58 protein-coding genes and 1 tRNA gene are annotated in these 53,053 nt (G+C 69.6%); 25 read left to right on the top strand and 34 right to left on the bottom strand.

Annotated elements, in window-relative coordinates:
- Positions 1-75 precede the first annotated feature (75 nt).
- The 4 genes from Q0581_RS00995 to Q0581_RS00980 all read left to right on the top strand — a co-directional run bounded on the left by Q0581_RS00995 (position 76) and on the right by Q0581_RS00980 (position 3,155).
- Positions 76-858 (top strand): aminotransferase class IV, encoded by a 783-nt coding sequence (locus Q0581_RS00995; protein ID WP_298696568.1) that lies wholly within the window; start codon positions 76-78, stop codon positions 856-858.
- A 68-nt stretch (positions 859-926) separates the two neighbouring features.
- Positions 927-1,415, top strand: a complete 489-nt coding sequence (coaD, locus tag Q0581_RS00990) for a pantetheine-phosphate adenylyltransferase (protein WP_298696565.1) — start codon at positions 927-929, stop codon at positions 1,413-1,415.
- Complete coding sequence (locus tag Q0581_RS00985; RefSeq protein WP_298696562.1) at positions 1,412-2,266, top strand: peptidylprolyl isomerase; 855 nt, start codon at positions 1,412-1,414, stop codon at positions 2,264-2,266. Before coaD ends, Q0581_RS00985 begins: the two co-directional genes overlap by 4 nt.
- 16 nt (positions 2,267-2,282) lie before the next feature.
- Positions 2,283-3,155, top strand: coding sequence for a peptidylprolyl isomerase (locus Q0581_RS00980; RefSeq protein WP_298696559.1), 873 nt, complete (start codon positions 2,283-2,285; stop codon positions 3,153-3,155).
- Here Q0581_RS00980 and Q0581_RS00975 read toward each other — a convergent pair.
- Complete coding sequence (locus Q0581_RS00975; protein ID WP_298696554.1) at positions 3,122-4,234, bottom strand: Ppx/GppA phosphatase family protein; 1,113 nt, start codon at positions 4,232-4,234, stop codon at positions 3,122-3,124. The two genes, Q0581_RS00980 and Q0581_RS00975, sit on opposite strands and share 34 nt — an antisense overlap.
- A 161-nt stretch (positions 4,235-4,395) precedes the next feature.
- Between Q0581_RS00975 and hspQ the strand changes: the two genes are divergently transcribed.
- From hspQ to Q0581_RS00960, 3 genes are all read left to right on the top strand, one after another.
- Positions 4,396-4,710: a heat shock protein HspQ gene (gene hspQ / locus Q0581_RS00970; RefSeq protein WP_298696551.1), complete on the top strand. Its 315-nt coding sequence runs from the start codon at positions 4,396-4,398 to the stop codon at positions 4,708-4,710.
- A 67-nt stretch (positions 4,711-4,777) separates the two neighbouring features.
- Positions 4,778-5,653, top strand: coding sequence for a phenylalanine 4-monooxygenase (gene phhA / locus Q0581_RS00965; protein ID WP_298696548.1), 876 nt, complete (start codon positions 4,778-4,780; stop codon positions 5,651-5,653).
- Positions 5,654-5,674: 21 nt separating this feature from the next.
- Positions 5,675-6,301, top strand: a complete 627-nt coding sequence (locus tag Q0581_RS00960; RefSeq protein WP_298696545.1) for a hypothetical protein — start codon at positions 5,675-5,677, stop codon at positions 6,299-6,301.
- A gap of 9 nt (positions 6,302-6,310) precedes the next feature.
- Here Q0581_RS00960 and astB read toward each other — a convergent pair whose 3' ends face one another.
- From astB to Q0581_RS00940, 4 genes are all read right to left on the bottom strand, one after another.
- Positions 6,311-7,642 (bottom strand): N-succinylarginine dihydrolase, encoded by a 1,332-nt coding sequence (gene astB, locus Q0581_RS00955; protein WP_298696542.1) that lies wholly within the window; start codon positions 7,640-7,642, stop codon positions 6,311-6,313.
- Positions 7,639-9,054, bottom strand: coding sequence for a succinylglutamate-semialdehyde dehydrogenase (gene astD / locus Q0581_RS00950; protein WP_298696539.1), 1,416 nt, complete (start codon positions 9,052-9,054; stop codon positions 7,639-7,641). Before astD ends, astB begins: the two co-directional genes overlap by 4 nt.
- 178 nt (positions 9,055-9,232) lie before the next feature.
- Positions 9,233-10,240: an arginine N-succinyltransferase gene (locus Q0581_RS00945; RefSeq protein WP_298696536.1), complete on the bottom strand. Its 1,008-nt coding sequence runs from the start codon at positions 10,238-10,240 to the stop codon at positions 9,233-9,235.
- Between the two features lie 139 nt (positions 10,241-10,379).
- A complete protein-coding gene (locus tag Q0581_RS00940; RefSeq protein WP_298696533.1) occupies positions 10,380-11,633 on the bottom strand; it encodes a hydrolase in 1,254 nt (417 codons plus the stop codon).
- Positions 11,634-11,730: 97 nt separating this feature from the next.
- Here Q0581_RS00940 and Q0581_RS00935 point away from each other — a divergent pair, with 97 nt between their 5' ends.
- Positions 11,731-12,063, top strand: coding sequence for an arsenate reductase family protein (locus tag Q0581_RS00935; protein WP_298696531.1), 333 nt, complete (start codon positions 11,731-11,733; stop codon positions 12,061-12,063).
- 10 nt (positions 12,064-12,073) lie between these two features.
- On the opposite strand, the gene Q0581_RS00930 is transcribed toward Q0581_RS00935, so the two are convergent.
- The 3 genes from Q0581_RS00930 to Q0581_RS00920 form a co-directional block, all read right to left on the bottom strand.
- A complete protein-coding gene (locus tag Q0581_RS00930) occupies positions 12,074-16,297 on the bottom strand; it encodes a translocation/assembly module TamB domain-containing protein (RefSeq protein WP_298696528.1) in 4,224 nt (1,407 codons plus the stop codon).
- The gene (locus tag Q0581_RS00925; RefSeq protein ID WP_298696525.1) at positions 16,294-18,096 is read right to left on the bottom strand and encodes an autotransporter assembly complex family protein; all 1,803 of its coding nucleotides are present in this window, start codon (positions 18,094-18,096) and stop codon (positions 16,294-16,296) included. Before Q0581_RS00925 ends, Q0581_RS00930 begins: the two co-directional genes overlap by 4 nt.
- A 64-nt stretch (positions 18,097-18,160) precedes the next feature.
- On the bottom strand, positions 18,161-18,421 hold the full coding sequence (locus Q0581_RS00920; RefSeq protein WP_298696522.1) for a hypothetical protein: 261 nt from the start codon (positions 18,419-18,421) through the stop codon (positions 18,161-18,163).
- 140 nt (positions 18,422-18,561) lie between these two features.
- Here Q0581_RS00920 and Q0581_RS00915 point away from each other — a divergent pair, with 140 nt between their 5' ends.
- Positions 18,562-20,322, top strand: coding sequence for an ATP-binding protein (locus Q0581_RS00915; RefSeq protein WP_298696519.1), 1,761 nt, complete (start codon positions 18,562-18,564; stop codon positions 20,320-20,322).
- Here the strand turns inward: Q0581_RS00915 and Q0581_RS00910 are convergent.
- Positions 20,319-21,398 carry a CaiB/BaiF CoA-transferase family protein gene (locus tag Q0581_RS00910; RefSeq protein ID WP_298696516.1) on the bottom strand — a complete coding sequence of 360 codons (1,080 nt, stop codon included), beginning with the start codon at positions 21,396-21,398 and terminating at the stop codon, positions 20,319-20,321. The genes Q0581_RS00915 and Q0581_RS00910 overlap by 4 nt on opposite strands.
- A gap of 74 nt (positions 21,399-21,472) precedes the next feature.
- On the opposite strand from Q0581_RS00910, the gene Q0581_RS00905 reads away from it, so the two are divergent.
- The gene (locus tag Q0581_RS00905; RefSeq protein ID WP_298696513.1) at positions 21,473-21,916 is read left to right on the top strand and encodes a DUF3293 domain-containing protein; all 444 of its coding nucleotides are present in this window, start codon (positions 21,473-21,475) and stop codon (positions 21,914-21,916) included.
- A gap of 46 nt (positions 21,917-21,962) precedes the next feature.
- Positions 21,963-22,039, top strand: a tRNA-Lys gene (locus Q0581_RS00900).
- 23 nt (positions 22,040-22,062) lie between these two features.
- On the opposite strand, the gene Q0581_RS00895 is transcribed toward Q0581_RS00900, so the two are convergent.
- On the bottom strand, positions 22,063-22,893 hold the full coding sequence (locus Q0581_RS00895; RefSeq protein ID WP_298696510.1) for a hypothetical protein: 831 nt from the start codon (positions 22,891-22,893) through the stop codon (positions 22,063-22,065).
- Positions 22,894-22,930: 37 nt separating this feature from the next.
- Here Q0581_RS00895 and Q0581_RS00890 point away from each other — a divergent pair, with 37 nt between their 5' ends.
- Entirely contained in the window at positions 22,931-25,066 is a 2,136-nt protein-coding gene (locus tag Q0581_RS00890) for a TonB-dependent receptor (RefSeq protein WP_298696507.1), read from the top strand.
- Positions 25,067-25,097: 31 nt separating this feature from the next.
- Here the strand turns inward: Q0581_RS00890 and Q0581_RS00885 are convergent, their stop codons facing one another.
- Complete coding sequence (locus Q0581_RS00885; protein ID WP_298696504.1) at positions 25,098-25,484, bottom strand: MerC domain-containing protein; 387 nt, start codon at positions 25,482-25,484, stop codon at positions 25,098-25,100.
- Between the two features lie 163 nt (positions 25,485-25,647).
- Positions 25,648-25,881 (bottom strand): 30S ribosomal protein S21, encoded by a 234-nt coding sequence (gene rpsU, locus Q0581_RS00880; RefSeq protein WP_298696574.1) that lies wholly within the window; start codon positions 25,879-25,881, stop codon positions 25,648-25,650.
- 187 nt (positions 25,882-26,068) lie between these two features.
- Here rpsU and Q0581_RS00875 point away from each other — a divergent pair, with 187 nt between their 5' ends.
- Positions 26,069-26,758 carry a COQ9 family protein gene (locus Q0581_RS00875; RefSeq protein ID WP_298696502.1) on the top strand — a complete coding sequence of 230 codons (690 nt, stop codon included), beginning with the start codon at positions 26,069-26,071 and terminating at the stop codon, positions 26,756-26,758.
- The gene (locus tag Q0581_RS00870; RefSeq protein WP_298696500.1) at positions 26,755-27,003 is read left to right on the top strand and encodes a YdeI/OmpD-associated family protein; all 249 of its coding nucleotides are present in this window, start codon (positions 26,755-26,757) and stop codon (positions 27,001-27,003) included. The genes Q0581_RS00875 and Q0581_RS00870 overlap by 4 nt, the downstream gene beginning before the upstream one ends.
- Before the next feature lie 7 nt (positions 27,004-27,010).
- Here the strand turns inward: Q0581_RS00870 and Q0581_RS00865 are convergent, their stop codons facing one another.
- The 3 genes from Q0581_RS00865 to purE form a co-directional block, all read right to left on the bottom strand.
- A complete protein-coding gene (locus tag Q0581_RS00865; protein WP_298696498.1) occupies positions 27,011-27,721 on the bottom strand; it encodes a DUF4386 domain-containing protein in 711 nt (236 codons plus the stop codon).
- Positions 27,722-27,809: 88 nt separating this feature from the next.
- A complete protein-coding gene (locus Q0581_RS00860) occupies positions 27,810-28,895 on the bottom strand; it encodes a 5-(carboxyamino)imidazole ribonucleotide synthase (protein WP_298696497.1) in 1,086 nt (361 codons plus the stop codon).
- Positions 28,895-29,386 (bottom strand): 5-(carboxyamino)imidazole ribonucleotide mutase, encoded by a 492-nt coding sequence (gene purE, locus Q0581_RS00855; RefSeq protein WP_298696496.1) that lies wholly within the window; start codon positions 29,384-29,386, stop codon positions 28,895-28,897. The genes Q0581_RS00860 and purE overlap by 1 nt, the downstream gene beginning before the upstream one ends.
- A 122-nt stretch (positions 29,387-29,508) precedes the next feature.
- Between purE and Q0581_RS00850 the strand changes: the two genes are divergently transcribed.
- Positions 29,509-30,075, top strand: a complete 567-nt coding sequence (locus Q0581_RS00850; RefSeq protein ID WP_298696494.1) for a GGDEF domain-containing protein — start codon at positions 29,509-29,511, stop codon at positions 30,073-30,075.
- Between the two features lie 97 nt (positions 30,076-30,172).
- On the opposite strand, the gene Q0581_RS00845 is transcribed toward Q0581_RS00850, so the two are convergent.
- Genes Q0581_RS00845 through Q0581_RS00835 form a run of 3 tightly spaced genes read right to left on the bottom strand, consistent with a single transcriptional unit; the run spans position 30,173 to position 31,484 of the window.
- The gene (locus Q0581_RS00845) at positions 30,173-30,397 is read right to left on the bottom strand and encodes a DUF465 domain-containing protein (protein WP_298696492.1); all 225 of its coding nucleotides are present in this window, start codon (positions 30,395-30,397) and stop codon (positions 30,173-30,175) included.
- A gap of 26 nt (positions 30,398-30,423) precedes the next feature.
- Positions 30,424-30,891 (bottom strand): TIGR02444 family protein, encoded by a 468-nt coding sequence (locus Q0581_RS00840; RefSeq protein WP_298696489.1) that lies wholly within the window; start codon positions 30,889-30,891, stop codon positions 30,424-30,426.
- On the bottom strand, positions 30,888-31,484 hold the full coding sequence (locus Q0581_RS00835) for a UbiX family flavin prenyltransferase (RefSeq protein WP_298696486.1): 597 nt from the start codon (positions 31,482-31,484) through the stop codon (positions 30,888-30,890). Before Q0581_RS00835 ends, Q0581_RS00840 begins: the two co-directional genes overlap by 4 nt.
- A 132-nt stretch (positions 31,485-31,616) precedes the next feature.
- Here Q0581_RS00835 and Q0581_RS00830 point away from each other — a divergent pair, with 132 nt between their 5' ends.
- Entirely contained in the window at positions 31,617-31,790 is a 174-nt protein-coding gene (locus Q0581_RS00830; RefSeq protein WP_298696483.1) for a DUF465 domain-containing protein, read from the top strand.
- Between the two features lie 80 nt (positions 31,791-31,870).
- Here the strand turns inward: Q0581_RS00830 and Q0581_RS00825 are convergent, their stop codons facing one another.
- Positions 31,871-32,539: a cell cycle transcriptional regulator TrcR gene (locus Q0581_RS00825; RefSeq protein WP_298696480.1), complete on the bottom strand. Its 669-nt coding sequence runs from the start codon at positions 32,537-32,539 to the stop codon at positions 31,871-31,873.
- Positions 32,540-32,754: 215 nt separating this feature from the next.
- Between Q0581_RS00825 and Q0581_RS00820 the strand changes: the two genes are divergently transcribed.
- The gene (locus tag Q0581_RS00820) at positions 32,755-33,429 is read left to right on the top strand and encodes a beta/gamma crystallin-related protein (RefSeq protein ID WP_298696477.1); all 675 of its coding nucleotides are present in this window, start codon (positions 32,755-32,757) and stop codon (positions 33,427-33,429) included.
- A 59-nt stretch (positions 33,430-33,488) separates the two neighbouring features.
- Here the strand turns inward: Q0581_RS00820 and Q0581_RS00815 are convergent, their stop codons facing one another.
- Entirely contained in the window at positions 33,489-34,460 is a 972-nt protein-coding gene (locus Q0581_RS00815) for an NAD(P)H-quinone oxidoreductase (RefSeq protein WP_298696474.1), read from the bottom strand.
- 81 nt (positions 34,461-34,541) lie between these two features.
- Between Q0581_RS00815 and Q0581_RS00810 the strand changes: the two genes are divergently transcribed.
- Positions 34,542-34,748, top strand: a complete 207-nt coding sequence (locus tag Q0581_RS00810; RefSeq protein WP_298696471.1) for a DUF1192 domain-containing protein — start codon at positions 34,542-34,544, stop codon at positions 34,746-34,748.
- A 103-nt stretch (positions 34,749-34,851) separates the two neighbouring features.
- Complete coding sequence (locus Q0581_RS00805) at positions 34,852-35,391, top strand: DUF1465 family protein (RefSeq protein WP_298696469.1); 540 nt, start codon at positions 34,852-34,854, stop codon at positions 35,389-35,391.
- 137 nt (positions 35,392-35,528) lie between these two features.
- On the opposite strand, the gene Q0581_RS00800 is transcribed toward Q0581_RS00805, so the two are convergent.
- Both Q0581_RS00800 and rpmE read right to left on the bottom strand, forming a co-directional pair.
- Positions 35,529-37,091 (bottom strand): L,D-transpeptidase family protein, encoded by a 1,563-nt coding sequence (locus Q0581_RS00800; RefSeq protein ID WP_298696466.1) that lies wholly within the window; start codon positions 37,089-37,091, stop codon positions 35,529-35,531.
- Positions 37,092-37,251: 160 nt separating this feature from the next.
- Positions 37,252-37,476, bottom strand: a complete 225-nt coding sequence (gene rpmE / locus Q0581_RS00795) for a 50S ribosomal protein L31 (protein WP_298696463.1) — start codon at positions 37,474-37,476, stop codon at positions 37,252-37,254.
- Between the two features lie 134 nt (positions 37,477-37,610).
- On the opposite strand from rpmE, the gene Q0581_RS00790 reads away from it, so the two are divergent.
- Positions 37,611-39,473, top strand: coding sequence for an ABC transporter transmembrane domain-containing protein (locus Q0581_RS00790; RefSeq protein ID WP_298696461.1), 1,863 nt, complete (start codon positions 37,611-37,613; stop codon positions 39,471-39,473).
- Here the strand turns inward: Q0581_RS00790 and Q0581_RS00785 are convergent.
- The 5 genes from Q0581_RS00785 to Q0581_RS00765 all read right to left on the bottom strand — a co-directional run bounded on the left by Q0581_RS00785 (position 39,470) and on the right by Q0581_RS00765 (position 42,490).
- Positions 39,470-40,276, bottom strand: coding sequence for an inositol monophosphatase family protein (locus tag Q0581_RS00785; RefSeq protein ID WP_298696459.1), 807 nt, complete (start codon positions 40,274-40,276; stop codon positions 39,470-39,472). The genes Q0581_RS00790 and Q0581_RS00785 overlap by 4 nt on opposite strands.
- A gap of 179 nt (positions 40,277-40,455) precedes the next feature.
- Positions 40,456-41,025: an elongation factor P gene (gene efp / locus Q0581_RS00780; protein ID WP_298696457.1), complete on the bottom strand. Its 570-nt coding sequence runs from the start codon at positions 41,023-41,025 to the stop codon at positions 40,456-40,458.
- 110 nt (positions 41,026-41,135) lie between these two features.
- The gene (locus tag Q0581_RS00775) at positions 41,136-41,687 is read right to left on the bottom strand and encodes a tryptophan-rich sensory protein (protein ID WP_298696454.1); all 552 of its coding nucleotides are present in this window, start codon (positions 41,685-41,687) and stop codon (positions 41,136-41,138) included.
- Positions 41,688-41,744: 57 nt separating this feature from the next.
- Positions 41,745-41,990 (bottom strand): helix-turn-helix transcriptional regulator, encoded by a 246-nt coding sequence (locus tag Q0581_RS00770; RefSeq protein ID WP_298696453.1) that lies wholly within the window; start codon positions 41,988-41,990, stop codon positions 41,745-41,747.
- Complete coding sequence (locus Q0581_RS00765; RefSeq protein WP_298696450.1) at positions 41,990-42,490, bottom strand: DUF2975 domain-containing protein; 501 nt, start codon at positions 42,488-42,490, stop codon at positions 41,990-41,992. Before Q0581_RS00765 ends, Q0581_RS00770 begins: the two co-directional genes overlap by 1 nt.
- 97 nt (positions 42,491-42,587) lie before the next feature.
- Between Q0581_RS00765 and Q0581_RS00760 the strand changes: the two genes are divergently transcribed.
- Entirely contained in the window at positions 42,588-43,541 is a 954-nt protein-coding gene (locus Q0581_RS00760; RefSeq protein ID WP_324523487.1) for an ABC transporter ATP-binding protein, read from the top strand.
- Positions 43,541-44,263 (top strand): ABC transporter permease, encoded by a 723-nt coding sequence (locus Q0581_RS00755; protein WP_298696445.1) that lies wholly within the window; start codon positions 43,541-43,543, stop codon positions 44,261-44,263. Before Q0581_RS00760 ends, Q0581_RS00755 begins: the two co-directional genes overlap by 1 nt.
- A 2-nt stretch (positions 44,264-44,265) precedes the next feature.
- Here Q0581_RS00755 and bfr read toward each other — a convergent pair whose 3' ends face one another.
- Both bfr and Q0581_RS00745 read right to left on the bottom strand, forming a co-directional pair.
- Complete coding sequence (bfr, locus tag Q0581_RS00750; protein WP_298696443.1) at positions 44,266-44,766, bottom strand: bacterioferritin; 501 nt, start codon at positions 44,764-44,766, stop codon at positions 44,266-44,268.
- Positions 44,767-44,893: 127 nt separating this feature from the next.
- A complete protein-coding gene (locus tag Q0581_RS00745) occupies positions 44,894-45,079 on the bottom strand; it encodes a (2Fe-2S)-binding protein (protein WP_298696441.1) in 186 nt (61 codons plus the stop codon).
- 127 nt (positions 45,080-45,206) lie between these two features.
- Between Q0581_RS00745 and thiE the strand changes: the two genes are divergently transcribed.
- From thiE to Q0581_RS00730, 3 genes are all read left to right on the top strand, one after another.
- Complete coding sequence (thiE, locus tag Q0581_RS00740) at positions 45,207-45,860, top strand: thiamine phosphate synthase (RefSeq protein ID WP_298696439.1); 654 nt, start codon at positions 45,207-45,209, stop codon at positions 45,858-45,860.
- Positions 45,861-45,933: 73 nt separating this feature from the next.
- Positions 45,934-47,622, top strand: a complete 1,689-nt coding sequence (locus tag Q0581_RS00735) for a sensor histidine kinase (RefSeq protein WP_298696436.1) — start codon at positions 45,934-45,936, stop codon at positions 47,620-47,622.
- A 58-nt stretch (positions 47,623-47,680) separates the two neighbouring features.
- Complete coding sequence (locus Q0581_RS00730; protein ID WP_298696433.1) at positions 47,681-48,433, top strand: hypothetical protein; 753 nt, start codon at positions 47,681-47,683, stop codon at positions 48,431-48,433.
- A gap of 9 nt (positions 48,434-48,442) precedes the next feature.
- Here the strand turns inward: Q0581_RS00730 and Q0581_RS00725 are convergent, their stop codons facing one another.
- The 5 genes from Q0581_RS00725 to aroC all read right to left on the bottom strand — a co-directional run bounded on the left by Q0581_RS00725 (position 48,443) and on the right by aroC (position 53,050).
- Positions 48,443-48,859: a YkgJ family cysteine cluster protein gene (locus Q0581_RS00725; RefSeq protein ID WP_298696431.1), complete on the bottom strand. Its 417-nt coding sequence runs from the start codon at positions 48,857-48,859 to the stop codon at positions 48,443-48,445.
- Entirely contained in the window at positions 48,856-49,821 is a 966-nt protein-coding gene (locus tag Q0581_RS00720; protein WP_298696429.1) for an alpha/beta hydrolase, read from the bottom strand. Before Q0581_RS00720 ends, Q0581_RS00725 begins: the two co-directional genes overlap by 4 nt.
- Before the next feature lie 5 nt (positions 49,822-49,826).
- Positions 49,827-51,008: an acetyl-CoA C-acyltransferase gene (locus Q0581_RS00715; protein WP_298696426.1), complete on the bottom strand. Its 1,182-nt coding sequence runs from the start codon at positions 51,006-51,008 to the stop codon at positions 49,827-49,829.
- A 184-nt stretch (positions 51,009-51,192) separates the two neighbouring features.
- A complete protein-coding gene (locus Q0581_RS00710) occupies positions 51,193-51,891 on the bottom strand; it encodes a pirin family protein (RefSeq protein ID WP_298696423.1) in 699 nt (232 codons plus the stop codon).
- A 64-nt stretch (positions 51,892-51,955) separates the two neighbouring features.
- Positions 51,956-53,050 (bottom strand): chorismate synthase, encoded by a 1,095-nt coding sequence (gene aroC / locus Q0581_RS00705; protein ID WP_298696571.1) that lies wholly within the window; start codon positions 53,048-53,050, stop codon positions 51,956-51,958.
- Between the last annotated feature and the right edge of the window lie 3 nt (positions 53,051-53,053).

Raw genomic sequence — 53,053 nt, 5'->3', positions numbered from 1 at the left:
TAGCTTGGACGCCGGTGTTTGGGGTTGGCCCCCTCCACCGCTTCGCGGTCCCCCTCCCCCGATGGGGGAGGAGCCATGACCGCTCTCTTCATCGACGGTCAACCCGCCACGGCTGACGATCTGGCGCACCAGGCCCTGGTCAACTACGGCGCCTACACCTCGTTCGCGGTGACGGACGGCGGCGTGCGCGGGCTGGACCGGCATCTGGCGCGCCTACGCGAGGCGGCGGTCGAGTTGTTCGGCGAGGTTGTGCCCGAAGACCAGGCGCGCGCATGGATGCGCCAGGCGCTGGGGAACCGCCGCGACGCCTGGATGCGCGTCAGCCTGTTCGCGCCCCAGATCGGGGTGCGCATCCCCGACTGGACCGGCCGTCCGCGCATGATGGTCGGCGTCTTCGACCCGGTCGCGCCTCTGTCCGCCACGCCCGTGCGGCTTAAGCCCCAGACCTATGGCCGCGAAACGCCGCATCTGAAGCACGCCGCGACCTTCGGCCTGATCCGCGCGCGGCGGTCGGCGCGGGCGGCGGGGTTCGACGACGCCCTGTTTGTGTGCGCGGACGGGCGGATCGCCGAGGCCAGCGTTTCGAACATCGGCTTCCTGTCGGGCGCCCGGATCATCTGGCCTGAGGCGCCGATGCTGTCAGGCGTTTCGCAGGCGTTGATCTCTGACGCACTGGAGACCGAAACCCGGCCCGTGACCCTGGCGGACCTGCCGGGCTTCGACGGCGCCTTTTTGACCACCAGCGCAACCCCGGCCTGCGCCGTCGCGGCCATAGGCGATCATGTCTTTGTGACGACAGCGGATCGCATCGCGCCGGTCATCGCCGCCTGGACCGCTGCCCCGCTGCAAAGCTTTTGAAGGCCGCCGCCGATCTAGGCCGCGCGGAACAGGGCTGCTAATCAGGGGGCGAACGGGGGATACGCCGCATGCGCATCGGGCTTTATCCGGGCACTTTCGATCCGGTCACCAATGGCCATATCGACATCATCGGCCGGGCGGTGAAGCTGGTTGACCGGCTGGTCATCGGCGTGGCCCGCAATGACGACAAGGGGCCGTTGTTCACCACCGACGAACGGGTCGAGATGGTGCGCGAGGCGGTGGCCGGCATCGACGCCGACATCGTGGTCGAACCGTTCGACACGCTTCTGATGCATTTCGCGGAAAAGCTGGATGCGGCGGTCATCGTGCGCGGTCTGCGCGCCGTGGCCGACTTCGAGTATGAGTTTCAGATGACGGCGATGAACCAGCGCCTGAACAGCCAGATCGAGACCGTCTTCCTGATGGCCGATCCCCGGCATCAGGCCATCGCCAGCCGTCTGGTCAAGGAGATCGCCCGGCTGGACGGCGCGATCGAAAGTTTCGTCAGTCCCCAGGTCGCCGCCCGGGTTCTGGCCAAGGTCAAGGACAAGGCATGACTCTACGAATTCCCGCCCTTCTTTCCGCCGCCGCCTTTGGGGCCTTGGCCGTTGCGCCGGTCCAGGCCCAGCAACCGGCGTCCGAATGGCGCACGGTCGAAGCGGACAATCTGCTGATCATCGACACGGCGCACGGGCGGGTGCTGGCGGAACTGGCGCCGGGCGCCGCCCCCCTGCATGTCGCGCGCATTCGTGAACTGACGAACCAGGGCTTTTACGACGGCCTGAAATTCCATCGCGTGATCGAAGATTTCATGGCCCAGACGGGCGACCCTCAGGGCACCGGTCAGGGCAGCAGCGAACTGCCCGACGTGCAGGGCGAGTTCGTATTCCGACGTGCGCCGGGCGGTTTCTTCTCGGTCGGTCCGCACCCCAATGGCGGCCAGATGGGCGTGGTCGGGGTCTTGCCGGTTCATACCCAACCGGACGCCCAGGCCATGATCAACGCCGACATGAAGGTGCCGGCGACGGGCCAGTTCTGCCCCGGCGTTCTGGGCATGGCCAGGGCCTCCAGCCCCAACAGCGCCAACAGCCAGTTCTTTATCATGACCGGTCGCCGGGACCAGTTGAACGGCGCCTATACCCCGTTCGGCCGCGTGGTGTCGGGCCTGGCGGCCGTGCGCGCGCTGAAGGCCGGGGCCGCCGCCGCCGATGGCGCGGTTTCGGATGATCCCGATGTCATGACCCGCGTGCGCATCGCCTCCAGCCTGCCTGAGGCGGAACGCCCGTCGGTGCGGGTGATGGACACGCGGGCTCCGGCCTTCGCGGCCCTGGTGGAGCAGACCCGTACGGCGCGCGGCGCCCAGTTCAACGTCTGCGACATCGAGATCCCCGCTCAGGTCGAAGGTTAAGCCCAAGGACATCGCCATGATCCGTTCCGCCGCGCTTGCTGTCGTCGTCGCCCTGGGGCTGACCGGGCCTGTCCTGGCTCAGGAGGCGACGCCGCCGGCCGTTTCGGAATGGCGCGCGGTGGCGCCCGAAAACCTGCTGGTCATCGACACGACCAAGGGGCGCATCCTGGTCGAACTGGCCCCCGTCGCGGCGCCGAAACATGTCGAGCGGATTCGCCTGCTGGCCTCGCGCGGCTTTTACGACGGCATCGTCTGGCATCGGGTGATCGACTGGTTCATGGCCCAGACCGGCGACCCGCTGGGCACCGGCGACGGCCAGAGCCCCTATCCCGACCTGACGGCCGAGTTCACCTTCCGGCGCGACGGGACCATGCCCTTCGTGCCCGTGGCACGGCCGATGGGGTCCGAGGTCGGCTTCATCAACAGCCTGCCGGTCCAGACCCAGCCCGACGCCGCCATGGCCCAGACCGGCGACGGCAAGGTGCATGGCTGGGGCATGTATTGCCCCGGCGTCGCCGGCATGGCCCGAGGCGAGGCGAACGACAGCGCCAACAGCCAGTTCTTCCTGATGCGCCAGGCCTATCCGGCGCTGGAGAAACGCTACACCGTCTGGGGCATGGTGGTGTCTGGGCTGGACGTGGTTCGGGCCATCAAGGTCGGTGACGGCGACAACGGGGCGGTGACGGCCGATCCCGATCGCATGATCCGCGTACGCGTGGCGTCTGATCTGCCCGAGGCGGAACGCCCCGTGGTGCAGGTGCTGGACACCCGCTCGCCCACCTTCGCAACCCTGGTCGAGGCGTCGCGACGCGCGCGAGGCGCCGATTTCTCGGCCTGCGACGTCAGCCTGCCGGTTCAGGTTTCGGGAGCGGCCGCCCCGGCGTCCTGACGTCCGCCGCCCCGGCGGCGGCGGCGGCGCGGGCGTCGCGGCTGGCGCATGTGCTGCAACAACAGGCCTTCGCGCAGGCCCCGGTCGGCGACCCGCACCCGCTCGCACGGCCACAGCCGCTGAACCGCCTCCAGGATCGCCGCCCCCGCCAGCACCAGATCGGCCCGTTCGGCGCCGATGCACGGCTCGGCCGCCCGCCCGTCGGGGCCCAGGGCCATCAGGCGGTCCGCCGCATCGCGGCACTGGTCGCTGGTCATCCACAGGCCGTCGACCCGATCGCGCTGATACCGTTTCAGCCCCAGATGGATGCCCGCCAGGCTGGTGATCGCGCCCGAAGTGCCGACCAGATGCGCCCGACCCTGTTCAAACAGGGTGCGCAGGGCCGGCTGATCCACGCCGCCCGCCGCGATGGCCGAGGCCATGTCCTGAACCATGGCCTCGTACCAGGGGTCCAGATCGGCATCGGGTTCGGGGTGGCGTTCGGCCAGGCTGACCACGCCCAGCGGCGCGGACATCCAGGCGACGGTCTTGAACGCCGACCCTTCGCGCTTCAGCCAGGACATTTCGGTCGAGCCGCCCCCGACATCGATGACCAGCACCGCCTCGGCCTGAGGTTCGAACAGGTTCAGACAGCCCTGAACCGCCAGTTGCGCCTCTTCCTTGGGGTCGATGATGCGCAGGTCCAGACCGGTGCCGCGCCTTACGCGTTCGATGAAGTCCGGGCCGTTCTGGGCCGCGCGGCAGGCCTGGGTGGCCACGGCGCTGATCTGGCGCGAGGTCAGCCCCCGCCGCGCCAGCCGTTCGGCGCACAGGGCCAGGGCGTCATAGGCGCGATCCATGGCCGCCGGGTCCAGCCGCCCGGTGCGCGTCAGGCCTTCGCCCAGACGCACGATGCGGCTGAAGGAATCGACCACGCGAAACCCGTCGCGCGTCGGACGCGCGATCAGCAGCCTGCAGTTGTTGGTCCCGAGATCGAGGGCGCCGTACAGGGGAACGTCGCGACCGGGCGACCTGGACCTGGGCGCCCCGCCGCGGGACCGGTCGTCGCGCCGTGGGGGCGCGCCGTTCGGGTCCGGCATGGCCGAGCTGTTGTTGTGGGCGGTCCAAAGCGGCGCCCGTCCTGGGCACCCTAGACCTTCGTCCGTGACCGAAACAAGCGCCGCATATCGGTCACGAGGCTGACGCCGCGATGAACGGCGTCATCGGCCAAGGCTCAGCCTGGCCTGGCTAAGGCTGGGGCATGATCGAAAACATCGCCGCCAGATTCGCCCTGGGCCAGATCGTCCGCCACCGCGACGCCGACTTTCGCGGCCTGGTGATGGACGTCGACGGCCGCTATGCCGGCGACCCCGCCGCGCCCGGCCCGGATCGTCCGGGCCAGCCCTTCTATCGCGTCTATGTGATCGGCGAAGAGGGGGGCTTCATCGCCTATGCGGCCGAAGAGGTGCTGGAGGCCGATGTCGGCGCCGCGCCTTTGACGGCCAAACAGGCGGCCCAGTGGTTCACGGTCGATGGTCGCGGCCGTCACGCGCCGCGATCCCAGCCGATCCATTGATGACGGCAGCCCCGCCCGCGCGCTAGACTGGAGCAAAGGTCGTCAGAGCCTGATGCGGGAGTTTGCGATGTCCGATTTCGAACATGTCTTCGAGCAGCCGCCGGAAGGCGCCGCCGCCGACTGGACCATCCCGCAGAACTGGCGCGCCTATACCGAAACCGAACATCGCACCTGGGACACCCTGTACGCCCGCCAGATGCAGATCCTGCCCGGCCGCGCGGCCGACGCCTTCATGCGGGGGCTGGACGCGCTGGATCTGAACACCGGCGGCATTCCCGACTTCTCGGTCATGAACCCCAAGCTGCAGGCCCTGACGGGCTGGACCGTGGTGTGCGTGCCGGGCCTGGTGCCGGACGAGGTCTTCTTCGACCATCTGGCCAACCGGCGCTTCGTCTCGGGCCAGTTCATCCGTCGGCCGGACCAGCTGGACTACCTTCAGGAACCGGACATCTTCCACGACGTCTTCGGCCATGTGCCGATGCTGACCGACCCGGATTTCGCCGCCTATATGGAAGCCTATGGCAAGGGCGGGCAGCGCGCGGCGTCGCTGGGGATGCTGCCCAATCTGGCGCGGCTTTACTGGTACACGGTCGAGTTCGGACTGATGAAACAGACGGACGGCCTGCGCATCTATGGCGCCGGCATCGTGTCGTCGGCGACCGAGAGCGTCTTCTGCCTGGAGGATGCGTCGCCGAACCGGCTGGGTTTCGACCTGGAGCGGGTGATGCGCACCCTTTATCGCATCGACGACTTCCAGCAGGTCTATTTCGTCATCGATTCGATCGAGCAACTGAAACAGCAGACGCTTCAGGATTTCGCCCCGATCTATGATCGGCTGAAAGGCGCCGACGAAATCGCCATCGACGCCATATTGCCGACCGATGCGGTGTTCACCAACGGCACCCAGGATTACGCCCGCAAGGGCGGACGTTTCGCGGCCTGACCGGCCCCTAAAGAGATACGAATGACGATGACCCTGCGTTCGACCCTTGCCCTGGCGACCTGCGTCGCTCTGACCCCGCTGATGGCGACCTCGGCTCTGGCCCAGTCTTCTGATCTGGAGCGCACCCTGCGCGACGGCCGCATCCTGTCGGCGCCCACTCAGGTCGAGGGATGCGAAGCGCCCATGATCACCGGCAACACCAATGCGTCATTCGGGATGGAGTTTGTGTGTCAGGCGCCGGTCGATGGCCAGGCCGAGCCGGCGATGGCGGGCGTGGGCACGGTGTTGCTGTCTCTGGCCATTCTCAAGACTTCGCGTGAGTTTCTGACGGAGCTGTCCGAAGACTGGTGGCCGAATACGACCGAGCAAGAGCGCCGCGCCCGCATCGTCGAGAAGACCAAGATGTTCGGCGAAGAGGCGGTGCCGGTCGAATGCATTCAGCGCACCGTTGAAGCCGGCCCCGCCGTGATCGTGTGCGTGATCCAGTCGAATGCGCTGCAGTTCATGACTTCGGGCCGCTCCGTGGATCTGGCTGCGGCCGAAAAGGGCATGGACATGGTTCTGGCGGGTTTTCGCCTGCGCCCCGCCGAGCCGGCGCCGGAAAGCTCTGAAGCAGCTCCGGCCGCCCCGCCGGTCGCGGCGAACTGATCGCGTCTCTCAGGCCCGCTGGAACGGATAGAAGCCGCCGCCCAGGCCTAGAATGGCGGTCAGTTCGTCCAGAGCGCCGCGCGTTTCCTCCAGCAGGGCCGGATCGGCAAGATCGCCGGGCGTCAGCCGGTCGCGATACCAGCGCAGGGCCCAGACGCTGAGCGCCCCATGCAGGCCGTCGGTCAGGCGCATGGCCGAATTGGTCGCCGCCATTTCCACCGGGGTCAGCACGACGCGCAGACGCAGGCAGGCGGGGCCGCCCCCGTTGCGCATCGACTGGCGCACATCGACGTAATCGACATGACCGATGGGGCCGTTCGACGCGATCAGAGCTTCGGCCACCGCGCGGCTGCGGGCGTTGTCGCGTGTCTCGGTCGGACAGATCAGCGCCAGCCGGTCGCGGCCGGGGATGGAGACCAGCATCGAGTTGAACAGATAGCTGGAGATGGCGTCGGCCAGCGGCAGGTCGGCGGCCGAGACCTGGATGAACTGCGGCTCGAACCCCTGGGCGGCGCGGCGGATGTCGGCGTGGACCGCCGCCGTGTCCTCGAACGCCAGTTCGTGGTGGAACAGGGTGTCCAGGGCGCCGACGCAGACCACGTCATTGTGGAAGGTTCCGCCCGCGATGGCCGCACGTGACTGGCGGGCCAGGACCGCGCCGCCGGCCCCGTGGCGGCGAACGATGGCGTCGGACGCCTCGCGCGTCTGACGGGCGGGGTAGGGACCGTCCCACGGCTCCCACGCCTCGCGACCCCAGACCAGCAGATTGATCCCCGCCGATCCGTGGTCGGCGCACAGCCGCACATGATTGGCCGCACCCTCGTCGGCCAGATGCGCCACGGCGGGCAGAGCGTCATGCACCGCGAACCGCGCGGGGTCCGGGAACAGGGCGTCCAGCGACCGCTTCGTCTGCTGGTGCTCCAGCGAACGATGCAGGTTGGTGTTCAGATTGGCGGGGGTGAAATGCACCCGACCATCGGCGGCGTCGGCGCTGGGCGTCACCGTCGCGGCGTTGGCGGCCCACATGCTTGATGCCGAACAGGCGGCGGCGGCGAAGGATGGGGCGTCCTTCCACGCCCGCTCCAGCACCTGGGCGTCGGTTCCGGCGAACCCCAGCGACCGCAGGAAGCCGATGTCCGGCCGTTCGTGCGGCGGCAGCACGAACTGCGGCAGACCCAGGTCGGCCAGGGTCTTCATCTTGTCCAGGCCCTGAAGGACCGCCGCGCGCGGGTTGGACGCCTCTCCCGCATTCAGGCTGGACGCCAGATTGCCCGGCGACAGTCCCGCATAGGAATGGGTCGGCCCGATCAGGCCGTCGGCGTTGGCCTCGACGGCAGTCATCGCAGCCCCTTGATCTCGCCCTCGATGTTCCGCACCGCCTCGGCCTCGAAGCTGGCGACCGGATAGGCGCAATAGTCGGCGGCGTACCAGGCGCTGGGCCGGTGGTTGCCGCTGGCCCCCAGGCCGCCGAAGGGCATGTCTCCGGCGGCGCCCGTGGTCGGGCGGTTGAAGTTCACCACGCCCGCCCGGATGCGGTTGATGAACCGGTCCCAGGTCTTCGGGTCGTCGCTGACCAGACCCGCCGACAGGCCATAGCGGGTGGCGTTGGCCGCCGCGATGGCGGCGTCGAAACTGGCCACGCGGGTGACCGACAGGAAGGGGGCGAAGATTTCCTCGTCCGGCACGTTCACGCCGGTGACGTCGATGATGGCGGGCCGCACGAAGGCGCCGGGCAGGTTGTCGACCGGTCCCGAGGCGCGGATGACACGAGCGCCCGCGTCGATACGCTGTTGCAGGGCGGTCAGGGCGGCGCCGGCCGCTCGTTCCGAGATCAGCGGGCCGCCATAGGGTTCCGGGTCGCTGTTCCATGGGGCGAAGACGATGCGGTCGGCCAGGGCGGCGACGGCCTCGACGATGGCGTCCCCTTGCGGCCCTTCCGGCACGATCAGGCGGCGCGCGCACGAACAACGCTGGCCCGTGGTGACGAAGGCGGACTGCAGCACGATGCCGGCCGCGGCCTGCGCATCCGCCGCATCCCACACCACCAGCGGATTGTTGCCGCCCAGCTCCAGCGCCAGGATGACGTGCGGATCGTCGGCGAATTTGCGCCGGAAATGGGCGCCCGCCGCGCCCGAGCCGGTGAACATCAGGGCGTCTATGCCGGCATCCAGCAGGGCTGCGCCGGTCTCGCGCCCGCCCTGGACCACATTGACGACCCCGGTGGGCAGGTCGGCGGCGGCGAAGGCCTCGGCCATGATCTGGCCGATGGCGGGGGTTTCCTCGGACGGCTTGAACACCACGGTGTCGCCCGCCAGCAGGGCCGGCACGATGTGGCCATTGGGCAGGTGGCCGGGGAAGTTGAACGGCCCCAGCACCGCCGCCACCCCATGCGGCCGGTGGCGCAGCACCGCGCGGCCAAAGCCGGTTTCGGCGCTGCGTTCGCCGGTGCGTTCGTCATAGGCGCGGATCGAGATGTCGACCTTGCCGATCATCGACGCCGCCTCGGTGCGGGTCTCCCACAGGGCCTTGCCGGTCTCGCGGCTGATGGTCCGGGCGATGTCGTCGGCCCGGTCCTTCAGCACGGCCTGATAGCGTTTGACCGCCTCGATCCGCTCGGCGCGCGGGCGGTCGGCCCAGTCGGGGAAGGCGGCGCGGGCGGCGTCGACGGCGCCCTGGACCTGGGCGGGCGTGGCGGCGTCGCCTTCCCAGACGGTTTCGCCGGTGGCGGGGTCGGTGGAGATCAGACGGGTCATTCAAACACTCTCCTTCCCCCCTTGCGGGGGAAGGTGGCTCGCGGAGCGAGACGGATGGGGGGGCTATCGGAAAAGAGGTCGAAGGTTTGACGATGAGCGGGCTGAACCAGCCCCCCCATCCGAGCCGCGCTGCGGCCCACCTTCCCCCGCAAGGGGGGAAGGGCGGTCTGTGCGTTGCTCACGACTTCACACGCACGGTATCGCCGGGCCGCACCTTCAGCGCGTCGGCCGTTTCGCGCGACAGCGCAGCCACATCGCCGTCGATGGCCGCCTTCTGTCGCACGGCGCGGAAGCCGCCGACGCTGGCGGTCGAGATCAGGGCGGGCAGCTCGGCCTCCACCTCCTCGGCCACGGCGACCGTATAGGGGCGGGCGTCACGGACGGTGCGGATATTGTCGCGGCCGCACGACACGGTCGGCCCGGCGTCGAAGATGTCGATCAGGCCGTTGGGGCGGAACCCCTCGGATTCCAGCAGGGCCATGGCCGGCACCCCTTGGGGATGCACCTTGCCGATCACGGCGCGGGCGGGTTCAGGCAGCAGTTCGACATAGATCGGATGGCGCGGCGCCAGGTCCAGGATGAACTGCTTGTCGGTGGAGCCGGTCATATAGTCGGCCTGGTCGAACTCCATCGGGAAGAATTTATGCGCCACATGATCCCAGAACGGGCAGGCGCCGTCGGGGGTGAAGACGCCGCGCAGCTCGGCCAGAACCATGTCGTTGAACAGCTCCGGCTCGGCCCCGATCAGCATGTAGCGCGACTGGCTCAGCAACCGTCCGGCGCCGCCCTTGCGCCGATCCGCCTTCAGGAACAGCGAGCCGACCTCGGTCCAGCCGGTGCATTCATTGACCAGCACGAGGGTCTGGTGATCCAGCTTCAGCCCCAGCGAAGGCGACTGGGCCGTGTTGTTGACGATGCGGAACGAGAAGAAGGGCCGCTTCAGTCCCACCGACGCCTTGACCGAGCCGATGCCGTCGATGTCGCCGGTGTCGGTCTCTTCCAGCATCAGGGTGTACCAGCGCTCGACCGGGTCCATGCGGCCGGCGAAGCTGTCGCGGCTCAGGTCCAGCCGTTCCGCCAACTGGTCCGGGTCTTCCGGCAGGCTGGTGAACCCCGGCCCCGACAGGATGGCCAGTTCCAGCAGATGATCCAGGTCGGCGGGGCCGGCGGGACGGACGACAAGCATTAAATCCTCCCCCGCCGGGGGAGGGGGACCATGCGTAGCATGGTGGAGGGGGCGGCTTCACGCGCTGGCGTCTGGGGCTGGCCCCCTCCACCGCTTCGCGGTCCCCCTCCCCCGATGGGGGAGGATCGATGAGGTCGCATCACATCGTCTCCAGTCGAAGCTGTTTCAGCCGCGCCGCGTCAATCTCGCCCGAGGCGATCTTGCACAGGATCAGGGCCGACAGGAGGGCGCGTTCGCCGAAGCTAGCGGGCCAGGCGTATTCCTGATCCGAATGGATGTCGCCGCCGACGACGCCCAGGGTGTCGATGTTGGGCAGGCCGGCGGCATGCAGATTGTTGCCCTCGCACACCCCGCCCGACGGCTTCCAGGCGATGGCTTGGCCCAGCAGGTCGCCCGCCTGCCGCACCGCCTCGAACAGTTCGGTCTGGGCCGCGTCCATCGGCTTGGGCGGACGGGTGAAGCCGCCGTGCAGATGCAAGGACAGGCCCTCGAACGGCGGGGTCGCGGCCAGACGGTCGATCTGCTCCCTGATCCAGTCGGCGGCCGCGCGATCGGGCACGCGCACGTTCCAGCGCACCACGGCGTTGTCGGCCACGACGTTCAGCGGGCCGCCGCCGGAAATCTTGGCCACATTGACGCTGACACCTTCCCTCTGACCGTTCAGGGCGTGCAGGGCGGCGGCGATGATGGCGGCGCCGGCGACGGCGTTGCGCCCCTCGTCGAAGGCCCGGCCGGCGTGGGCGGCGCGGCCGGCGACGATCAGGTGGAAGTTTCCGCTGCCTTTCCTGGCGCCCGCCAGGGTTCCGTCCGGCAGCGACGGCTCATAGGTCAGGCCCACATGTCCCCGCGCGCCCAGTTCGGCCAGCAGCGGCGCCGAGGCGGGCGAACCGATCTCTTCGTCGGGGCTGAGCAGAACGGTCCAGCCGACGCGGTGACGATCAGGGTGGATCTCGAACGCCTCCAAGGCGCCCAGCAGCACGCTGATCCCGCCCTTCATGTCGGCGATGCCCGGCCCGTTCAGGGCGCCGTCGGCGCGGGTCACGACGCGCTGGAACGGGCTCTCGGCCGGGAAGACGGTATCGTAGTGGCCGGTCAGCACCACCTGGATCGGCGCCTCCGGCCGGGCGGTGATCTTCAGGGCGTCGGCGTGGGCCTGGGTCCGCACCGAACCGTCGTCGGCGACCGTGGTCGAGGCCTGGGTGGCGATGCGCGCGACCGCCACGGCGGGCAGGGTCCGCGCCTGGGCGTCCAGCAGGTCCAGCACCTGGTTCAGGCCGGCGGCGTTGCGGCTGCCCGAATTCACCTCGGCCCAGGCCACGGCGCGGTCCACCAAGGCGTCGGCCCGCGCCGACACATGGTCCAGCACGGCCTGGTCTGCTTCAAGAATCCGCATGCGCGCGGACCCTAGACCCGCCGGGGCCAAAGGTGAAGGTCGGCCGCTGGCGATGCGGCGAAACGGACGCTAGATCGACACGAAGAAGGAGACGCCCATGTCCGTGACCCTGTTCCACAATCCGCGTTGCAGCACGTCGCGCAAGGCGTTGGAGATGCTGCGCGATGCGGGCGTCCAGCCGATGGTGGTCGAATATCTGAAGACCGGCTGGGATCGGGCGACCCTGGTGCGTCTGGCCGCCGGGGTCGGCGGGGCGCGGGGCCTGCTGCGGGCCAAGGAGCCGGAGGCGGCGGGGCTGAAAGCGGCGACTGACGACGCCTTGATCGACGCCATGATCGCGGATCCGATCCTGGTTGAACGGCCGGTGGCCGAAAGCGGCAAGGGCGTGCGCGTGGGCCGTCCGCCGGAGCGGGTGCTGGAGATCGTCTGATCCGGCCGTCCTATTCGCGGTTGGGGCGGCGGTCGTCGCTGCGGGCGCCGGGCGGACGCGACGACTTGCGCCAGCGGATCGACAGGCTGGCCTCGCCCTGGCCGCCGAATTTGGAGCTGATGGCCAGGTTGCGACGCACCTGCCATTCCACGTTCACCGCCGCGCCGCCTTCGCCGCCGCCGATGATCTCCAGATAGACGTCGTCGGTGATGTAGCGCCCGCCCGCGACCGTCAGGGCCGAGGCTTCGCCCCCGAACGACAGCCGGTCCAGCCCCGCCAGTTCGCGCAGATTGCCGATGACGTCGAAGCCGCCGCCGCCCGCCAGGGCCGCGACCCCGGCCGCCAGCTGGGCCGCCTCGAACGGCGACAGCTGCGACGCCGACCGCCCGAACAGCACCTGGGACAGGATCTCGTCCTGCGGCAGGGCGGGGGTCGAGGTCAGCTCGATCTCGGGCGAGGCGGCCGAGCCGGTGACGCGGATGGTGGCCGTCAGCGCCGGATCTTCGCGCACCGCCGACAGGTTCAGCCGGATGCGGCGCGGATCGGTCGACAGGCTGACCGTACCGCGATCGTCGAACACGAACCGCTTGCCCGCGAACTCGTAATCGCCGCGCACCACGCCCGCATTGCCGGTCAGGACGGGCCGGGCGATGGTGCCCTGGACCCGCGCGTTCAGGGTCATTTCGACGTTCAGGCCGCGCCCGATCACCCGCACATCGCCGCCGGGCGAGCGCAGGGCGATGTCCAGGCCGATCTGTGGCCCGCGCGCCTGCTTTTCCGTCTCTTCGATGTCGCCGCCGGGGCGGTTGATCTCGACCACATCCATGCGGACGATGCCGTTCGAGCCGGGCGGGTTGGCGTGGATGCGCGCCTCGTCGATGTCGATGCGGCCGGTCAGCTGGATATTGCCGTCCTGACCCCGCACGACGGTCAGTGGCCCCGAGGCGCGGCCCTGGGCCAAGTCATTGTCCAGGATCTGGAAATTCTGAAGTTGCAGCTGGAAGCTAGAGCCCGACCCCTGGCGCAGGCCGATCCGGCCCTGGCCCGACACCTGGCCGCGTCCGCCGTCGGCCGCCTGGAAGGTCTCGATCAGGGCGGTGGTGTCGTCGAACCGGCTGGCCAGGGTGACGTTCGTCAGGCGCAGACCCGTCTGGCTATCGCTGAAGGCGCCCTGGGCCAGGTTCAGCCGACCATTCAGACGCGGCTCGTTCAGCGTGCCGGCCAGGGTGGCGCGGGCGTCGATCTGGCCCGCCAGCGAGCGTTCGCCGCCGAAGAACAGATCCCAGATCGGCTGGATCTGCCCTTGCGCCGCCACCGTGCCCGACATGGTCCGGGTGCGGGCGATGGCCAGACGCAGCGGCGCGGCCGACGCCTCGACCGGCAGCACCACATCCGCCTCGGCCGAGACCGAGCCCTGGTCCGCCAGATTGGCCTGGATGCGCAGTTCGTCATTGATCAGGCTGGCGTTCAGCTCGCCGTCCACCGCCAGGCCGGCGGGCGCGTCGATGCTGCGGATCTGGCGCAGATTGACGTTGGCCGAGCCGGTCAGGTCGTCGCCCGACCCGCGTAGCGACACCTTGCCCGTCACCCGGCCGCGCAGGTCCGGCGCGATGGACCCCAACTCCACGCTCGTCAGATCGGCCTGGATGACGGCCGCCTGGGAATCCTGGCGCAGTTCGCCCAGCAGCACCCCGCCGCCGACGTTCAGGTCCAGTCGCGCCACCCGCCCGTCGCCGGACAGGGCGATGACCGCCGGATTGCGGGTGGTGAAGGCGACCTCGCGCACCCGCCCGCCGCCGCGCAGCACGATGCTGTGGGCCTGGTTTTCGCGCGCATAGACGCCCGATCCGTTGAACTGCACCGGCGTGGCGCCGCCGACATCCACCGCCAGGGTGAAGGGCAGGCGGTCCAGCGTGCCGCGCCCGTCCAGGTCCAGGGTGCGGATGACATAGGTCGATCCCGCCAGGCGCAGGTTGCGCGCCTCGACGTCCAATATGGCGCTGTCATCGCCGCCACCTTCGGTCAGGCGGACGCGGCCGTCGGCCTGGCCGGCCGCGACGAAGGCGCCGGGCCGGGCGCTGAAGGTCAGGTCGGCGCTGGACGGCACGCGCTGCGACAGGGCGATCGACCCGCGCGCGGTCACGCCCCCGGCGTCCAGGTCCACATCGCTCAGCCGGATGCTGGGGCCGCCCAGGAAGAAGTCGCCCGAAGCGCGCGCCGGGCCATAGTTGGAGGCGGCGTTCAGCGCGATACGGCCGTCCGAGGCGTTGGCGCCCTTGCGGAAGCTCAGCACCAGTCGCGCCTGCCGCAGCTCCAGCGCGCCGGCGTCGATGCGGTCGAAGGCGGCGGTCAGGTCGGCGCGCGGCTGGGCCAGGGTGCCGGTCAGGGCGCCGTTTCCGGTCATGGCCCCGCCGATCTCGACCGGCCCGGCCGCGAACGGTCCCTGGGCCGACCAGTCCAGCGCCAGCCGCAACTGCCCGCCCGGCTCGATCAGCCCCTTGGTCGAGGCGCGGCCATTGGCGCCGGTCAGGCGGCCGTCGTCCAGCTCGATCCGCCCGCCGCGGATCAGGCCGGCCAGTTGCAGGCGCGGCGTTGCGCCCAGCAGGCGATCCAGTTCGGCCTGGCCCGTCGCCAGGCGCGATCCGCGCCCGTCGAAGCGGATCGTCCACGGCGCGCCGGACCGGGCGCTGGCGGCCTGGATGTCGCCGCCGAAGGCGCCGCTGGCGCCCTTGCTGAGGCGCGACAGATCGGTGATCCGTGCATTGCCCCGGAAATTCAGTCCACCGTTCAGGCCGCGCCCGCCGCTGCCCTTCAGGCTCAGGGCCTGGCCCTGGGCGTCGATGCTGCGCAGAAGCAGGGCGCCGTCGGCCTGGCGTCGGGCGACCATTTGCACACGCGGGGCGGCGCCCAGCAGTCCGCCGATCACCCCCTGCGACGACCCGCCAACGGCGCGCAGATCGCCGTCGACATCCATCCTTCCCTTGTCCACGGCGATGTCCAGCGGGCCGGAGATGCGGGTGGCGCGATAGCTGGCCACCGACGCATTCAGCAGGCTGACCCCGCCGTCCAGGCGCCAGGCGTCCGCATCGCCCCGGAACACGCCCGTATAGGCCGCCGGCCCCGCCAGATCGGCCCCGGTCAGGCGCGACAGCGACGGGGTGGAGATCTCCAGCCGCACGCCTTCGGGCGCATTGCGGTCCTTCAGCCGGATCATGCCGCGCGCATGCGAGTTCAGATTGGCCGCCGACAAGCGCCAGGCCACGCCCTGAAGATCCTTGTCCCGACCGTCGGGCACGGCGGCGAAGCCGAACCGCGCGGACGGGCCGATCCGTTCGGCGAAGGGGCGCAGCAGGTCCGAGCCGGCGAAGTCGAAGAAGCCGCTGATCCGCGTGCCCGCCTCGCCATAACGGCCCTTGACCACCAGGGGCACATAGCGACCCGTGACCACGCGGGCGTCCACGATCTCGCCGTTCACGATGGCCGTGGCGGAAAACGGCTGATTGGGCGAATAGCCCAGCGCCCCGGCGATCGGTCCGCCCTGGGCCTCATTGGCGCGCAGGTTCAGCCGCAGGTCGGAGGGGCCGCCGCCAAAGGTCGCCGTCGCGCGCAAGTAGTCGCCTTGGCGCGTCAGGCTGTAGGCGTTCACCTCGGCCGTCTTGGCCCCCATGCGCGGCACGGAGGCGGCCCCGGTCAGGCGCCAGCGGCCGTATTCCTGGCTGAAGCCTTCCTCCAGCACGACATTGGCGTGGAAGGCGTCGATGTCGATACCCAGCGGCATGGCGCTGGGCGGCTCGGTCGAGGGTTCGACCAGGGGGCGGCGGATCAGGCGGATCTGGGCGGCGGAAATCTCGCTGGCGTGGAACCGGCGCAGGATCAAGGGCCAGTAGGACCAGTCCACCCGGACATCGGTGGCCTCCAGCCAGACGCCCTCGGCGTCCGTGACCGTGACGCGCTTCAGCCGGAAATCGTCGAACAGATCGCCGCTCAGCCCCTCGACATTGATGCGGCCATAGCGGCCGATCTTCTTGCCGCCGACGAAGCTGGTCACCAGGCCGCGCCCGGAATCGGACAGCAGATACATCCGCCCGCCGACCAGGGCCACGGTGGCCAGGACCAGCACGGCCGCGACCACGCAGCCGACGATCAGCAGCGCCAGTTGCAGGCGCGTGCGCTTGCGCCGAACCTTGGCCTGGGTCGGGGTTTCAGGCGTCTCTGGCGTCTGCGGCTCGGTCAAAACGCCTGTCCGATCGAGACATAGACCTGGAAGTCCGCATCGCCTTGACGGCGATCCAGCGGGAAGGCCACATCGGCCCGGATCGGCCCGAACGGCAGCTTGTAACGGACCCCGAACCCAGCCGCGTAGCGCAGGTTCGAGAAGTCGGGATATTCATCGAACCCGACCGTGCCGGCGTCCACGAAGACCACGCCCTGGAAGCTGCGGCCGATGCCGCGACGCGCCTCGATCGAGGTCTCGAACAGGCTGGTGCCGCCGCGCGGGGTGTTGTCGGGCAGGCGCGGGGCCACGCCCTGATACTCATAACCGCGCACCGACCCGCCGCCGCCGGAATAGAACAGCCGGTCCGAGGGGATGCTCAGTTCGTCGGCGCCGACAATGGAGCCCAGGCGCAGGCGCCCGGCGATGACGGTGCGCGCCGCCTGGTCCAGGGCGAAATAGGCCGTGGCCTGGCTTTCGGTCTTCAGGAACAGAACCGTGTCGTCGCCCGCCACGGCGGTCGGCTGGACCGAGGCGCTGAGCCGCCATCCGGCGGTGGGGTCCAACGGATCGTTCGACTGGTCCCAGTACAGGCCCGCCCGGCCGGTCAGCACCGCCAGATCACGGTCGAACCCCACCGGCGCCGAGGTGAAGGGATCAAACCGCGTCTGGGTGTAATGGCCGGCGTCCAGGCCGACGCCATAGCTGAACCACGACGTCTTGCCGATCCGCTGTTGCAGGTCGGCGGCCATCACCAGGGCGATCCGGCGATAGGCGTCGGTGTCTTCGTTCACGGCCGCCGCCGACAGGCGCAGCGTCCGGCCCGGCCGTCCCCAGTGCGGCAGACCCAGGTCCGCGCCGATGCGGCTGTCGATGTCCGCCAGACGCAGTTCCAGCCTCAGGGTGTCGGCACGGCCGAACCGGTTGTAGCGGGTCTGGATCACATCCACGCCCGAGCCTTCGGCGGTCGAGAAGGTGGCCCCCGCCTCGGTGATCCGGCGCGGCCGGTCGGTCAGGGTGACGATGACGGGGCGCAGGCCCTGGGCGGTCGTCCGTTCGGGCGGCGCCAGGGCCACGCCAACGCCGTCATAAACGCCGGTCTCCAGAAGGCGGCGTTCCAGCTCGGCGACGTCCTCGGGGTCGTAACGGTCGCCTTCGGACCAGGGGGCCAGGCCCGCGACCCAGCCGGGCCGGGTCGGACCGCGCGTATCGACCAGAACGCCATCCAGCCGCACCAGCTGACCGGCCACGACATTATAGGTGGGGTTGACGCTGAAGGCGGCGTGATCGACCACCACGCGACGCGGCTCGGTGCGGGCGTCGGCGTAGCCCTGGCGGGTCAGGCTGGCGACGACGCGGCCTTCGGCGGCGATCACATCGACGGCGCGGCCCGGATCGCCGGGGGTCAGGGCCACCTCGGCGGCGGCGCGGGCGGCGATCTCGTCCGGCGGTTCGGGAGCCAGCCAGTTGATCGCCGGCGGGGTCAGGGTGAAGCGGCGGCCCGGCGTGATCCGCACAATGGCGACCGGGGTGGTCTCGCCCTCGACCACATCCTCGATCTCGGGCTGATAATAGCCTTCGGACCGCAGCAGGGCCTCGGCGGCCGAGGCCGCGTCGCGGGCGCGGCGTCGGGCCTCGAACCGGTTGGCCGGGGGATCGTCCGCCTCGCCGATGGCGCGGGCGATCTGATCGCGCAGGGCGCCGTCGATCTCGCCGCGAATCTGGGCGCGCGGCTCGGCCTGGGCGCCATCGGCGCACACGGACCACAGGCCCAGGGCGGCGACGGAAATGGCGATCAGCGAAGGCGGCCGGGCGGTCAATCGGAATCCTGTCAGGGGCGGCGAGGGGCCGCCTGTGTCACGCGGTTGGGGCGCCGGTGTGGCGTCAGTAGAACAGGGTCTCGCTTTCCGGCTGGACCGACTGTTCCGACGACCGCTTCTCGGGCGGCAGGGCGGTGCTGTCGACCGGCGGGGCGGCGGTGGCGGCGGCGTCGGCCGCGGCGTCTTCGGCGGCGGGCGCCACCGGCTCGACCGCTTCGGGCGCGGTCTCGACGCCCTGGTCCTGAGGCGTCTGGAAATTGTCGCAGGCGGTGAGGCCCAGCATCAGGCCGATGGCCGACGCGGCGACGATGATCTTGCGGTTCATGGCGTATTTCCCCCGATTGTCGGCTGGCCAACGCGTGGCCACGCCTGTGCGTTCCATAAGCCCAGCCATACGCCGTCCGCGCGCCTCAACCAATCCTTTCGATTTTGGAGCTATTGCGACAATTGGTGAGGAGACTGCGCATGACCAGCATCACGCCGTACGCCATCGTGGCGCAGGTCCGCTATCGCGAACTGCCGACGCGTCTGGCGCTGGCGGCCTTCATCGGGCTGGTGGCCTGGGTCACGGCGCCGTCGATCTGGCCTGTGGTGTGGTTCGCGGTGGTCGTGGCGGGTCAGGGCGTGGACTGGATCGTGTTCGCCCCGTTGCGCCAGTCGCCTGATGCCGAACCCAGCGTCAGCCGCCGTGTGCTGTGCTGTATGTCGGCGGCGCTGAATGTGCTGATCTACGGCAGCATCTCGGCCTATCTGTGGTTCGCGGGCGGAGAGCCGGGCCGCGTCTTCGCCATGATCCAGGCGGCCGGCGGCCTGCTGCACGTCAGCATGCACATGCATCACAGCCGGGCGCTGCTGATGTCTTCGGTGATCCCACACGGCCTGTATTTCCTGGGTCTGCCGGTCCTGAGCGCCATAGCCTTCCGCGATCCGGTGCTGATGCTGATCGCGGTCGGGGGCCTGCTTTATGTCGCCCATCTGGTCGCCGTGGTGCGCCAGACCCTGGGGTCGACGCGCGCCCTGCGCGCCGCCGGCGACGAGGCCCAGTCCGAACGCCGCAAGGCCGAGGTGGCCAGCGCCGCCAAGTCCGACTTCCTGGCCGTGGTCAGCCATGAGATCCGCACCCCCATGAACGCCGTCATCTCGGCCGCCAATCTGCTGCGCCGCACCCGGCTGGACCGCCAGCAGCGCGAGCATGTCGACATGCTGATCGACGCCGGGGACGTGCTGCTGGGCCTGCTGAACGACGTGCTGGACTTCTCCAAGATCGAGGCCGGGCGCATGACGCTGGAACAGGCCGACATGCCGTTGCGCGACAAGCTGGCGGCCATGACCCGTCTGTGGGAGGCGCGCGCCGCCGCCAACGGGGTGCGTCTGGTGCTGGAGCTGGACGCCGATCTGCCGGAGGTCGTGCGCACCGATCCCCTGCGGTTCCAGCAGATCGTGTTCAACCTGTTGTCCAATGCGGTGAAGTTCACGACCGAGGGGCGCATCGTGCTGCGCGCGGCCTGGACGGGGCCGGATCGGCTGGACATTTCGGTGACCGACACCGGTTGCGGCATCCCCGCCGCACGTCTGGCGCGGGTGTTCGACGGCTTCGAGCAGGCCGAGGCCGGCACCACGCGCCGGTTCGGCGGCACGGGCCTGGGCCTGACCATCAGCCGCCGCCTGGCCGAGCTGATGGGCGGCGATCTGACGGCCGAGAGTGTCGAGGGCGAAGGCTCGACCTTCCGTTTCCGGCTGAAGACCGTGGCGGTCGCCCAGGCCGCGCCGGTCAAGACCGGCGCCCGCAAGACGCCGACGGCGGCGCCACCGCCCGCCAGCCTGGCGGGCCGCACCATCCTGGCGGCCGACGACCATGAGGTGAACCGCCGTATCCTGGAACTGCTGCTGGCCCCCCACGGATGCCGTCTGACGCTGGTTCAGAACGGGGCCGAGGCGGTCGAGGCGGCGGCCCTGCATCGCTATGACGCCATTCTGATGGACATGCAGATGCCGGTGATGGACGGGCTGGAGGCCACGCGCCGCATCCGCGAACAGTCCGCCGGCGATGAAGTTCCGATCATCGCCCTGACCGCCAACGCCATGGATGTGCATCGCGCGGCCTGGGAGGCGGCGGGGGTCTATGCCTTCCTGACCAAGCCGATCGATCCGGTCCTTCTGGCCCAGACCCTGGCCATGGCCTGCGCCGAGGGCGCACAGGAAGACCCGGCCGCGGTGTCCGCCTAAGCCCAGAAGTTCAGGGCGTCGTCCAGGCTGATTGCGGGCCGGTCAGCCGTCGCCGGCGCCGCCTGACCGTCGAAACGCGGCGCGGGCGCGGGCTGGACGATGCCGGCCGACACATGGGTCTGGCGCGCGCGGTTGTGCGGGTGATCGGCCGCTTCGCCAAAGGTAAGCACCGGGGTGACGCAGGCTTCGGTCCCCGCGAAATGCGTGACCCAGTCGTCGCGGTCGCGCGTGGCGAACAGGGCGGCGAACCGGTCGTGCAGGGCGGGCCAGCCGGCCATGTCATGCTGGGGCGCCTCATCCGCTGCTATGCCCAGGCCCGCCAGCAGCGCCGCATAGAAGCGCGGCTCCAGCGCCCCGACCGCCACGAACCGGCCATCCCTGCAGCCATAGCAGCGATAGAAGGGCGCCCCGCCGTCCAGCAGGTTCTCGCCGCGTCGATCCGACCACAGGCCGCGCGCCTGCAGGGCCGGAAACAGGGCCGCCAGCAGGGCCGTCCCGTCCGTCATGGCCGCATCGACCACCCGCCCGCGACCCGTCTGGCGCGCCTGGATCAGGGCCGCCAGCACGCCGGTGACCAGCATCATCGCCCCGCCGCCATAGTCGCCGACCAGATTCAGCGGCGGGCGCGGCGGCCGGTCCGGCTCGCCCATGGCGTGCAGGGCGCCGGTCAGGGCGATGTAGTTGATGTCGTGCCCCACCTGATCGGCCAGCGGTCCGGTCTGGCCCCAGCCGGTCACACGGCCATAGACCAGGGCCGGGTTGCGCGCCGCCAGGACGTCCGGCCCCAGGCCCAGCCGCTCCATCACGCCGGGCCGGAACCCCTCGATCACCGCATCGGCGCCGGCGGCCAGGGCCAGCACCCGGTCGCGGTCGGCGTCCGACTTCAGATCCACCGCCACCGTGGTTCGCCCGCGATGCAGGATGGCGCCGCCGACATCGTCGAACACCCCGCCCCCGCCGGCACGGGTCAGCCGCAGCACCTCGGCCCCCAGGTCGGCCAGCATCATGCCGGCGAAGGTCACCGGCCCCAGGCCGTCGAACTCCAGAATACGCACGCCGGAAAGGGGAGGGGTCATGTCCCAAGGCTTAACCGCCCCACCCGGCGCCGTCGAGCGGTTGACGCAGCCCCGCCCCGCGCCATGATCGGCGCATGGACCGTTCCGTCGCCGCCTGCGCCGAAGCCTATGTGCGCGCCCTCTATGTCGTGGCCCTGCCCGAGGGGGGCGAGGCGGTTATGCGGCTGGGGCATCCGTGTGCGCCTCTGGCCTCGGTCATGGCGGCGCGGGGCGTGGCGACGGCCTGTTTCCTGACCGCCTGGAACCCCCGCAGCGAACCGCGCAGCGACGCCGAGAATCAGGCCGACCAGGACCGGCTGAAGGCTGAGATCCAGGGCCTTGGCCTGACCTGGCTGGCGGCCGAGGGGCGCGACCCCGACGGCGGCTGGGCCTCGGAACCCAGTCTGGTCGCCCTGGGCCTGACGTTCGAACAAGCCTGCGACCTGGGCGACGCCTATGGTCAGAATGCGGTGCTGTTTTCGGGTGCGGACGGGGCCATGCGGCTGGTCTTCTGTCTTCTGGGGCGCGCCGAGACTTGACCCGAAGCGACGGATGCAACAGAAGGCGCGCTCGCCGCCATGCGATGCGTCCTTAGCTCAGTTGGTTAGAGCATCTGACTTTTAATCAGAGGGTCCTCGGTTCGAGCCCGAGAGGACGTACCATGGCGGCGGATTTCCCCGACAATCTAACCGTGGCCTGAGAGCGGCCGGCAGGCGATGACATAGTCGGCGCCGTGGCGCAGGCCGTCTTCGCGCCGGCACACCGTCACCCCCTGTTCCCGCAAGGCCTCGATCCGTCCGCGCAGGGATTCGGCCAGGGCCGCATCGGCGATGCGCGGCAGTCGGCGGATGGCCATGTCCAGCTGGCCGTGCACCCATTTCTCGCGATAGCGGTTCGGGAACCGCTGGGCCGACAGCACCTCGAACCCGGCCTGGGCCAGGGCGTCCACCGTCCATTCGGCGGGATATTCGCGATAGGGCGTCTCGTCCGCCAGCAGCAGGCAGGCGTCGCGCAGGCGGCCGATGGCGCGCACGATGCGGGCCGTCTCGGTCGGCGCATCGCCCACCACATAGGGCTCCAGCCCCACCACATACATCCGCCGCCCGACATGGGGCGCCAGCCGCGCGAACAGGCCCGACTGGAAATAGGGTGAAAACCCCTCCACCGCCCCCAGCAGATAGTCGGCCAGCACCGTGTCGAACACCTGGCCCTGCAACAGGGCGGGGTCGGTCCAGTTGCCGATCAGCAGCCGATCCTGATCGCGCATCAGGGCGCCCGCGCGCTCGCGGACCTGATCCGCATGGCCCGGCGCGGCGGTGACGCCGACCCAGCGGTCGGTCGGCAGAGACAGGCTCCACAGTGCCGAGTTCACGCCGGTTCCGGCGTCGAGAAACCCGCCCCAGTCCGCATCGCCGTGCAGGGTCTCGATGTGCCGGAACAGGGATGAACCCCCCGTCGCAGCGGAAGCTTGGCCGGATGAACGCGATGTAATTTGCATGATGTTACGATATAACATAGTCAATCGCCGACCCCCATATCGGAGACTTCAGTTCATGTCACCCAAGGCCGCCCTTTTCGCCGCCGCCAGCCTGAGCGTTCTGGGCGCCGTCGCCTGCGCGGGCACCGCCAACGCCAGTTCCGCGACCCAGTCGGGCCAGTCGGGTCCGGCGATCCAGTTGGACGAAGTGGTGGTGACGGCCGATCCCCTGGGCCGGCGCGGCAATGACGTCATCTCGAACGTGGCCGTGGTGCGCGGCGACGAACTGGTGCATCGGCGCCAGTCGACGCTGGGCGAGACCCTGACCGGCATTCCCGGCGTCAACGCCGACACCTTCGGCGGCGGGGCCAGCCGGCCGGTGATCCGGGGCCAGACCTCGCCGCGGGTCAAGGTTCTGAGCGACGGGGCCGGCCTGATCGACGCCTCGGACGTGTCGCCCGACCACGCCGTCTCGGGCGAGCCGCTGTTGCTGGAAGGCATCGAGATTCTGCGCGGGCCCAGCGCCCTGATCTATGGCGGCGGCGCCATCGGCGGGGCGGTCAATCTGATCGACAAGAAGATCCCCACCTCGATCCCGGCCGCTGGTGGCGAAGGCGTGGCCGAGTTCCGCCTGGGCACGGCCGACGACGAGCGCGCGGGCGTGGCCGGCTTCACGGTCGGCATGGGCAGTTTCGCCCTGCGTCTGGAAGGCGCCCTGCGCCGCACCGACGACTATCGCATCCCCTTCTACACCCCGCCGGCGCACGAGGATCATGACCACGATCATGATCACGACCACGATCATGAGGATGAGGCCGAGGGCTTCGACCGCGTGGCCGGGTCGTTCAACGACACCCGCACCGGGACCATCGGTCTGTCGTGGATCGGATCGCGCGGCTACCTGGGCGCCGCCTTCACCCAGCAGAACAGCGAATACGGCCTGCCGGGCCACAGCCACGAATATGAAGACTGCCACCCGCACGGCTCCAGCCTGCACTGCGGCGGTCACGATCATGGCGACGAAGATCACGACCACGATCACGACCATGACCATGGCGAAGCGGCCCCGACCGTCGATCTGGTCAGTCGCCGCATCGATGTGCGGGGCGAATTGCGCGACCCGTTCGCGGGGATCGAGCGTATCCGGGTGCGCGGCGGCTATACCGACTACGCCCATGACGAGATTGACGACGGCGTGGTGGCGACCACCTTCACCAACGAAGGCCACGACCTGAGGGTCGAGGTCCAGCACGCCCCCATCGGCGGCTTCCGCGGCGTGGTCGGGTTCCAGACCGCCGAAAGCGATTTCGCGGCCATCGGCGCCGAAGGCTTCCTGCCGCCCAGCACCACGCGCAGCAACGCCGTCTTCCTGCTGGAGGAAATCAGCCTGGGCGATGTGCGTCTGGAAGGCGCCCTGCGTCAGGAATGGCAGGAGACGAGCGCCGTGGGCCGGCCGGACGCCGAGCACAAGCCCTTCTCAGCGTCGCTGGGCGCCAGCTGGGCCTTCGCGCCGGGATACGCCGCCTCGGTGTCGGTGGCGCGGTCACAGCGCGCGCCGCATGTGCAGGAACTGTATGCCCGCGGCGTCCACCTGGCGACCAACACCTATGAGCTGGGCACGGCGACCCTGGATGAGGAAACCGCCAACTCGATCGAGATCGGCCTGAGGAAGACTGAAGGCGACCTGACCTTCTCGGCCAGCGCCTATCGTTACGCCTATGACGGCTACATCTACGCCAACACCCTGGATCAGTACGAAGACTTCCGCCTGATCCGCTACACCCAGGCGGATGCGACCTTCACCGGTGTCGAGGGCGATGTGCGCTATCAGTTCACGCCCGCGATCTCGGGGGCGGTGTTCGGCGACTATGTGAAGGCCGAGCTGGACGAAGGCGGCCCCCTGCCGCGCATTCCGGCGGCGCGTCTGGGCGTGCGCGGCGATTTCGCGCAAGGCCCGTGGTCCGGCAATGTCGAATACGTCCATGTGTTCGAACAGGACCGCATCACCGATTTCGAGGACAAGACCCCCGGCTACGACATGGTCAACGCCACGGCGGCCTATGATTTCGACATCGGTTCGTTCCGCAGCCAAGTGTTCGTGCGCGGGACCAATCTGCTGGACGAGACGGCGCTGAACCACGCCTCGTTCCTGACCCGCTCGGCGCCGCTGCGGGGCCGCAACCTGGTGCTGGGGCTGCGCACCCGGTTCTGATGACCGCCTGAAGCGACCGGGCCTCTGTCGATCAGGCCCGGTCGTGACGGCAGGCGACCTGGCGACGGCGCCAGTTCAGCCCGTGCGCCAGCGCCAGCAACAGGCCGCCCGCGACCGTCAGCGGGGTCTCGGCCTCATGTGACGGAAAACCCGCCGCCCCGGCGACCATCAGAGCCAGACCGCCGACCGCCAGGGCCACGACCGCCAGGTTGCGCGAACGGCTGCGCCCCAGGGTCCACAGCGACACCGGCGCGGCCACCGCCACGAACAGTCCGTGCACCCATTCCGCCTCGGCCCAGGCGCCCGCGATGGGCAGAAGGCTGGCCGCCAGCGGCAGGGCCAGGCAATGCGCCAGGCACAGACCCGACAGACCGATGGCGACGCCATCCCCCAGAACGGCGGAACGGGCTGCGGGCATGGGCGTCTCCTAAGGCTACGCCCACTAAGTGTTACTTTATAACGATCAATACAAGGGGGCCGCGCCGGAAATCCACAGGTCCGCGCATGCGTCGTCAGCGCGCAAGCAAAAGGCCCGCCGGAGCGATCCGGCGGGCCTTTGATCTTTCAGCCTGGCGTCAGGCTCAGCGCGGACGCGGCTTGGGCGCGGGCAGCAGGCCTTCGCGCTGGGCGCGCTTGCGGGCCAGCTTGCGGGCGCGGCGAACGGCCTCGGCCTTCTGGCGGGCGCGCTTCTCCGACGGCTTTTCGTAGTGCACGTGGCGCTTCATTTCACGGAAGCTGCCTTCGCGCTGCATCTTCTTCTTCAGGGCCTTCAGCGCCTGATCGACGTTGTTGTCGCGAACGAAAATCTGAACCAGGTTCAACTCTCCTTTGGCCGCCCGCCGCGTCCTGTGAGGGAGACGGGCAGACAAATAAATCTCGGGTCCGACAGACAGGGTCCGCGGATGAAGGCGCGCTGATACACGACCGCCGTATGTCTGTCCAGATCGTCGCGGCCCTATCTGAAGGCTCGAAACGGCCGTCGGACGGGCCTATCATGTCGCGATGACCGAGGCGCCGCACCTGAGCAACACCGACGAATCGCCGGACTGGGCCGACCGCATGGAACAGGCGGTTCTGGACGCCGCCGTCGAACGCGCCGGGGCGCTGGGCTGGAACGGGCGGCTGGTGCGCGCGGCGTGCGAGGCGAACGGCCTGTCGCTGGGCGATCAGGAGCTGCTGCTGCCCAATGGCGGGCGCGATCTGGCGGCCCTGTTGTCGCGACGGCACGATGCGCGGGCCATGCAGGCCCTGGCCGATGTCGATCCGGCGGCCCTGAAAATCCGCGAACGCATCGCCCGCGCCGTCTCGGCCCGGCTGGAGGCCGCCGCCGCCGACCATGAGGCCAGCCAGCGCTGCGCCGGCTTCCTGGCCCTGCCGACCAACACCGACCTGGGGCTGCAACTGGCGTGGGAGACGGCCGATCTGCTGTGGCGCTGGGCCGGGGATACGGCGACGGACTGGAACCACTATTCCAAGCGGACGATCCTGTCGGGCATCCTGGTCCCGGCCCTGACGATGCGCCTGTTCGACGGGCGCGAGGCCGCCGACGCCTTCGTCGCGCGCCGGATCGAGAACGTCATGGCCTTCGAGAAGTGGAAGGCGGGCAAGGATTTCGACGCTCCCCTGCGCAAGATGACCGAGGCGCTCAGCCGTCTGCGCTACGGCGCCCGCACCGAAGACGCGCCCCAGTGACAGCCGACCTTCCCGGCGGGGTGGTCCACGACCTGCCGGACGACCTGCGCCGGGCGCTGGAAGGCGAACCGGCGGCCTTGGCGACGTGGCGGGACATCACGCCCCTGGCCCGCAATGAATGGATCTGCTGGGTCATCTCGCCCAAGACGGCCGAGACGCGAGAAAAACGCATCCGTTGGGGCGCCGAAAACCTGCGCGACGGCAAACGCCGCCCCTGCTGCTGGCCCGGCTGTCCGCATCGTTGAGGGGATGTCAGGGGCGGGCGTTCAGCCGCGCCCAGGCCGAGGCGTTCAGTCCGCGCGCCAGCAGCCACAGGCTGATCGCGCCCTCGCCAATCAGACCCGGCAGCAGCAGATAGTCCGCCAGCCCGCCCGGCAACGGCAGGTCCAGCAACACCCGCAGGCTGTTCAGCAGATAACAGGCGCCGGCGAAGGCCATCACCAGACCGATGGCGGCCGGAACCAGGCGCGACCGAACCACCATCCAGCCGATGATCAGGCAATAGACGCCGAAGAAGACCAAGCTGATCGTATAGCCACGCCCGTGCAGCATCAGGAACAGGGCCGCCAGATCGGCCTGATCCGTCAGACCGGTTGCGCTGTTCAGCACCATCAGCGGCGCGATCAGATTGACCAGACCCATGGCCAGCACGGTGATGCCCGTCAGGCTGAACGCCGCCGCAGTCAGCGACAGGGTCCGGCTGTAGGGGCGGAAGGCAGCATAGAAGATGGCCGTCACGATCAGATAGCAGACCAGCATGGCCAGGTCGGACACCACGCCCAGGCGGAACATCGCCTCGCCCGCCTTCAGACTGGCGGCCAGGGCCTGGGGATCGGTGCGGTCCAGACCGCTGCGCGTGCCGACTTCGGCGAATAGGCCGAAGACGATGGTGCCCAGATAGGCCAGGGCGGCGATGCGGACCGGCGGCTGTTTGAGCACAGCGGTCGTGGTGTCGATGGTCATGGTCCCCTCCATTGCGACGGGGACGCTGGCATGACGCGGGCCGTGCGCCAACTTACGGAACGGTAATCGGCGAGGCTCGCAAGCCGGGTCAGGACTGCAGCGGCCGCACCCGGTTCACATGGGCCATCTTGCGGCCGGGGCGGGCCTCGGCCTTGCCGTACAGGTGCAGGCGGGCGTCGGCCTTGGCGGCCAGTTTCGTCCACTGATCCACTTCGTCGCCCAGCAGGTTGGTCATCTCGACGCGGGCATGGGCGGCGGTCGGCCCCAGGGGCCAGCCGGCGATGGCGCGCACATGCTGCTCGAACTGGTCGCAGACGCAGCCGTCCTGGGTCCAGTGACCGGTGTTGTGCACGCGCGGAGCGATCTCGTTGACCAGCAGCCGACCGTCGCCCAGGTCGAACAGCTCGATCCCCATGACCCCGACATAGTCCAGCCCCTCCAGCACCGCCCTGGCGATCGCGCGGGCGCGGCGCTCGGTCTTCGGATCGACCTCGGCCGGGGCGACCGTGGTCTTCAGCACCCCGCCGGCATGCAGGTTCTGGCCCAGCGGATAGACGGCGATCTTTCCGTCCCAGCCGCGTGCGGCGATGATCGACAGCTCGCGGGTGAAGTCGGCCCGCGCCTCCAGGATCGCCGGGCGTTCGCCGACCATATGCCAGGCGTCGGCAGCCATGCGGGCGGACTTGATCCACACCTGACCCTTGCCGTCATAGCCGTCGCGGCGGGTCTTCAGCAGGGCCGGCGTCCCCAGCCGCTCCAGCCCCGCCATCAGGTCGTCCAGGCTGTCGACCGGATGGAAGTCGACGGTGGCGGCGCCCACGGCGTTCAGAAAGGTCTTCTCCTCGACCCGGTCCTGGGCGACGCGCAGGGCGGTGGGGCCGGGGGCCACACGGGCGCCGCCCTCGGCCAGCCGCTCCATGGCCTCGGCGGGCACATTCTCGAACTCGAAGGTCACCACGTCGCAGACCCGGCCCATGACGTTCAGCGCGGTGGCGTCGTCATAGGCGGCGACGATCTGGCCGCGCGACACCCGGCCGGCCGGCGAATTCTCTTCGGGGTCCAGGATCACCACGTCGAAGCCCAGGCGAGACGCCGCCTGCGACAGCATCCGCCCCAGCTGGCCGCCGCCGACGACGCCTATGGTCGATCCGGGGGACAGGGGGAAATCGGCCATCAGTCCTCGACCGTCTCGGCCACGCCCTGGGTCTGGTCGTCGCGGAAGGCCGCCAGACGGTCCATCAGCGCCGGATCGGACAGGGCCAGGATCTGGGCCGCCAGAATGCCGGCGTTCTTGGCCCCCGCCTCGCCGATGGCCAGGGTCGCCACTGGCACGCCGCCGGGCATCTGGACGATGGACAGCAGGGAATCCAGACCCTTCAGCGCCTTGGACTGCACCGGCACGCCCAGCACCGGCAGTTCGGTCATGGACGCGGCCATGCCGGGCAGGTGCGCCGCGCCGCCCGCTCCGGCGATGATGACGCGATGGCCGGCCGCACGCGCGCCAGAGGCGAAGTCCCACAGGCGTTTGGGGGTGCGGTGGGCGCTGACCACCTTGGCCGTCCAGCCGACGCCCAGCCGGTCCAGCATGTCGGCGGCGTGTTTCATGGTCGGCCAGTCGGACCGGCTGCCCATGATGATGGCGACGGGAGGCGTCGTCTCGGCCATGTCGGGGTTCCCCGCTGTCGGAAGACGGCCCGTTACAGCAGCCGCGTTGCGCCCGCAACCGAGGGCGCTAGCATCGACCCTGCGCGGCCGCTGGTGAGTCGCGCTGCCGGAGCCTGTTTTTCGTGACCGACGTGGCCGCGACCGACCTGAACGCCGAGATCGCGCGCCTGCGGGCCGAGGTCGAGGCCCTGCGCCTGCGGGCCGAGGCGGCCGAGGCGGCGGCGGACCATGACGTCCTGACCCCGGCGTTGAACCGGCGGGGCTTCATCGCGGCGGTGAACCGGACCATGGCCTATTGTCAGCGGTACGCGGCGCCGGCTGTGCTGCTGTATCTGGACCTGGATGGGTTCAAGGGGGTCAACGACCGGCTGGGTCATGCGGCGGGCGATGCGGCCCTGGTTCGGGTGGCCGAGCTGATGCTGGCCAACCTGCGCGAATCGGACGCCGTCGGCCGGCTGGGCGGCGACGAATTCGGTCTGCTGATGCTGAATGCGGGGGTCGAGGAGGGGCGCGACAAGGCCCTGCGCCTGGCCACGGCGCTGGAGACCGATGGTTTCATCTGGCAGGGCGAGCGGGCGCAACTGGGCGGCTCGTTCGGTGTGCGCGCCTATGCGGGCCAGCCCGACGCCGAAACCTGGCTGGCCGAAGCGGACGCAGCCATGTGGGTGAGGAAGAAAGGCAGGGACTAGGGACTAGGGATTAGGCGGGGGACAGCGCCTTTGCCGCCGTGCGCGGGTGACACCATCTCTTCCCTAGTCCCTAGTCCCTAATCCCTAATCCCCCGCCTCAGGCGATGATATCCGGCAAGATCCGGGCTTCGATCTTCACCATCTCGTCGCGCAGGATCAGCTTCTTGCGCTTCAGCCGGGCGATCATCAGCTGGTCCGGGATCGGCATATGGCCCAGGGCCTCGATCGAGGCGTCCAGATCGGCGTGTTCCTGACGCAGGTCGCGCAGGCGGTCGTGCAGGGCCTGCTCTTCCTCGCTCAGCTCGGGACCGTGATCGTTCATGGCCGGGGCTTATAGCCGAGCTGGATTCACGCGGAAAGCCGTTGGTCCAGCGCCGTCAGCAGGGCGCGCGGCGCCGTGCCGGACCAGTCGCGGCAGACGGCGGCCAGGGCGTCGATGCACGGCGCTGTCGATGGCCGGTCTGCCGGTCGAGAGGCGGTCTCCAGCGCCTGAAGCAGATGACGCTCGGCGGTCAGCTCGACCGCCTTGACCTGATCGCGCACCGCCTGGCGGGCGTCGTCGTCCATGTCCAGGATGCGGGCCTTCAGGCGACGGCGGACGGCCCGCAACGGCGCCACGGCGGCGTCTTCCCAGGCGCGGGCGATGTCGCAGGCGTCGGCGCGGGCGTCGTCATCCAGGGCCCGGCCCGTCTCGGCGGCCCAGGCGGCCCAAAGCAGCAGGCAGACGTTCTGGCCGCCCGCGTCCTGAAGCTCCAGACAGGCTTCCGAGACGCCCGGCTTTGCGTAGGCCGCCACGGCCCAGGTCCACAGGCTCATTCGGCGCCCTTCAGTCCGGTCCAGCGGGTCACCGGCGCCCAGTCCAGGCCGAACAGGTCCAGCACCCGACCGACCGACTGGTCGATCATGGCCTCGATAGAGGCGGGGCGGGCATAGAGGGCGGGCAGGGGCGGGGCGATGACGGCGCCCATTTCCGCCAGGGCCGTCATGGTGCGCAGGTGGCCCAGGTGGAACGGCGTCTCGCGCACCATCAGCACCAGGGGGCGGCGCTCCTTCAGCGTCACATCGGCGGCGCGGGTCAGCAGGGACGAGGTCACGCCGGTGGCGATCTCGCCCATGGTCCGCACCGAACAGGGGGCGATGACCATGCCCATGGTCTTGAACGAACCGGACGCGATGGAGGCCCCCACATCGGCCAGGCGGTGCGTCACATCGGCGCGGGACGCCAGATCGTCCGGCGTCAGATCGGTTTCCTGAGACAGGGTCAGCAGCGCCGCGCGGCTGACGACCAGATGGCTTTCGACGCCCAAGTCGCGCAGGGCGTCCAGCATGCGCACGCCGTAAGTCACGCCGGATGCGCCGGAAATCCCCACGACCAGGCGCGAGGGCGGGTTCCGTACGGCTCCGTTCACGGGATGGGCCAATTTGGAGTCCAGTCTGCTTCGGGTCCGGGCCGGGCCGCCGCGCGTCACTGGAATGTGATTACACAAGCGGCCGGGTCCGGGCGCTGACTGTGTGGTCCCTAAGCCAAGGAGGCGCAAGCCATGACTATTGATGCTCGTATCCGCGAACTGGGCAATCGTCATCGCCAGCTGGAAGAAGCCATCCGCCAGGAGATGATCCATCCCGCCGCGGACTCGCTGCAGCTGAGAAGTCTCAAGCAGCGCAAGCTGCGGCTCAAGGAAGAGATCAACACCCTACAGGCCGGGGCCGGCTGATACGGCCGATCCGAGCTGAAAATGCGAACGGCCCCGGGGCGAACCCGGGGCCGTTTTTCATGCCGGAAAGCGACGGATGGTCAGTCGCGCGGGCCGAACACGGATTCGGCGGTGTGGCCGCCCTGATCGCGCTCGTCGACTTCGGGGGCTTCGGGTTCGGCCTCGACCGCTTCCTCGGCCGCCGCGTCCAGGGTCGGGCCGCCGCGCTTGGCGTCGTCCTTGGCCTTCTTCTCGGCGGCCTTCTTGACCACTTCGTCCAGCTGCAGCTGGCCGACCAGGCCCAGGGTCACCGGATCGACCGGCTTGATGTTGGGGCTGTTCCAGTGGGTGCGGTTGCGCACGCTTTCGATCGTGGCCTTGGTGGTGCCCAGCAGTTTGGCGATCTGGGCGTCGGTCACTTCGGGGTGGTGACGCACGAACCAGGCGATGGCGTCGGGTCGGTCCTGGCGGCGCGAGACGGGGGTGTATTTCGGCCCGGTCTTGGTCGGCTTCAGCAGTTCGGCGTGGCGGCTGACCACCGCCTTCATGCGATAGTTGGAATCGGCGTGGGCCTTGTCCAGTTCGTCGCGGGTCAGCTGGCCGTTGACCAGGGGATCGGCGCCGCGGATGTCGCGCGCCACATCGCCGTCGGCGATGCCGCGCACTTCCAACGGGTGCAGGCCGCAGAAATCGGCGATCTGCTCGAACGTCAGCGAGGTGTTGTCGACCAGCCAGACCGCGGTGGCCTTGGGCATCAGAATGTCGGTCATGGGGCTATGTCCCGGCGAATGGCCCGGCGAAGCCAGGCGTTGGATACGACGGCGCCCGACCTTTCGGCCGGGCGCGATTGGAGCCGATATAGTCCCATTCGCCTGAAAAGAAAACGCTGCCCGACAGTGTCGTACAGCCAAGGTTCATGTGGCATGTTGAACTCTGTTCCTCATCGGCGCGTTGAAGCGCCAGGGACTGTTAGATGGAGGGATCCATGATGTTGCTCGCCACCGCCGCTGCTGCGGCCACCATGATGACGGCGCCGGCGCAGGATCGCGCCCCGCCGATGGCCGAACGGGTCGCCCCGCGCGGCAGCTATGCGCAAAGCTGTTCGGGTTCCTATGTGAACCAGGGCCGCCTGTACGCCGACTGCCGCGACACGCGCGGCCGGATGCGCGGCACCTCGATCGAACTGAGCCGCTGCACCCCGCACGACATCACCAATAACGACGGCCTGCTGATCTGCGGCCCGAACCGTGGGTCTTATGAAGATCGCGGCGGCGGCGGCAATAACGGCGGCGGCTGGGGTAACGGCGGCGGCAACAATGGCGGCGGTTGGGGCGGCGGCAACAGCGGCGGTGGCGGCTGGGGCGGTGGCAACAACGGCGGCGGCTGGGGCGGTGGCCGGGATTCGGTGACCGTCTATCGCGACGCCAACTTCCGCGGCGCCTCGACCACCTTCAATGGTGAAATGCCGAACCTGGATCGCACCGGCTTCAACGACGCCATCAGCTCGATGCAGATGCGCGGCCGCTGGGAAGTCTGCACCGACGCCTTCTTCCGCGGCAACTGCCAGGTGATCGACGGCGACGTCCGCAACCTGGACCGCTGGGGCCTGAACGACCGCATCTCGTCCATGCGTCCGGCGCGTGGCGGCGGCCGCTGGTGATCTGAACGCCTGAGGCTAAGTGACTGAGGCTGGGGCCGGTCCGTTTCGACGGGCCGGCCTCATGCTGTCAGGACCACCTTTCCGACATGCCCGCCTGCTTCGAGCCACTGGTGGGCGTCCGCCGCCTGCGACAGCGGATAGACCGCATCGATCCGGGGCCGGACCAGACCGTTTGCGACCCAGGGCCAGACGACATCCTCAACCGCCCGCGCCAGTCGCGCCTTCTCGTCCGCTGGGCGGGATCTCAGGGTCGATCCGGTCACCACGATCCGTTTCAGCATCAGCCGCATCAGGTCGATCTGGGCCACGGCGCCCGACTGGGTGGCGATGACGACCCAGCGCCCGCCCGCCTTCAGCGCGCCCTGGTTCAGGGCCGCATAGTCCGCCCCCACCATGTCCAGCACCACGTCCACGCCGCCGAACTCCGCGATGGCGGCGGCCATGTCGTCCGTCGTGGCGTCCAGGCTCAGGTCCGCGCCCAGGTCGCGCGCCGCCTGGGCCTTGTCCGATCCGCGCGAGGTGGCGACCACCCGCGCGCCGGCCGCCCTGGCCATCTGGATGGCGGTGACGCCGATGCCGCTGGTCGCGCCATGGACCAGCAGGGTCTCGCCGGCCTTCAGCCCCCCCGCCTCGAACACATTGGCGAAGACGGTGAAGACGGCCTCGGGCAAGGCGGCGGCCTGGATCAGGTCGAGGTCGCCGGGAACCGGCAGGGCGTGCCGGGCGTCGACCACGGCCAACTCGGCATAGCCCCCGCCGCCCAGCAGCGCACAGACCCGGTCGCCGACGCGCCAGCGCTCGACCCCGTCGCCGACCGCATCGACGGTTCCGGCGACCTCCAGCCCCAGGATGTCCGAGGCGCCGGGGGGCGGCGGATACAGGCCCTTGCGCTGGACGATGTCGGGCCGGTTCACCCCGGCGGCGGCCACGCGGATGCGGATCTCGCCCGGTCCCGGTGTCGGGTCGGGCCGTTCCGCCAGCGTCAGAGCCTGGGCCGGGCCGTGGCCGCCGGCGATGTCGATGACCTTCATGGCGGCGGCTTTCCCTTGCAATCGTCCGTCTGCGGGCGTTCAGATAGGGGTTTGCAGGGCGCAAGGCCAAGGGAGGCGGCAATGACCTTCGACGATCTGGACCCCCGACCCCAGCGAGGCGCGGCTCTGGCCGCCCTGGCGCGCGAGGATCTGGAACTGTACTCGGGCGAGGAACTGCACGAACGGATCGCCGCCCTGGAAACGGAAATCGCCCGCATCCGCGCCGCGCTGGAGGCCAAGAAGGCCAAGATCAGCGCCGCCGACGCCCTGTTCAATCTCGGCTCATGATCTGGAATGGGTCAGTCGCCGCTGGCATGGGGGTTGCAGGCCGACCGTGCGCGGCGCCGATCCGGCCCGACAGTGACACGGACCCGTTTCGGACCCCATGCGTATGACCGAGTTTTCTTCCGACGCCCATGATGCCGCCGCCGAGGCCGTTTTCACGGCCGGGCGCGACCGCGAGACGGTCGTGCGCGACTTCGCCGCGTCGGAACTGTTCGACCGCACCTTCGCCGAGGGCATGGCCCTGGTCGAGGAGACGGCCGCCTATCTGGACGGCGACGGGCGGCGGGACTCCAAGCTGCTGTCGCGGGCCACGGCCTTGGCCTATGCGTCGGAAAGCATGAAGCTGACCACGCGGCTGATGCAGATCGCCTCATGGCTGCTGGTCCAGCGCGCGGTGCGCGAGGGCGACATGACCCCGGCGGCGGCGGCCGAGCCGCGCTATCGCCTGGCCGACCGCAAGACCGAGGTCGATCCGACCCACCCGGACCTGCCCATCGCCCTTATCGAATATCTGGTGCGCACCGATCGCCTGTACGACCGCGCCCTGCACCTGGACCGGCGCATGTATCAGGACGCGGTCGAGGACGCCCCGCTGAACCCGGTGCAGAGCCACATGGACCGCCTGGCGGCCGCGTTCGGCAACTGACGTCGACCTTACATCGTCGTCCTCGGACTTGATCCGAGGATCAGAGGCCGCGGCATGCTGGGCGCGAAATCCCAAACGACGCAGCGGTCGAACGTCTGGCCCTCGGGTCAAGCCCGAGGGTGACGGGTCGAATAAACCTACGGCCCGACGTCGTTGCGGTCCGTGCGGCCGTCATCGACCGGGCGGGGCAGGCTGACGGCGATGCCCAGGGCGCGGGCCAGCTTTTCGTCGCGGGAATAGACGTCCTCGCGGAAGGCGACGCGGCCCTGGCCGTCGACGAAGGCGGTCCAGTATAGCAGCCGCACCCCGATCTCGCGCCCCGTCTGGATGCGGGTCGTGGTCTTGGCGTCCAGCGCCGTGTCGAACCGGCCCAGCAGCGTCGGGTCCGGCGACAGCAGCAGGCGGGCGAAGTCGATGGCGCCCTGCACCCGCACGCAACCGTGGCTGCGATGGCGATAGGCGTTGTTGAACGCCGCCTTGGACGGGGTGTCGTGCAGGAAGATGGCGTAGCTGTCGCGCAACTCGAACTTCACATAGCCCAGGGCGGCCTGCGGGCCGGCGCGCTGAATCACCTGGCCGTTCGAGATGTACATGTTCTGGCTGGCCAGATAGCCGGGACCGCGCGGCAGGATCTCGTTGCGGGCGATGCCGGCGGGCACATACCAGGGCGGATTGGCCACGACCGAGGCGAACGGCTTTTCCAGGCTGGGCGTCTGGTTGGCCGGGGTGCCGACGACCACGCGGTTGGAGTGAACCGGCTTGCCGTCCTTCCAATAGACCATGATGGCGGCGGCGGTGTTGACCTCGATCCGTTCGGGCTCGACCTCGCGCTTCAGCCAGCGGCGGCGTTCCAGGTTCAGGGCGATCTGGCGGGCGCGATCCTCGGCCGAGGCCGACAGGGACCGCTGGGTGCCCGTGCCGATGCGGGCGTCCGCTGCCAGGCCGTGCCGGGTCTGGAAGCTGCGGACGGCGGCCTGAAGTTCCGATCCATAGACCAGACCCTCGGCCGTCAGGCGCGGGGCGTCGGCGGCGGCCAGGTCGCCCTCGGCCGCCAGACGGGCGATCAGGGCGGGCATGCGCGCATCGCTGGCGCCCGGTTCGATCGTCGCGCCGGGGCGGAAGGCGGGCCAGCCGCCTTCGCGGATCAGGCGGCGATAGCGGATATAGCCGGCCGACAGATTGGAGTAGCCGATGTCGGTGGGAGGCAGGGCCTCGAACCATTCGACCAGGCGGCTGCGGCCCAGGGCGTCGCTGAGACCGCCAGGCAGGTCGACGCGGTTCTTCTGCATCTCCCACAGGTCTTCGACCGTCTCGGGACGCACCCGGCCCTCGGCCAGGACGCGGGCATAGCCCAGGGCGGCGGCGGTGGTGCGGATCTCGCTGCTGGCCGGATCGGCCGCCAGGCCCACGAAATCGAAGAAGTCGCCCTGTGACAGGCCGTGACGCTCGGCCCGGCCGGCGGCGTCGTTCAGGGCGCGCAGACGGTCCTGGGTCCAGACCGGACGCCAGCCGTTCATTTCATAGAAGGCGCGCACGTCGCCTTGGATCGTCGAGGGCAGGCGGGCCAACTGGTCGTTGAACCCGTCATAGAAGGCGATGGCCGCCGCATCGCGCGCACCGGCCGCACTCTGGGCCGCCGCCTGTCCGGCCAGACTCATGGTCGCCGCCGCGACGCCCAGACCCAATTCCCGTCGGTTCATCGTCAATCCGCTTTCGCCCGGACTGGCGCAGAACACCGCGTTCACGCCCCCGTACCGAACGCCGTCGATGTTATCGGCGTTCCGGGAAAACAAAAAGCGCCGCACGCGGGGTGCGACGCTTTTCGACAGCCAGGTGCGGCGCAGGCGCCGCTATCGGGCCTTACTTCTTCATGAAGCCGGCGAACTTGTTGTTGAAGCGCGACACGCGGCCGCCGCGGTCCATCAGGTGCTGATTGCCGCCGGTCCAGGCCGGGTGGGTCGACGGGTCGATGTCCAGGTTCAGGACGTCGCCTTCTTTGCCGTAGGTCGAACGGGTCTGATAGGTCGAACCATCCGTCAGGGTGACGGTGATGAAGTGGTAGTCGGGGTGCGTATCGGGCTTCATGGGCTTCGTCCGGTCTCTGGCGCGATGACGATGCCGACCGTCGGTGCGCGAAAAATGAGAAGCCCGCCAGAGAGTCCGGCGGGCGAGCGGCGGCGTTTACACCGGGGGGCGTTCCGGGGCAAGAGGCGGGCGCCATGACCGACATTCCCGCCGCCGCCGATTCCCGCCAGGCTTCCGACCGCCCCGGCGCGGGCGCCCTGCTGGCCGAACAGATGGGCGAGGCGGGCGAGCGCCGGGCCAAACGCCGCGACGTGCGGCCGCTGGGGCGTCTTTGGCCCTTTCTGATGCGGCACAAGCTGGACGCCGCCATCGCCGGCTTCTGGCTGATCCTGTCCACCGTCGCGTCGCTGGCGCTGACGGCGACGGCCCGCGGCGCCATCGACCACGGGTTCGAGGACGGCGGGGCGGGCATCGACCGCTGGTTCATGCTGCTGGGGCTGAACGCCGTCTTCCTGGGCGTCGCCACGGCGGTGCGCTATCTCTATGTCACCAAGACGGGCGAGCGGGTCATCGCCGACGTGCGCAAGGCCCTGTTCCAGCAGATCGTGTCGCTGGACCCGGCCTTCTTCGCCTCGATGCGGACCGGCGAGGTGCTGTCGCGCCTGACCACGGACATCCAGCTGGTGGACACCCTGCTGACCACCTCGGTGTCCTATGCGCTGCGCAACTTCCTGACATTGCTGGGGGGCACGGCCCTGCTGTTCGTGGTCAGCCCCAAGCTGACGGGGCTGGTTCTGCTGGCGGTGCCGCTGCTGCTGGGGCCGCTGTTCCTGTTCGGCCGCCGGGTGCGCAAGTTGACCGTGGCCAGCCAGGACCGGTTCGCCGGGGCCGTGGGCTTCGCCGGCGAAAGCGTCGATGCGCTGGAGACCGTCCAGGCGTTCGGCCGCGAACAGGCGGCCGACAGCCGGTTCGGCGCGGCGGTCGAGGATGCGTTCGGCGTCTCGCTGCGCCGCATGCGGGCGCGGGCGCTGATGACCGCCATGATCATCACCGTCATGTTCGGCGGCGTCACCCTGGTGTTGTGGCTGGGGGCGCAGGATGTGGTGGCCGGCCGGATGAGCCCCGGAACCCTGCTGCAATTCGTGCTGCTGTCGGTGTTTGTGGCCGGCGCCGTGGGCGCCCTGGGCGAAAGTTGGGGCGATGTTCAGAAGGCCGCCGGGGCCATGGAGCGGATCGACGAACTGATGCGGGCCCTGCCGTCCATCGCGCCGCCCGCCGCGCCCGCCATCCTGCCGTCGCCGCCGCGCGGCGAGGTGTCGATGACCGATGTGCGGTTCGCCTATCCGGGCCGGCCGGACCTGCCGGCGCTGAAAGGCTTCGACCTGACCGTGCGGCCGGGCGAGACCGTGGCCCTGGTCGGGCCGTCGGGGGCGGGCAAGTCGACCGTGTTTCGCCTGCTGCTGCGCTTCTATGATCCGCAGGGCGGGGTAGTGGCGGTGGACGGGGTGGATGTGCGCGACGCCGATCCTCTGGATGTGCGGGGCCGTTTCGCCTGGGTGTCGCAGGAGGCGCCGCTGTTTTCCGGCTCGGCGCTGGAGAACATCCGCTTCGGCCGCGAAACCGTGACCCTGGACGAGGCGCGCGAGGCGGCGGACGAGGCCCAGGCCCTGAGCTTCATCGAGGCCCTGCCCCAGGGCTTCGACACCCCCTTGGGCGAGCGGGCCAAGAGCCTGTCGGGCGGTCAGAGGCAGCGGCTGGCCATCGCCCGCGCCCTGGTGCGCGAGGCGCCCATTCTGCTGCTGGACGAGGCGACCAGCGCCCTGGATGCCGAGAATGAACGTCTGGTCCAGGCGGCCCTGGATCAGGCCATGGCTAAGCGCACCACCCTGGTCATCGCCCACCGCCTGGCCACGGTGCTGAACGCCGACCGGATCGTGGTCATGGACGACGGCCGGGTGGTCGAACAGGGCACCCACGCCGAACTGATCGCCCAAGGCGGCCTCTACGCCAAGCTGGCGGATCTTCAGTTTCGAGGGGCGGACGCAGAGTCGGCCTAGGCCGCGCGCAGCACCTTGCGCAGGGCGCCGTGGACGTCCGGGTTGGCGGCCAGGATCTGCTGGCCTTTGGCGGGGTCGCCGTCGGCGTCGATGGTGGTGACCAGGCCGCCGGCCTCATGCACGAACAGCAGGCCCGCCGCGACGTCCCACGGCCGCAGGTTGCGTTCCCAGAAGGCGTCGTAACGGCCGCAGGCGACCCAGGCGAAGTCCAGGGCGGCCGAGCCCAGGCGGCGGATGCCGGCGACACGTTGGCCGACCGCGTGGATGTCCTTGATCGCCTGGGCGTGGCCGGTCTTGCCGATGAAGGGCAGGCCGGTGGCGATCAGACAGTCCGACAGATCCTTGCGCCCGGCGCAGCGGATGCGGCTGTCGTTCAGATAGGCGCCCTTGCCCTTTTCGGCCCAGAACATCTCGTTCAGCACCGGATTGTAGGTGACGCCCGCCACGATCTCGGTCGCGCCGTCCGGCGCCGTCCGCTCCAGCGCCACGGTGATGGCGAAATGCGGCATGGCGTGGATGAAGTTGGTGGTGCCGTCGATGGGATCGACGATCCAGCGGTGGGTCTTGTCCGTGCCTTCGACCGCGCCGCGCTCCTCGCCCAGGAAGCCATAGCCGGGCCGCGCCTTCAGCAGCAGTTCGAACAGGGTTTCCTCGGCCTTGATGTCAGCGGCGGTGACGAAGTCGCCCGGCCCCTTGCGCGAGGTCTGCAGGTTCGACACCTCGCCGAAATCACGCAGCATCGGCCGGGCGGTCTTGCGGACCGCATCCATCATCACTTGCAGCAGGGCGGAGGCGAGGGCCATGGGAATCTCCTGGTCCGCATGACCTGCAAGGCGTCCAGCCCGGTCATGCGGAGAAGTTCAAACACTGATCGGCCCCGGATGAGGTCGATGAAGGTGATTGGTGGATAGTGATTAGTGATTGCCGATGGGGGACATCAGAGGCCGAACCGATCCCTGACCACTAATCACTGTCCACTCCGTCAGTCCGCGCGGCGGACGTATTCGCCGGTGGTGGTGTCCACCACGATGCGTTCGCCGGCGCTCATGTACGGCGGGATCATGATGCGCACGCCGTTCGAGGCGATGGCGGGCTTATAGGACGAGGACGCCGTCTGGCCCTTCACGGTCGGCTCGGTCTCGGCGACTTCCAGAACGACCTGTTCCGGCAGTTCCAGGCCGATCGGGCGGTCTTCGTGCGACTCGATGATGACCTTCATGCCTTCCTGCAGATAGGGGATGCGCTCTTCGCCGACCCATTGCTTCTGCAGTTCGATCTGCTCGTAGTTTTCGTCGTTCATGAAGACCAGGCTGTCGCCGTTGTCGAACAGGTACGAATAGTCGCGCTGCTCCAGCGTCACGCGCTCGACCTTGTCTTCCGAGCGGAAGCGTTCGTTCAGCTTGTTGCCCGTCTCCAGGTTCTTGGCTTCCACGTTGGCGAAGGCGCCGCCCTTGCCGGGCTTGACGTGGCTGGCCTTGGTCACGACCCACAGGCCGCCGTTGTGCTGGAGCACCATGCCGGGCTTGATGGTGTTGCCGTTGATTTTCGCCATGGGGATCACTGTCTGATGGGCGCGGCCCGTCCCGTGACAGGCGTGCGAAATGAGGGCGCGATCCCTAGAGGAAGCGGGCGAAAAGGGCAATGGGGCGCGCCCAGCGGCCCTCAGTGCACCGTGTGTTCGGTTCCGGCGCGGCGGTCGATGCGGTTGGCCACGCGCACGGCGGCGCCGGTGGGGGCCGCCAGCTTGCCTGCGCCGGGGTCCAGCTTGCGCGCCTCATGGGCGAAGGCGGCGGCCAGACCCGCCGTCGACATGGCGGCGGCGACCTGAAGCGTGCGGCTGGCCGGACGCAGGGCGATCCACACGGCGTTCAGCGACTGGGCGACGGCCCACAGGGCCATGGCCCGCGTGCGCTCGGGCCGGGCCGGGGCGTTCCACACCCGCACCGCCGACAGGGTGGTGGCTGAAAACACTGCGGGCAAAATCAGGCTGAAGGCGCCGCGCGGCCGTTCGGTGATGGGCGCATCGCCCTGGCGCGCATCCGCCAGCCGGCGCGGGCGAGGATGGATCGCGCCGCGCGCCACCGCCGTGGCCAGAAGGGCGAAGCCGGCGGTCAGGGCCACGCCGATCATCACATGGCCCATGCTGCGCCCCTCGGCGTTCAGCAGGTCGGCGGCGCGGTCGCGCACCTCGTCGATGGCGTCGTCTATGGGCATGGCGGTTTCCCTGGTTCTGTCGTCAGAACAAAGGGCGCGCAGCCCGCAGCGGTTCCGTCAGTCCGTCTCTTCGGCGTCGGGCCGGCTCAGATCCGCAGGGTCCATCTCATAGTCCAGCAGGTCGCCCGGCCGGCAGTCCAGCGCCGCGCACAGCCGCGCCAGGGTGGCGAAACGGATGCCCTTCACCTTGCCCGAGCGGAACAGCGACAGCTGGGTCTCGCTGAGGCCGACCTGGGCGGCCAGGTCGCGGGCCTTCAGTCCGCGCGCGACGATCAGGGCGTCCAGGGTGACACGCACCGGCATCAGATCATCTCGTCCATCTCGGCCTGAACCCGGTCAGCCTGATCGACCACGCGGCCCAACAGGAACAGGGCGCCGCCGATCATGCCCAAGGTCATGGCGCCGACGTCGAAGTTCAGATAGCCGCCCTTGGCCGCCCCGGCCGCGCGCAGCAGATTGGTCATCAGGAAGACGGTGAAGACGGCGCCCAGACCGACCGACAGCCCGACCCGGCGCAGGGCCGAAGCCAGGGTCGGCTGGATCAGCCGCCCATTGGCCAGTTGTCCCATGGCCCGTCCGATCGACCAGACCGCGAACAGATAAAACACCGCCGGAGTCAGCCAGATCAACGAGATGGCCGTATGCTGTGCATCCATCGCCCGGCCATTGATCAGCCAGTTCAGGACCGGAAAGACCAGATGCGCCAGCAGCAGCATCGCGCCCACGCTGATGACCATGAAGATCGAGAGCCAGCGGAACTGGCGGCACATGCGGCGAAAGCGGTCGAGGTCGAGGGCGGTCATGGGGCCGGGTCCGTCTGTCCGATCTTTAATCTTGACTTAAAGATCGCGCCTTCTCAGTCTTTAGGCAAGACTTAAAGTTCAAGGCGCGGGGCGGGTGATGGCGGCGATCGAGACACAGGGGCTGACGCGGGTGTTCCGGGGCCGCCGCGGTGAACGGCGGCTGGCCGTCGATGCGGTGTCGATGACCGTGCCCAGGGGCGCCGTCTATGGCTTTCTGGGGCGCAACGGGGCGGGCAAGACCACGACCTTGCGGATGCTGACCGGCCTGATCCGTCCGACTCAGGGGACGGCGGGGATCGACGGCGTCGACGTGGCGGCCGACCGGATCGGCGCGGCGCGCAGGGTCGGCGCCCTGCTGGAGGCGCACGGCTTTTATGGGCATCTGACCGGGCGCGAGAACCTGGATCTGACGCGCCGGCTGCTGGCCCTGCCGCCGACCGAGATCGACCGGGTGCTGGAGGCGGTCGACATGGTCGAACACGCCGGGCGGCGGGTGTCGGACTATTCGCTGGGCATGCGCCAGAGGCTGGGCCTGGGCCGCGCCATGCTGGGGGCGCCGCCGATCCTGATCCTGGACGAACCGACCAACGGCCTGGACCCCGGTGGCATCGCCCACATGCGGCGCTTTCTGAAGACCCTGCCGGACCGGACGGGCGCGACCGTGCTGCTGTCCAGCCACCTGCTGGGCGAGATCGAGCAGACGGCGACCCACATCGGCGTCATCCATGACGGCCGGCTGGTGCTGGAAGGGGAGCTGGCGCGGCTGAAGGCCGAACAGACGCCGCGCGTTCTGGCTCGCACCGATGACCCCGCGCGGGCGGCGGCGGCCGTCAGCGCGCACGGGCTGGCGGCGACGCTCGACGGGGATCGACTGGTGATCCAGCCGGGCGCGGATCAGGGCGCGGACGCGGTCAGCGCGGCGGCCAACGCCATCCTGGTCGCGGCGGGCATCGCCGTCTTCGCCATCGGCGCCGAGGCCCGTTCTCTGGAGGGCCTCTATCGCCGGGTCACGGCCCGCGACGCGGCCATGACACAAGAGGAGGCCGCGTGATGTGGACCGTTCTGAACATCGAGATCCGCAAGCTGAACCGGTCGCTGGCCCTGCTGCTGGCGGTGACGGCGCCGTGCCTGATCGGCATCTTCGGCTTCTTCAACATCACCCGTTTCGACCAGGCGGGGCCATGGGAGCAGTGGCTGCTGACCTCGGTGGGGGTCTGGGCCTTCTTCATGCTGCCGATGAGCGTGACGGCCCTGACGGCCCTGGTCGGGCAGATGGAGCATTCGCCCCGTTCATGGGACCATCTGCGCGCCCTGCCGGTTCCGCGCTGGAGGCTGTACGCCGCCAAGGCGGTCTGCGTCCTGGGTCTGGTCGTGCTGATGTCGGCGCTGAACCTGGCGCTGACCTATGGGGCGGTGCAGTTGGCGGCCCATGTGAAGCCCGCGATCCGCCCGACCGGCGATCCCGAACTGCTGAAGACCGCCTGGGTGCTGGCCAAGGTGCTGGCGGCGGCCCTTTTGATGATCGCCATCCAGTTCTGGGCCGCCCTGCGGTTCGCCAGCTTCGTGCCGGCCCTGGCGCTGGGCATCGGCGGCACCTTCTTCGCCGTGGTGGCGACCGGGGCCAAGCAGGGGGTTTTCTTCCCCTGGCAGATGGCGGTCAATGTCATGGGCGAGGGCTGGCGGCACGACACCGCCCTGATGCTGGGCGCCGGCCTGGGCGTCGTGGCCCTGACCGCCGCCATCGCCCATCTGGCCTGGCGCGAGGCGCGCTGAGTTCAGCCGCCGGTGGCCGCGCCGTCGTTGATGATCTCCTTCATCGCCGACTGCAGATAGTTGGCCGCGCCCATCAGCTCGATCAGCTTGTGCTGGTTCTCCAGGAAGTCGATGTGTTCCTCGGTGTCGGCCAGGATCTTCATCAGCAGGTCGCGGCTGACGTAATCGCGGGCCTCCTCGCACTGGGTCACGGCGGCGGCGGTCGCGGCGCGGCTGTCGATCTCCAGCTTCAGATCGGCGCCCAGGCATTCGATCGGGTCTTCCCCGACCTTCAGCTTGTGCAGATCCTGCAGATTGGGCAAGCCGTCCAGGAACAGGATGCGTTTGATCAGCATGTCGGCGTGCTTCATCTCGCCGATCGATTCTTCGTAGATGACGTGGCCCAGGTGGGCCAAGCCCCAGCTTTCGAACATGCGCGCGTGCAGGAAGTACTGGTTGACCGCCGTCAGCTCGTTGGTCAGCACCGCATTCAGAGTGCGGATGATCGCGGGATCGCCCTTCATGGCCTCAAGTCTCCTGCGCCGCGGATTCGACGGCATGCAGGGCCATAACACGAAGCCATCGGCTTGTGTTCACTTGCGAATACTTATCATCACATTGAAAATGCGAGTGATTATTGCCGTCACAAACCTATTCAGCCGCCATGGCGAAGGCGTCGCGGCTCTGCTGGATCATGTCGCGCATCTCGCACACGCATTTGGCGCACTGGGGCGCGCACTGGTGGCGTTCGAACACCTCGCGCGGGCGCACGGCGCCGGCTTCGATGGCCAGGGCCACGTCGCGCTGACGCAGGCCGTTGCAGTTGCAGACGTACACGGGCGGCGAACTCGGGCTGCCGTTGAGAACGGTTCTCCATAGCAGACGCAGCGGCGACTGCAAATCGTTCGCATGGCTGCGGCCGCGCCCCGTTGACGCAGGGCGGCGAAGGGGGCAGGGCGAGGGCATGGCCCGCACCCCTGTCGCTCCGCCTCGTCCGCCCTGTCGGCTGTATCTGCTGACCCCGCCGCAGATCGCGGACCTGGACGTCTTCGCCGACAGCCTGGACGCGGTGCTTCAGGCGGGCGACGTCGCCGCCTTGCAGATCCGGGTGAAGCCCGCCTCGGACGACGACATCCGTGCGGCGACGCGGCGCCTGGCGCCCATCGCCCAGGCGCGGGGCGTGGCGGTGATCCTGAACGACCGGCCCGACCTGGCGCGCGAACTGGGCTGCGACGGAGTGCATGTGGGCCAGGGGGATGCGCCCCTGGCCGAAGCGCGACGGATCATGGGACCGGACGCCATGATCGGCGTCACCTGCCATGACAGCTATCACCTGGCGATGGAGGCGGCCGAGGCGGGGGCCGACTATGTGGCCTTCGGCGCCTTCTTCCCGACCGAGACCAAGGCGGTGACCCACCAGGCCGAGCCTGTTCTGCTGACCGCCTGGCAGGAGGCGATGGAAATTCCCTGCGTGGCCATCGGCGGCGTCGACGCGGGCAATGCGGGCGAGCTGGCGCGCGCCGGGGCCGACTTCGTGGCGATCAGCGGCGCCGTCTGGGCGCACCCTGACGGCCCTGTCGCGGGCGCCCGGGCGATCCGCGCGGTCCTGGAAGGCTGATTTCTCCGGCTTCAGAGGATGTTAGGAGACCTGTGGTTGGGTGTCGGTCACGCGACTGACCGAGACACCCACGATGACGAGCCGCGCGCTCTCCGCTGACGATCTATCGCCGGGCGCCGAGCAGGCCCCGGAACACCGCGCCGCATCGGGTCATCGTCAGGGCGCCGCGGCCCTGTTCGCGCAACCCCTGGCCCCCATTCTGACGGCCGTGGGCGTGGCGATCCTGATCGTCTCCTGCGTTCTGTTCGCGCGGTCCGCCGGCCTGGTCACGGCCCTGTGGGGCGCGGGCGGACTGGCGGTCGCGGTCTGGCTGCGCAGCGGCCGGGGCTTTACCTATGACCTGTGTTTCGGCGGCCTGATCATGGCCGGCGTGCTGGCGGGCGAATTCCTGGCCGGCAACCCGCCGCGGTTCAGCCTGATGTTCACCGCCGCCAACATGATCGAGATCATCGCCGCCGTGGTTCTGGCGCGACGGTTCGCGCCGACGCTGAACCTGTCCACCGTCGAGGGTGCGGCGCGTTTCCTGCTCAGCGCGGCGGTGGTGGCGCCCTTGCCCGCCGCCGCCTTCGCGGCCCTGATGCTGGAGCGGATGACGGGCGCGGATCCGTTCCTGACGTTCCAGACGTGGTGGTTCGGCCATGCCCTGGGCATGGCGGTCATCGGGGGCTTCGGCCTGGCGTTGACGCGGCGGCATCTGTTGATGCTGCGCAGACCCTGGCGGATGATCGAGGCTGTCGGCCTGTTCGCCATGCTGATCGGCGCCTGCGCCCTGGTCTTCATCAAGAGCCCGGTTCCGCTGAGCTTTGTCCTGCTGCCGCTGATGCTTCTGATCGCGGCGCGTTTCCGCGTGATGGGCACGGCGACCGCTCTGCTGATCGTCGCGGTCTTCGCGGTCGGCGGCGCCATGGCGGGGCAGGGGCCGTATGTCCAGGGGCATGAGCGCGCCCAGGCGGCCCTTCTGGCGCAACTGCTGGTGCTGTTCGGCTATACGCCCACCCTGCTGGTGGCGGCCTTGCTGGACGAGCGTGATCGTCTGGCCGACCGGGCCAAGGCCGGTCAGCGCCGCGCTGAACTGGCGTCCGAGGCCAAGTCGCGCCTGCTGGCCAATGTCGCCCACGAGATCAAGAGCCCCGTCGGCGGGGTCATCGGCATCGGCGAGCTGTGGGCCGGCGGCCAGTTGGGTCCGACCACGGCGTCGCAGACCGAAATGGCCCAGATGCTGGTCAAGACCGCGCGTCAGGTCGAGGCCCTGGCCCATGACCTGCTGGACGTCGCGCGCGCCGAATCCGGGGCGGTCAAGGTCGAGCTGCGGCCCACAGACGTGCCGGGCCTGCTGGAGGATGTGCGTCGCGGCGCCCAACTTCGGCCCGAGGCCCAGGGGCTGCGGATCGAAACCCTGTGCGAAGGCGATGGTCTGGTGGCCCTGGCCGACTCGCAGCGCCTGACCCAGGTGATCGGCAATCTGACCAGCAATGCGATCAAATACGGCGCGTCCGGCGGCATCGTGGTTCTGCACGCCCGGCGATCCGACGACTGCGTGCGGATCGAGGTCGTGGATCGCGGGCCGGGCCTGTCGCCCGAGAAACAGGCCCAACTGTTCGAGCCGTTCAATCGCCTGGGTCTGGAACGCAGCGCGGTCGAAGGCCACGGCATCGGCCTGGCCCTGGCCAAACGCCTGACCGAACTTCAGGGCGGCGCCATCGGCGTCACCTCGACCGTGGGCGAAGGGGCCGTCTTCTGGGTGGAAATGCCGCTGGCGTGATGCGGGTGTGGCTTTCCGGGCCTTGCCGTCGCGCGCCGGCGGGGCGAAGGTCGGGGTCATGAAAACAGTCGTTCTGCCGGCCCTGGCCGCCGCCGCCTTCGTTCTGGCCCTTCCGGGCGTCGCCTCGGCCCAGTCCAGCGGCGCCAACAGTTCCTTCCTGACGCGCGAGCTGAACCGCGCGCCGCCGGCCGCCGTTCTGCCGACGCCGGGCGAGGTGACCACGCGTCCGGCGCCGCAACCGGTCCCGACGCCCGCTCCCGCCGCTCCGGTCGCCGCCCCGCCGGTCCTGGCGCCGTCCACCGCCACGCGGCCGCCTGCGACATCGGCCGCTCCCGCCGCGTCGCCGCCCGCGACCGTCCGGCCGGCGACGGCTTCACCCACGCCCCCGCCCGCGCCGACGCCCGCGCCGGTGGCGGCTGAACCGGCCCCGCCCGCGCCGCCGCCGCCGACCGTGCTGAACACCGCCGCCGTCGCCGCCCTGCCGTTCCGCGTCGATCTGCCGGCCGGTGTGCAGATGACGACGGGCCGGCCGGGGCCGAACTTCAACGTCTGGACCATCCGCAAGGGCGAGACATCGCTGGTCATGATCTATGCCGGGCCGGGGTCGCAGTTCCCGATCTATGACGGCCAGATGGTCAATGCCGGGGGCCGCAGCTCCATCGTGGTGACCGAGAACAACCAGCGGCTGGCGCTGGAGCATCTGTTCCAGCGAACCACGGCGCCGGCCGAGATCCACGTCTGGGTCGCCAGCGTGGACGGCGAGGATCGCATCCTGGCCGAGCGCATCGCCCAGACCGTCGATCCCAAATAGGCGGCGGCGTCAGCCCTCGCCGCGTCGCACCGGCGTCTCGCCGCCGAACGGCTCCAGCCGCACCCCGCGTCGGCCGACGAAGACCAGCACCTCCTTGCCCGTGTCGGCGGTGCGGCGCAGTCCGCTGAGATACGGCTCCTTGCGCCACGCCAGGGGGTTGGACGGCTCGCATTCCACGATCAGCTGGTGCTCATGCTCGCTGTGCAGGATGAAGCCCGACACATTGGGCTTCCATTCCGGCCCCAGCCGGTCGTCCGACAACAGCCAGACACAGCTGAACACCCGGCAGTCGCTGGGCCGGTCGTCATAGATGCCGCAGCCCTTGGCGCGTCGGAACTGCCGGCACCATTTGTGCGCCGGCTTGGCCAGGGCGGTGACGGCCATGACCTTGCAGCACAGGCCGCATTCGTCGCAGGACTTGCTCATTGCGGCCAATGGTGACGCGCCGCCCAGGCCAGGGCAAGCGCGGGCCAGGCCTGGGCCGGACGGCCGGCGATCAGGCGCACGCCAAAGCCATGGCCGCCCTCCTGGAACAGATGCGCCTCGACCGGCACACTGGCGGTTCGGAGCGCGGCCAGCAGGTTCAGGCTGTTCTCGACCGGCACCGCCGCATCGTCCAGGGCATGCAGCAGGAAGGTCGGCGCCGCGCCGGTCCAGTCCATCCGTTCCAGTGAATAGGCCGCGATCCTGTCGGGCGATGGCGCCTCGCCCAGCAGATGCCGCCGCGACCCGGCGTGGACATGCGGGTCGGCCATGGTCGCCACGGGATACAGCAGGATCGACAGGTCCGGCCGGTGCGACAGGGCGTCTGCTGCGTCGATGGGAGCGTAGGCCGCATCGCTGCGCGCCGCCAACAGGCCCGCCAGATGCCCGCCGGCCGAGGCGCCCAGCACGGCGACCTTGGCGGGATCACGCCCCTCGGCCACGGCGGCGGCGCGGATCAGGCGCAGGGCGCGCTGGGCGTCCTGAAGCGGCGCATCCGGTCCGGCGGCCCAGCCGTCGGCGGGCAGGCGATAGCGCAGCACGTAACAGGTGACCCCGGCCGCCGCGAAGACGCGCGCGACGTCCAGCCCCTCCTTGTCGACCACGGCCCAGCGATAGCCGCCGCCGGGGATCAGCAGCATGGAGGCACCACTGGCCCGTTCGGGACGCACGACGCTCAGGATCGGGTCGGTGGTGTATTGGGCGTAGCGGTCGTGAAAGCCGGGGTCGGTCGATCGCTCGACCACCTGGGGCGTGACGCGCACGCCCTGGCCGCCCGGCGCGCCGTTGGGCCACAGGCGGATCGTCTCGGTCGGATCGGGCGGAGCGACGGTCTGAGCGGAAGCCAGGCCGGGCAGGGCCAGAACACCCGCGACCAGGCTTCGGCGATCCAGCCCCCCGGCCACCGTCGTCAGGCCAGTTCGACGGCCATGGCCACGGCCTCGCCGCCGCCGATGCACAGGCTGGCGACGCCCTTCTTGCCGCCCCGCGCCTGAAGCGCCGACAGCAGGGTGGCCAGTATGCGCGCGCCCGAGGCGCCGATGGGGTGGCCCAGGGCCGTTGCGCCGCCGTTGACGTTCAGCTTGGCCCGGTCGATGCCCAGGTCCTGCATGGCGATCATGGCCACGACGGCGAAGGCCTCGTTGACCTCCCACAGGTCCACGTCCTCGACGCTCCATCCCGCCTTGGTCAGGGCCTTCTGCATGGCGGGCACGGGGGCCGTGGTGAACAGGCCCGGCTCGTGCGCATGGGCCGCGTGGCTGACCACGCGGGCGACGATGGGCAGGCCCAGCGCCTTGGCCGTGCTTTCGCGCGTCATGACCAGGGCGGCGGCGCCGTCGCTGATGGAGCTGGCGTTGGCGGCGGTGATGGTCCCGTCCTTGGCGAAGGCGGGGCGCAGGGTCGGAATCTTGTCGGGATTGGCCTTGCCCGGCTGTTCGTCGACCGAGACGACCTCGACCCCCTTGCGGGTGGTCACCTGGACCGGAACGATCTCGGCGGCGAAGGCGCCGCTGTCGATGGCGGCGTTGGCGCGGCGCAGGCTTTCGATGGCGTAGTCGTCCTGGGCCTCGCGCGTGAACTGATAGTCGCGGGCCGAATCCTCGGCGAAGGCGCCCATCAGCTTACCGGGCGTATAGGCGTCCTCCAGCCCGTCCAGATACATGCTGTCGGAAATGACGTCGTGGCCGATGCGGGCGCCGCCGCGATGCTTGGCCATGACATAGGGGGCGCCGGTCATGCTCTCCATGCCGCCGGCCACGATCACCTCGGCCGTGCCGGCCATCAGGGCGTCATGGGCCATCATCGCCGCCTGCAGCCCGGACCCGCACATCTTGTTGACCGTGGTCGCCTCGACATGCTGGCCCAGGCCCGCGCCGATGGCCGCCTGGCGCGCGGGGGCCTGACCCAGGCCGGCGGGCAGGACGCAGCCCATGTAGATCTGCTGCACCTTGTCCGGCGCCACGCCCGCCCGTTCGACCGCCCCCCTGACCGCCGCCGCGCCCAGATCGGTCGCCTTCACACCCGACAGCGCCCCCTGGAAGCCGCCCATGGGCGTGCGGGCGAACGAACAGATGACGACGGGATCGGACATGGAGGACTCCAGCGTTTCAATCAGGCGCTAGATCGGCCGTAAGGGGCGGGAAGGCAAGAGTGAGATCCTCCCCCGTCGGGGGAGGTGGCTCGGCGCGCAGCGACGAGACGGAGGGGGCCAAGCGTGCACCAGCCCCCTCCACCGCTAAGCGGTCCCCCTCCCCCGATGGGGGAGGATTTGCAGTTTAGCGGCTGTCGACCATCACCAGTTCGGCGTCGGCCGTGGCGGTGATGGTGATCGCGGTCTCGTCGACGATGCCCGCGCCGTCGCGCGCGTTCAGCGTCACGCCATTGACGTCCACCGCCCCGACGGCCGGCACCAGATAGGCGCGGCGGCCCGGCGCCAGATCATAGGTCAGGCTCTCGCCCGCCTTCAGCGTGGCGCCCAGAACCCGCGCGTCGGCGTTGATCCCCAGGGCGTCGTCGCCTTCCGGGTCGCCCGAGGCCAGGACGGTGAATTTCCCGGTCCGGTCGGCCTTGGGAAACGCGCGCTGGCCCCAGCCGGGCTGGGCACCCGGCTTGTCGGTTTCGATCCAGATCTGGAACAGGGTGGTGGTTTCGCCTTCCAGGTTGAACTCGGAATGGCGCACGCCGGTCCCCGCGCTCATCACCTGGACGTCGCCCGCGCCCGTGCGGCCGCGGTTGCCCATGGAATCCTCATGGGTGATGGCCCCGGTGCGGACATAGGTGATGATCTCCATGTCCGAATGCGGATGGGGCGGAAAGCCGGACCGGGCCGCGATCTCGTCGTCGTTCCAGACGCGCAGCCGGCCCCAGCCCATGCGCGACGGGTCATAATAGTTGGCGAACGAAAAGTGATGCCGGGCCTTCAGCCAACCGTGGTCGGCCCCGCCCAGGCTGTCGAAACGTCGAACGTCGATCATGTCAGGTCTCCCTCAAAAGATGGCGCGAGGCGCCGTTTGAGGTGAATATAGGTAACCGAAGCTGTTACGAAAGGGGCGCGGTCTGCGCCCTATGTCTCAGCATCGCGTCGGCCAGGACGCAGGCGGCCATGGCCTCGACTACCGGCACGGCGCGCAGGGCGACGCAGGGGTCGTGGCGGCCCGTGGTGCGAAGGTCCGTCTCGGCGCCGTCGCGGGTGATCGTCTGGCGCGGCGTCAGGATGGAGGAGGTGGGCTTGAACGCCACCCGCGCCGTGATCGGCTGGCCGGTGCTGATCCCGCCCAGCACACCGCCGGCCTGGTTGGACAGGAAGGCGGGCGTCCCGTCCGGCCCCAGGCGCATCTCGTCGGCGTTGTCTTCGCCCGACAGTTCGGCCGCGTCGAATCCGGCGCCGATCTCGACTCCCTTGGCGGCGTTGATCGACATCAGGGCGGCGGCCAGTTCGGCGTCCAGCTTGCCATAGAGGGGCGCGCCCCAGCCGACGGGCACGCCGGTGACCTCCAGCGCCACCACGGCCCCGATGGACGATCCGGCCTTGCGCACCCCGTCCAGATAGTCCGACCAGACCTCGACCACATCGGCCGAGGCGGCGAACAGGGGATTGGCGTTCACGGCGTCGAAATCGACGGCGTCGGGCGCGATCTTGTGCGGGCCGATCTGGACCACGCCGGCGCGGATGACGATGCCTTCGCCCAGAACCCGGCGCGCCACGGCCCCCGCGGCGACGCGGCTGGCCGTCTCGCGCGCCGAGGATCGCCCGCCACCGCGATGATCGCGCACCCCGTATTTGGCCTGATAGACATAGTCGGCGTGGCCGGGCCGGAAGGCGCGGGCGATGTCGCCATAGTCTTTCGAGCGCGCGTCCTCGTTCTGAATCTGGATGGCGATAGGAGTCCCGGTGGTGACCGGCCCGGCGCCGTCGTCGAACACCCCGGACAAGATGCGGGCCGTATCGCTTTCGCGCCTCTGCGTCACGAAACGGCTGCCGCCGGGCTTGCGTCGGTCCAGCCAGGGCTGGATGTCGCCCTCGCTCAGCGGGATCAGCGGCGGACAGCCGTCGATGACGCAGCCGATCGCCGGCCCATGGCTTTCGCCCCAGGTGGTGACGCGGAACAGATGGCCGAAGGTGTTGTGCGACATGTC

The sequence above is a fragment of the uncultured Brevundimonas sp. genome (genome assembly GCF_937863155.1).
In the GTDB taxonomy this organism is placed as follows: Bacteria; Pseudomonadota; Alphaproteobacteria; order Caulobacterales; family Caulobacteraceae; genus Brevundimonas.
The sequence above is the reverse complement of the archived record's forward strand: the minus strand, read 5'-3'. Positions and strand labels throughout refer to the sequence as shown.

Bases quoted from the DNA above. Each gene is read 5' to 3' on its own strand.
- Q0581_RS00845 (WP_298696492.1), bottom strand. From the start codon at position 30,397: ATGAACGATCACGGTCCCGAGCTGAGCGAGGAAGAGCAGGCCCTGCAC.
- Q0581_RS00755 (WP_298696445.1), top strand. From the start codon at position 43,541: ATGTGGACCGTTCTGAACATCGAGATCCGCAAGCTGAACCGGTCGCTG.
- Q0581_RS00830 (WP_298696483.1), top strand. From the start codon at position 31,617: ATGACTATTGATGCTCGTATCCGCGAACTGGGCAATCGTCATCGCCAG.
- aroC (WP_298696571.1), bottom strand. From the start codon at position 53,050: ATGTCGCACAACACCTTCGGCCATCTGTTCCGCGTCACCACCTGGGGC.
- Q0581_RS00985 (WP_298696562.1), top strand. From the start codon at position 1,412: ATGACTCTACGAATTCCCGCCCTTCTTTCCGCCGCCGCCTTTGGGGCC.
- Q0581_RS00945 (WP_298696536.1), bottom strand. From the start codon at position 10,240: ATGCTTGTCGTCCGTCCCGCCGGCCCCGCCGACCTGGATCATCTGCTG.
- Q0581_RS00910 (WP_298696516.1), bottom strand. From the start codon at position 21,398: ATGACCCCTCCCCTTTCCGGCGTGCGTATTCTGGAGTTCGACGGCCTG.
- Q0581_RS00715 (WP_298696426.1), bottom strand. From the start codon at position 51,008: ATGTCCGATCCCGTCGTCATCTGTTCGTTCGCCCGCACGCCCATGGGC.
- rpmE (WP_298696463.1), bottom strand. From the start codon at position 37,476: ATGAAGCCCGATACGCACCCCGACTACCACTTCATCACCGTCACCCTG.
- thiE (WP_298696439.1), top strand. From the start codon at position 45,207: ATGGCCCGCACCCCTGTCGCTCCGCCTCGTCCGCCCTGTCGGCTGTAT.
- Q0581_RS00885 (WP_298696504.1), bottom strand. From the start codon at position 25,484: ATGCCCGCAGCCCGTTCCGCCGTTCTGGGGGATGGCGTCGCCATCGGT.
- Q0581_RS00840 (WP_298696489.1), bottom strand. From the start codon at position 30,891: ATGAGCCTGTGGACCTGGGCCGTGGCGGCCTACGCAAAGCCGGGCGTC.
- Q0581_RS00975 (WP_298696554.1), bottom strand. From the start codon at position 4,234: ATGCCGGACCCGAACGGCGCGCCCCCACGGCGCGACGACCGGTCCCGC.
- Q0581_RS00875 (WP_298696502.1), top strand. From the start codon at position 26,069: ATGACCGAGGCGCCGCACCTGAGCAACACCGACGAATCGCCGGACTGG.
- Q0581_RS00730 (WP_298696433.1), top strand. From the start codon at position 47,681: ATGAAAACAGTCGTTCTGCCGGCCCTGGCCGCCGCCGCCTTCGTTCTG.
- Q0581_RS00765 (WP_298696450.1), bottom strand. From the start codon at position 42,490: ATGACCGCCCTCGACCTCGACCGCTTTCGCCGCATGTGCCGCCAGTTC.
- coaD (WP_298696565.1), top strand. From the start codon at position 927: ATGCGCATCGGGCTTTATCCGGGCACTTTCGATCCGGTCACCAATGGC.
- Q0581_RS00815 (WP_298696474.1), bottom strand. From the start codon at position 34,460: ATGAAGGTCATCGACATCGCCGGCGGCCACGGCCCGGCCCAGGCTCTG.
- Q0581_RS00890 (WP_298696507.1), top strand. From the start codon at position 22,931: ATGTCACCCAAGGCCGCCCTTTTCGCCGCCGCCAGCCTGAGCGTTCTG.
- Q0581_RS00770 (WP_298696453.1), bottom strand. From the start codon at position 41,990: ATGCCGGTGCGTGTCACCCTGGACGCCCTGATCGTCGCGCGCGGACTG.
- Q0581_RS00775 (WP_298696454.1), bottom strand. From the start codon at position 41,687: ATGCCCATAGACGACGCCATCGACGAGGTGCGCGACCGCGCCGCCGAC.
- Q0581_RS00820 (WP_298696477.1), top strand. From the start codon at position 32,755: ATGATGTTGCTCGCCACCGCCGCTGCTGCGGCCACCATGATGACGGCG.
- Q0581_RS00810 (WP_298696471.1), top strand. From the start codon at position 34,542: ATGACCTTCGACGATCTGGACCCCCGACCCCAGCGAGGCGCGGCTCTG.
- Q0581_RS00865 (WP_298696498.1), bottom strand. From the start codon at position 27,721: ATGACCATCGACACCACGACCGCTGTGCTCAAACAGCCGCCGGTCCGC.
- Q0581_RS00915 (WP_298696519.1), top strand. From the start codon at position 18,562: ATGACCAGCATCACGCCGTACGCCATCGTGGCGCAGGTCCGCTATCGC.
- Q0581_RS00800 (WP_298696466.1), bottom strand. From the start codon at position 37,091: ATGAACCGACGGGAATTGGGTCTGGGCGTCGCGGCGGCGACCATGAGT.
- Q0581_RS00825 (WP_298696480.1), bottom strand. From the start codon at position 32,539: ATGACCGACATTCTGATGCCCAAGGCCACCGCGGTCTGGCTGGTCGAC.
- Q0581_RS00940 (WP_298696533.1), bottom strand. From the start codon at position 11,633: ATGCGGATTCTTGAAGCAGACCAGGCCGTGCTGGACCATGTGTCGGCG.
- Q0581_RS00760 (WP_324523487.1), top strand. From the start codon at position 42,588: ATGGCGGCGATCGAGACACAGGGGCTGACGCGGGTGTTCCGGGGCCGC.
- Q0581_RS00895 (WP_298696510.1), bottom strand. From the start codon at position 22,893: ATGTTATATCGTAACATCATGCAAATTACATCGCGTTCATCCGGCCAA.
- Q0581_RS00805 (WP_298696469.1), top strand. From the start codon at position 34,852: ATGACCGAGTTTTCTTCCGACGCCCATGATGCCGCCGCCGAGGCCGTT.
- astB (WP_298696542.1), bottom strand. From the start codon at position 7,642: ATGACTGCCGTCGAGGCCAACGCCGACGGCCTGATCGGGCCGACCCAT.
- efp (WP_298696457.1), bottom strand. From the start codon at position 41,025: ATGGCGAAAATCAACGGCAACACCATCAAGCCCGGCATGGTGCTCCAG.
- Q0581_RS00905 (WP_298696513.1), top strand. From the start codon at position 21,473: ATGGACCGTTCCGTCGCCGCCTGCGCCGAAGCCTATGTGCGCGCCCTC.
- Q0581_RS00920 (WP_298696522.1), bottom strand. From the start codon at position 18,421: ATGAACCGCAAGATCATCGTCGCCGCGTCGGCCATCGGCCTGATGCTG.
- astD (WP_298696539.1), bottom strand. From the start codon at position 9,054: ATGACCCGTCTGATCTCCACCGACCCCGCCACCGGCGAAACCGTCTGG.
- Q0581_RS00860 (WP_298696497.1), bottom strand. From the start codon at position 28,895: ATGGCCGATTTCCCCCTGTCCCCCGGATCGACCATAGGCGTCGTCGGC.
- Q0581_RS00735 (WP_298696436.1), top strand. From the start codon at position 45,934: ATGACGAGCCGCGCGCTCTCCGCTGACGATCTATCGCCGGGCGCCGAG.
- Q0581_RS00935 (WP_298696531.1), top strand. From the start codon at position 11,731: ATGTCCGTGACCCTGTTCCACAATCCGCGTTGCAGCACGTCGCGCAAG.
- phhA (WP_298696548.1), top strand. From the start codon at position 4,778: ATGTCCGATTTCGAACATGTCTTCGAGCAGCCGCCGGAAGGCGCCGCC.
- Q0581_RS00980 (WP_298696559.1), top strand. From the start codon at position 2,283: ATGATCCGTTCCGCCGCGCTTGCTGTCGTCGTCGCCCTGGGGCTGACC.
- Q0581_RS00960 (WP_298696545.1), top strand. From the start codon at position 5,675: ATGACGATGACCCTGCGTTCGACCCTTGCCCTGGCGACCTGCGTCGCT.
- Q0581_RS00725 (WP_298696431.1), bottom strand. From the start codon at position 48,859: ATGAGCAAGTCCTGCGACGAATGCGGCCTGTGCTGCAAGGTCATGGCC.
- Q0581_RS00790 (WP_298696461.1), top strand. From the start codon at position 37,611: ATGACCGACATTCCCGCCGCCGCCGATTCCCGCCAGGCTTCCGACCGC.
- Q0581_RS00995 (WP_298696568.1), top strand. From the start codon at position 76: ATGACCGCTCTCTTCATCGACGGTCAACCCGCCACGGCTGACGATCTG.
- Q0581_RS00710 (WP_298696423.1), bottom strand. From the start codon at position 51,891: ATGATCGACGTTCGACGTTTCGACAGCCTGGGCGGGGCCGACCACGGT.
- hspQ (WP_298696551.1), top strand. From the start codon at position 4,396: ATGATCGAAAACATCGCCGCCAGATTCGCCCTGGGCCAGATCGTCCGC.
- Q0581_RS00785 (WP_298696459.1), bottom strand. From the start codon at position 40,276: ATGGCCCTCGCCTCCGCCCTGCTGCAAGTGATGATGGATGCGGTCCGC.
- bfr (WP_298696443.1), bottom strand. From the start codon at position 44,766: ATGAAGGGCGATCCCGCGATCATCCGCACTCTGAATGCGGTGCTGACC.
- purE (WP_298696496.1), bottom strand. From the start codon at position 29,386: ATGGCCGAGACGACGCCTCCCGTCGCCATCATCATGGGCAGCCGGTCC.